Origin of the sequence: Hydrogenophaga intermedia, assembly GCF_023715105.1 — a bacterium.
Lineage (GTDB): Bacteria > Pseudomonadota > Gammaproteobacteria > Burkholderiales > Burkholderiaceae_C > Hydrogenophaga > Hydrogenophaga intermedia_A.
In genome coordinates, this window is sequence record NZ_JAMBNO010000006.1 from 109960 (window position 1) to 165580 (window position 55621).

The 55621-nt window shown below is 66.5% G+C and carries 54 protein-coding genes, 2 tRNA genes and 1 pseudogene (1 of these 57 cut by a window edge); 27 read left to right on the plus strand and 30 right to left on the minus strand.

Features of this window, described 5'->3' with window-relative positions:
* Positions 1–25 precede the first annotated feature (25 nt).
* A complete protein-coding gene (locus tag M3149_RS07260) occupies positions 26–511 on the minus strand; it encodes a DUF3489 domain-containing protein (protein ID WP_251708671.1) in 486 nt (161 codons plus the stop codon).
* An 11-nt stretch (positions 512–522) separates the two neighbouring features.
* Positions 523–726 (minus strand): hypothetical protein, encoded by a 204-nt coding sequence (locus M3149_RS07265; protein WP_251708672.1) that lies wholly within the window; start codon positions 724–726, stop codon positions 523–525.
* Positions 727–908: 182 nt separating this feature from the next.
* Here M3149_RS07265 and M3149_RS07270 point away from each other — a divergent pair, with 182 nt between their 5' ends.
* The 8 genes from M3149_RS07270 to M3149_RS07305 all read left to right on the plus strand — a co-directional run bounded on the left by M3149_RS07270 (position 909) and on the right by M3149_RS07305 (position 12499).
* Positions 909–1127, plus strand: a complete 219-nt coding sequence (locus M3149_RS07270) for a helix-turn-helix domain-containing protein (protein WP_251708673.1) — start codon at positions 909–911, stop codon at positions 1125–1127.
* Between the two features lie 14 nt (positions 1128–1141).
* Positions 1142–2773, plus strand: coding sequence for a site-specific DNA-methyltransferase (locus M3149_RS07275; protein WP_251708674.1), 1632 nt, complete (start codon positions 1142–1144; stop codon positions 2771–2773).
* A gap of 3 nt (positions 2774–2776) precedes the next feature.
* On the plus strand, positions 2777–5488 hold the full coding sequence (locus M3149_RS07280; protein ID WP_251708675.1) for a DEAD/DEAH box helicase: 2712 nt from the start codon (positions 2777–2779) through the stop codon (positions 5486–5488).
* Positions 5485–7992, plus strand: coding sequence for an McrB family protein (locus tag M3149_RS07285; protein ID WP_251708676.1), 2508 nt, complete (start codon positions 5485–5487; stop codon positions 7990–7992). The genes M3149_RS07280 and M3149_RS07285 overlap by 4 nt, the downstream gene beginning before the upstream one ends.
* A 9-nt stretch (positions 7993–8001) precedes the next feature.
* Positions 8002–9378 carry an McrC family protein gene (locus M3149_RS07290; protein WP_251708677.1) on the plus strand — a complete coding sequence of 459 codons (1377 nt, stop codon included), beginning with the start codon at positions 8002–8004 and terminating at the stop codon, positions 9376–9378.
* Complete coding sequence (locus M3149_RS07295; protein WP_251708678.1) at positions 9375–11744, plus strand: TOTE conflict system archaeo-eukaryotic primase domain-containing protein; 2370 nt, start codon at positions 9375–9377, stop codon at positions 11742–11744. Before M3149_RS07290 ends, M3149_RS07295 begins: the two co-directional genes overlap by 4 nt.
* A 69-nt stretch (positions 11745–11813) precedes the next feature.
* Complete coding sequence (locus M3149_RS07300; protein ID WP_285886656.1) at positions 11814–12185, plus strand: type II toxin-antitoxin system RelE/ParE family toxin; 372 nt, start codon at positions 11814–11816, stop codon at positions 12183–12185.
* Positions 12182–12499, plus strand: coding sequence for a helix-turn-helix domain-containing protein (locus M3149_RS07305; RefSeq protein ID WP_251708680.1), 318 nt, complete (start codon positions 12182–12184; stop codon positions 12497–12499). The genes M3149_RS07300 and M3149_RS07305 overlap by 4 nt, the downstream gene beginning before the upstream one ends.
* 32 nt (positions 12500–12531) lie before the next feature.
* On the opposite strand, the gene M3149_RS23160 is transcribed toward M3149_RS07305, so the two are convergent.
* Positions 12532–12915 (minus strand): DUF4365 domain-containing protein, encoded by a 384-nt coding sequence (locus M3149_RS23160; RefSeq protein ID WP_353056805.1) that lies wholly within the window; start codon positions 12913–12915, stop codon positions 12532–12534.
* Between the two features lie 461 nt (positions 12916–13376).
* On the opposite strand from M3149_RS23160, the gene M3149_RS07310 reads away from it, so the two are divergent.
* On the plus strand, positions 13377–13898 hold the full coding sequence (locus M3149_RS07310) for a hypothetical protein (RefSeq protein WP_251708681.1): 522 nt from the start codon (positions 13377–13379) through the stop codon (positions 13896–13898).
* A gap of 31 nt (positions 13899–13929) precedes the next feature.
* Here the strand turns inward: M3149_RS07310 and M3149_RS07315 are convergent, their stop codons facing one another.
* From M3149_RS07315 to M3149_RS07330, 4 genes are all read right to left on the minus strand, one after another.
* Positions 13930–14196, minus strand: coding sequence for a helix-turn-helix domain-containing protein (locus M3149_RS07315; RefSeq protein WP_251708682.1), 267 nt, complete (start codon positions 14194–14196; stop codon positions 13930–13932).
* A 598-nt stretch (positions 14197–14794) separates the two neighbouring features.
* A tRNA-Arg gene (locus M3149_RS07320) sits at positions 14795–14871 on the minus strand.
* Positions 14872–14932: 61 nt separating this feature from the next.
* Positions 14933–15009, minus strand: a tRNA-Pro gene (locus tag M3149_RS07325).
* A gap of 66 nt (positions 15010–15075) precedes the next feature.
* Entirely contained in the window at positions 15076–15780 is a 705-nt protein-coding gene (locus tag M3149_RS07330; protein ID WP_251708683.1) for a glutathione binding-like protein, read from the minus strand.
* Positions 15781–15855: 75 nt separating this feature from the next.
* Here M3149_RS07330 and M3149_RS07335 point away from each other — a divergent pair, with 75 nt between their 5' ends.
* A complete protein-coding gene (locus tag M3149_RS07335) occupies positions 15856–16539 on the plus strand; it encodes a hypothetical protein (protein WP_251708684.1) in 684 nt (227 codons plus the stop codon).
* On the opposite strand, the gene M3149_RS07340 is transcribed toward M3149_RS07335, so the two are convergent.
* The 5 genes from M3149_RS07340 to M3149_RS07360 all read right to left on the minus strand — a co-directional run bounded on the left by M3149_RS07340 (position 16523) and on the right by M3149_RS07360 (position 22061).
* Positions 16523–17782 carry an acyl-CoA dehydrogenase family protein gene (locus M3149_RS07340; protein WP_251708685.1) on the minus strand — a complete coding sequence of 420 codons (1260 nt, stop codon included), beginning with the start codon at positions 17780–17782 and terminating at the stop codon, positions 16523–16525. The two genes, M3149_RS07335 and M3149_RS07340, sit on opposite strands and share 17 nt — an antisense overlap.
* Before the next feature lie 59 nt (positions 17783–17841).
* Positions 17842–18927: a phosphotransferase gene (locus tag M3149_RS07345; protein ID WP_251708686.1), complete on the minus strand. Its 1086-nt coding sequence runs from the start codon at positions 18925–18927 to the stop codon at positions 17842–17844.
* Between the two features lie 31 nt (positions 18928–18958).
* Positions 18959–19678 carry a Crp/Fnr family transcriptional regulator gene (locus M3149_RS07350; RefSeq protein ID WP_251708687.1) on the minus strand — a complete coding sequence of 240 codons (720 nt, stop codon included), beginning with the start codon at positions 19676–19678 and terminating at the stop codon, positions 18959–18961.
* A 67-nt stretch (positions 19679–19745) separates the two neighbouring features.
* Positions 19746–20525 (minus strand): oxepin-CoA hydrolase, alternative type, encoded by a 780-nt coding sequence (locus M3149_RS07355; protein ID WP_251708688.1) that lies wholly within the window; start codon positions 20523–20525, stop codon positions 19746–19748.
* A gap of 15 nt (positions 20526–20540) precedes the next feature.
* Positions 20541–22061: a 3-hydroxyacyl-CoA dehydrogenase gene (locus tag M3149_RS07360; RefSeq protein WP_251708689.1), complete on the minus strand. Its 1521-nt coding sequence runs from the start codon at positions 22059–22061 to the stop codon at positions 20541–20543.
* A gap of 117 nt (positions 22062–22178) precedes the next feature.
* On the opposite strand from M3149_RS07360, the gene M3149_RS07365 reads away from it, so the two are divergent.
* Positions 22179–24254 carry a type IV pilus assembly protein FimV gene (locus tag M3149_RS07365; RefSeq protein ID WP_251708690.1) on the plus strand — a complete coding sequence of 692 codons (2076 nt, stop codon included), beginning with the start codon at positions 22179–22181 and terminating at the stop codon, positions 24252–24254.
* Between the two features lie 24 nt (positions 24255–24278).
* Here the strand turns inward: M3149_RS07365 and M3149_RS07370 are convergent, their stop codons facing one another.
* The 3 genes from M3149_RS07370 to lexA all read right to left on the minus strand — a co-directional run bounded on the left by M3149_RS07370 (position 24279) and on the right by lexA (position 26536).
* On the minus strand, positions 24279–25286 hold the full coding sequence (locus M3149_RS07370; RefSeq protein ID WP_251708691.1) for a D-2-hydroxyacid dehydrogenase family protein: 1008 nt from the start codon (positions 25284–25286) through the stop codon (positions 24279–24281).
* Positions 25287–25416: 130 nt separating this feature from the next.
* Entirely contained in the window at positions 25417–25722 is a 306-nt protein-coding gene (locus M3149_RS07375; protein ID WP_251708692.1) for a hypothetical protein, read from the minus strand.
* Between the two features lie 130 nt (positions 25723–25852).
* A complete protein-coding gene (gene lexA, locus M3149_RS07380) occupies positions 25853–26536 on the minus strand; it encodes a transcriptional repressor LexA (protein WP_251708693.1) in 684 nt (227 codons plus the stop codon).
* 66 nt (positions 26537–26602) lie between these two features.
* Here lexA and M3149_RS07385 point away from each other — a divergent pair, with 66 nt between their 5' ends.
* The 3 genes from M3149_RS07385 to M3149_RS07395 are packed head-to-tail and all read left to right on the plus strand — an operon-like array spanning position 26603 to position 28489.
* The gene (locus M3149_RS07385; RefSeq protein WP_251708694.1) at positions 26603–27574 is read left to right on the plus strand and encodes an asparaginase; all 972 of its coding nucleotides are present in this window, start codon (positions 26603–26605) and stop codon (positions 27572–27574) included.
* A 1-nt stretch (position 27575) separates the two neighbouring features.
* Complete coding sequence (locus M3149_RS07390; RefSeq protein WP_251708695.1) at positions 27576–27995, plus strand: hypothetical protein; 420 nt, start codon at positions 27576–27578, stop codon at positions 27993–27995.
* Positions 27996–28009: 14 nt separating this feature from the next.
* Positions 28010–28489 carry a DUF6152 family protein gene (locus M3149_RS07395; protein WP_251708696.1) on the plus strand — a complete coding sequence of 160 codons (480 nt, stop codon included), beginning with the start codon at positions 28010–28012 and terminating at the stop codon, positions 28487–28489.
* 81 nt (positions 28490–28570) lie between these two features.
* Here the strand turns inward: M3149_RS07395 and adk are convergent, their stop codons facing one another.
* The 6 genes from adk to M3149_RS07425 all read right to left on the minus strand — a co-directional run bounded on the left by adk (position 28571) and on the right by M3149_RS07425 (position 32480).
* Positions 28571–29227 (minus strand): adenylate kinase, encoded by a 657-nt coding sequence (adk, locus tag M3149_RS07400; RefSeq protein WP_251708697.1) that lies wholly within the window; start codon positions 29225–29227, stop codon positions 28571–28573.
* Positions 29228–29367: 140 nt separating this feature from the next.
* Positions 29368–30126 carry a 3-deoxy-manno-octulosonate cytidylyltransferase gene (gene kdsB, locus M3149_RS07405; RefSeq protein WP_251708698.1) on the minus strand — a complete coding sequence of 253 codons (759 nt, stop codon included), beginning with the start codon at positions 30124–30126 and terminating at the stop codon, positions 29368–29370.
* Positions 30126–30332, minus strand: a complete 207-nt coding sequence (locus M3149_RS07410) for a Trm112 family protein (RefSeq protein ID WP_251708699.1) — start codon at positions 30330–30332, stop codon at positions 30126–30128. Before M3149_RS07410 ends, kdsB begins: the two co-directional genes overlap by 1 nt.
* Positions 30333–30353: 21 nt before the next feature.
* Positions 30354–31394: a tetraacyldisaccharide 4'-kinase gene (gene lpxK, locus M3149_RS07415; protein ID WP_251708700.1), complete on the minus strand. Its 1041-nt coding sequence runs from the start codon at positions 31392–31394 to the stop codon at positions 30354–30356.
* A 16-nt stretch (positions 31395–31410) separates the two neighbouring features.
* The gene (locus tag M3149_RS07420; RefSeq protein ID WP_251708701.1) at positions 31411–31842 is read right to left on the minus strand and encodes an ExbD/TolR family protein; all 432 of its coding nucleotides are present in this window, start codon (positions 31840–31842) and stop codon (positions 31411–31413) included.
* The gene (locus M3149_RS07425) at positions 31839–32480 is read right to left on the minus strand and encodes a MotA/TolQ/ExbB proton channel family protein (RefSeq protein ID WP_251708702.1); all 642 of its coding nucleotides are present in this window, start codon (positions 32478–32480) and stop codon (positions 31839–31841) included. The genes M3149_RS07420 and M3149_RS07425 overlap by 4 nt, the downstream gene beginning before the upstream one ends.
* A gap of 54 nt (positions 32481–32534) precedes the next feature.
* Between M3149_RS07425 and M3149_RS07430 the strand changes: the two genes are divergently transcribed.
* The 4 genes from M3149_RS07430 to M3149_RS07445 all read left to right on the plus strand — a co-directional run bounded on the left by M3149_RS07430 (position 32535) and on the right by M3149_RS07445 (position 37260).
* On the plus strand, positions 32535–32816 hold the full coding sequence (locus tag M3149_RS07430) for a hypothetical protein (RefSeq protein ID WP_251708703.1): 282 nt from the start codon (positions 32535–32537) through the stop codon (positions 32814–32816).
* A gap of 16 nt (positions 32817–32832) precedes the next feature.
* The gene (xseA, locus tag M3149_RS07435) at positions 32833–34131 is read left to right on the plus strand and encodes an exodeoxyribonuclease VII large subunit (RefSeq protein ID WP_251708704.1); all 1299 of its coding nucleotides are present in this window, start codon (positions 32833–32835) and stop codon (positions 34129–34131) included.
* 74 nt (positions 34132–34205) lie between these two features.
* A complete protein-coding gene (locus M3149_RS07440; RefSeq protein ID WP_251708705.1) occupies positions 34206–34787 on the plus strand; it encodes a superoxide dismutase in 582 nt (193 codons plus the stop codon).
* Between the two features lie 235 nt (positions 34788–35022).
* Positions 35023–37260, plus strand: a complete 2238-nt coding sequence (locus tag M3149_RS07445) for an NADP-dependent isocitrate dehydrogenase (protein ID WP_251708706.1) — start codon at positions 35023–35025, stop codon at positions 37258–37260.
* A gap of 40 nt (positions 37261–37300) precedes the next feature.
* On the opposite strand, the gene M3149_RS07450 is transcribed toward M3149_RS07445, so the two are convergent.
* Complete coding sequence (locus tag M3149_RS07450) at positions 37301–37750, minus strand: DUF192 domain-containing protein (protein WP_251708707.1); 450 nt, start codon at positions 37748–37750, stop codon at positions 37301–37303.
* Between the two features lie 135 nt (positions 37751–37885).
* On the opposite strand from M3149_RS07450, the gene icd reads away from it, so the two are divergent.
* From icd to clpA, 3 genes are all read left to right on the plus strand, one after another.
* Positions 37886–39139, plus strand: coding sequence for an NADP-dependent isocitrate dehydrogenase (gene icd / locus M3149_RS07455; RefSeq protein ID WP_251708708.1), 1254 nt, complete (start codon positions 37886–37888; stop codon positions 39137–39139).
* Positions 39140–39380: 241 nt separating this feature from the next.
* Positions 39381–39746: an ATP-dependent Clp protease adapter ClpS gene (gene clpS, locus M3149_RS07460; RefSeq protein WP_251708709.1), complete on the plus strand. Its 366-nt coding sequence runs from the start codon at positions 39381–39383 to the stop codon at positions 39744–39746.
* 77 nt (positions 39747–39823) lie between these two features.
* Entirely contained in the window at positions 39824–42160 is a 2337-nt protein-coding gene (gene clpA / locus M3149_RS07465; RefSeq protein WP_251708710.1) for an ATP-dependent Clp protease ATP-binding subunit ClpA, read from the plus strand.
* 109 nt (positions 42161–42269) lie between these two features.
* Here the strand turns inward: clpA and M3149_RS07470 are convergent, their stop codons facing one another.
* The 6 genes and pseudogenes from M3149_RS07470 to M3149_RS23165 form a co-directional block, all read right to left on the minus strand.
* Positions 42270–42773, minus strand: a complete 504-nt coding sequence (locus tag M3149_RS07470; RefSeq protein WP_251708711.1) for a flavodoxin — start codon at positions 42771–42773, stop codon at positions 42270–42272.
* A gap of 131 nt (positions 42774–42904) precedes the next feature.
* The gene (locus M3149_RS07475) at positions 42905–43723 is read right to left on the minus strand and encodes a helix-turn-helix domain-containing protein (RefSeq protein ID WP_251708712.1); all 819 of its coding nucleotides are present in this window, start codon (positions 43721–43723) and stop codon (positions 42905–42907) included.
* A 168-nt stretch (positions 43724–43891) separates the two neighbouring features.
* Positions 43892–44533 (minus strand): LuxR C-terminal-related transcriptional regulator, encoded by a 642-nt coding sequence (locus M3149_RS07480; RefSeq protein WP_251708713.1) that lies wholly within the window; start codon positions 44531–44533, stop codon positions 43892–43894.
* Between the two features lie 70 nt (positions 44534–44603).
* Positions 44604–46670: a PAS domain S-box protein gene (locus M3149_RS07485; protein ID WP_251708714.1), complete on the minus strand. Its 2067-nt coding sequence runs from the start codon at positions 46668–46670 to the stop codon at positions 44604–44606.
* Positions 46670–47335, minus strand: coding sequence for a phosphoribosyltransferase (locus M3149_RS07490; RefSeq protein ID WP_251708715.1), 666 nt, complete (start codon positions 47333–47335; stop codon positions 46670–46672). Before M3149_RS07490 ends, M3149_RS07485 begins: the two co-directional genes overlap by 1 nt.
* A gap of 150 nt (positions 47336–47485) precedes the next feature.
* A pseudogene (locus tag M3149_RS23165) lies at positions 47486–47605 on the minus strand (AAA family ATPase); the annotation flags it as partial.
* A 123-nt stretch (positions 47606–47728) separates the two neighbouring features.
* Here M3149_RS23165 and M3149_RS07495 point away from each other — a divergent pair.
* Positions 47729–48577 (plus strand): universal stress protein, encoded by an 849-nt coding sequence (locus M3149_RS07495; RefSeq protein WP_251708716.1) that lies wholly within the window; start codon positions 47729–47731, stop codon positions 48575–48577.
* Positions 48578–48616: 39 nt separating this feature from the next.
* On the opposite strand, the gene M3149_RS07500 is transcribed toward M3149_RS07495, so the two are convergent.
* Both M3149_RS07500 and M3149_RS07505 read right to left on the minus strand, forming a co-directional pair.
* Positions 48617–51310 (minus strand): bifunctional acetate--CoA ligase family protein/GNAT family N-acetyltransferase, encoded by a 2694-nt coding sequence (locus M3149_RS07500; RefSeq protein ID WP_251708717.1) that lies wholly within the window; start codon positions 51308–51310, stop codon positions 48617–48619.
* Positions 51307–51585 (minus strand): hypothetical protein, encoded by a 279-nt coding sequence (locus M3149_RS07505; RefSeq protein ID WP_251708767.1) that lies wholly within the window; start codon positions 51583–51585, stop codon positions 51307–51309. The genes M3149_RS07500 and M3149_RS07505 overlap by 4 nt, the downstream gene beginning before the upstream one ends.
* A gap of 157 nt (positions 51586–51742) precedes the next feature.
* Between M3149_RS07505 and M3149_RS07510 the strand changes: the two genes are divergently transcribed.
* The 5 genes from M3149_RS07510 to M3149_RS07530 all read left to right on the plus strand — a co-directional run.
* Positions 51743–52174, plus strand: a complete 432-nt coding sequence (locus tag M3149_RS07510; RefSeq protein ID WP_251708718.1) for an Hsp20/alpha crystallin family protein — start codon at positions 51743–51745, stop codon at positions 52172–52174.
* A complete protein-coding gene (locus M3149_RS07515; RefSeq protein ID WP_251708719.1) occupies positions 52171–53019 on the plus strand; it encodes a bifunctional aminoglycoside phosphotransferase/ATP-binding protein in 849 nt (282 codons plus the stop codon). The genes M3149_RS07510 and M3149_RS07515 overlap by 4 nt, the downstream gene beginning before the upstream one ends.
* A 94-nt stretch (positions 53020–53113) precedes the next feature.
* Entirely contained in the window at positions 53114–53467 is a 354-nt protein-coding gene (locus M3149_RS07520) for a TraR/DksA C4-type zinc finger protein (RefSeq protein WP_251708720.1), read from the plus strand.
* A gap of 186 nt (positions 53468–53653) precedes the next feature.
* Positions 53654–54664: a thiamine pyrophosphate-dependent dehydrogenase E1 component subunit alpha gene (locus M3149_RS07525; RefSeq protein WP_251708721.1), complete on the plus strand. Its 1011-nt coding sequence runs from the start codon at positions 53654–53656 to the stop codon at positions 54662–54664.
* A gap of 22 nt (positions 54665–54686) precedes the next feature.
* Positions 54687–55621, plus strand: the 5' portion of a protein-coding gene (locus M3149_RS07530; RefSeq protein WP_251708722.1) for an alpha-ketoacid dehydrogenase subunit beta. It continues 100 nt past the right edge of the window; only the first 935 of its 1035 coding nucleotides appear in the window; the start codon lies at positions 54687–54689; its stop codon lies beyond the right edge, outside the window.

Below are 55621 nucleotides of genomic sequence, written 5' to 3' on the forward strand. Positions count from 1 at the left end.
CCAGGTACTGGACACCCCTGACCCGTCAGATCACCCGATACACCCGCTCACCGGTGTCGTTGTGCGCTAGCACCACGGTGAGGCCCAGCTTCTTGCGCAGCATCCCGGAGATGGCCCCGCGTACGGTGTGGGGCTGCCAGCCGGTGGCCAGCATCAGTTGCAGGCTGGTTGCGCCCTGCGGGCGGCGCAGCGCCAGCACCAGTGCGGCGAGCTTGGTGCCGCGGCGCACCGGGATGCCCTGCAGAAGTTGGAGATCGCCGATGGTGTCCATCGGCTGGACGTCATCCGGCGGTTCGGGGCGCTGCTGTCCGATGGCCGAGTAGCCCGCGTCAGTCAGCACGTGGCCGTCGTCGGCAGGCTCAATCCATCCTCTTTGCAGCAGTGCGGTCAGCACCTTGACCCGTGCCCCACCGTGCAGGGTACCGGGCGGGATCACGCGCCCATCGGTACGGCGGGCGGCAGTATGCAGCAACAGGCTTTGGGCCGGGGAAATTTTGGGCAGGGTTTCCATCTCGCCCTCCATCACTTGGACTGGCCGTCGAAGATCGCCAGCAGATCGTCCAGCGCCTGATTCACCCGGCCAAGGTCACCGACGTGGCCCCAGTGGATGGCCTCCGGGTCATGGCCGAAGTGGTCGTCGGCCAGTTGCTGCAGCCGGGTCAACTTGAGGTGGATGGCGGCGGCGCGGGTGATATAGGCGTCGATAGCGGTGGGCTTGGTGTTCATCGCGGGGCTCCTTGGTTGGTGGATGACGCCACCATTCACGCGCTGAACGATCAGGAAGCCAAGAAAAAGATCATGCCCACAGCATCGCTCCCTCGTCTGGAGTCCTTCAACCTGATAAATTGCAACCTTTGCGATTCAAACCGACTTTATGCCACCCGAACCCCTGTTGCCGGAGTGCTTTCATGACCGCTGAACCGTGGGTGTCCGTGGACCAGATTGCCGAGCATCTGGGCGTCACGCGTGACTCGATCTACCGCTGGATCGACCGTAAGAACCTGCCCGCGCACCGGGTTGGGCGGCTGTGGAAGTTCCAGGTGTCTGAGGTCGATGACTGGGTGCGCGCCGGGGGCGCGGATGAAGAACAACGCAGCGACGGCCAAACGCCATCGCGCAAAGCTTGAGGGGATGGGCGCCAATGCCAACATTGAACTGGATCGGCAAAGAAGCCGTCGTTAAACACCACAAGGACGTGCCGTTCCGCCTGCTGGAGCCGGTGACCGAACTTTCCTGCGGCCCGGCGCAAGGCAAAGACTCGGGCAACCTCATCGTTCAGGGCGACAACCTGCACGCACTGAAAGCCCTGCTGCCGCGCTATGCCGGTCAAGTCAAATGCATCTACATCGATCCGCCGTACAACACCGGTAACGAAGGCTGGGTTTACAACGACAACGTCAACAGCCCGGAGATTCGCCGCTGGCTGGGCGAAGTGGTCGGCAAGGAAGGCGAAACGCTGGACCGGCACGACCGCTGGCTGTCGATGATGTACCCGCGCTTGGTGCTGCTGAAGCAGTTTCTGCGCGAGGACGGCGCGATCTTCGTTTCCATCGACGATAACGAGGTCGGCAACCTTCGACCACTGATGGATGAGATCTTTGGCGCTCGCAACTTCATTACAGGTTTCATCTGGCGCAAGGTCGATAGCCCGAACGACAACAAGGTGCCGCTGACGCCAGATCACGAATACGTGCTCGCCTACGCCCGCAGCAAGGACCAACTGAAGCTCGCGCAGATGTCTGCGCCCAGCATCGTCGAGGCGTATGGGCAAGTCGATGAACAGGGGCGCCGCTACCGGGATCGCCTCCTTAAGAAAAACGGCCGGAACAGCCTGCGTCGTGATCGCCCAACGATGTACTTCCCGCTGACCGCGCCAGATGGCAGTGACGTCTACCCCATTCATGAGAATGGCGAAGAGGCGCGATGGGCTATGGGCCGAGATGGTGTAGGCCGTCACCAAGCTGCAGGAACGCTAATTTGGAAGCAGCGTCAACGCCAAGGACAGGCTGTGTGGGAGCCTTACACGCGTGAATACGCACCCGAAGATCCACGACGACCTTACCCGAGCATTTGGGCTGACTTGCCAACAATGAGGCAGGCAAAGGCGTTCCTTCGCGACGTGTTTAACACCGCAGATCTATTTGACACCCCCAAGCCTGCCGAATTGATCGAACGAATTCTTAGGATGATGAATGATCCGACGGCGTTGGTCCTGGATAGCTACGCCGGCTCTGGCACTACTGGACATGCAGTCCTGAAGCAAAACGCGGAGGATGGTGGTACTCGCCGTTTCCTGTTGGTTGAGATGGATGACGGGATCGCGGTCCGTGTGGCGGCAGAGCGTGTCAGAAAGGTAGCCAGCGGATATACGCCGGATGGCGGTGACCCGGTAGAAGGCCTCGGCGGCGGCTTCCAGTTCTGTCGCTTGTCTGCCGAACCCCTGTTCGACGCTGACGGCCAAATTCGCAGCGATGTGAAGTTCGCGCAACTCGCTGAGTTTGTCTGGTTTGCAGAAACCGGCACAGGCTTTACCGGTACCGCTGACTCACCGCTGCTGGGCGTGCACGAGGGCCGCGCCATCTACCTGCTCTACAACGGCATCCTCAAGGACAAGTCCACTGGCGGTGGCAATGTGCTCACGGGCCCAGTGTTCGAGGTACTGCCTAAATTCGCTGGCCCGAAAGTGATCTACGCCGCCGCCAACCGCATGGGTGCCCGCGCTGCACGTGAGGGCGTCACCTTCAAGCAAACCCCTTACGCGTTGGAGGTGTAAGCCATGTCCGGATTCGCACCGAAAATCTATCAGCAGCAAGTGCTCGACAGCGTGGAGGCTTATTTCAAGGCCTGCCACGAACTGCCGTCACCGTCGATTGCCTTCACCGCCACCACCGAACGCCTATGGGGGCGCGGCAACCCGTACAACCCGCTGTCGGGCTTCCCGGCTGACATGCCGTACTTCTGCCTGCGCGTACCCACTGGCGGCGGCAAGACTTGGTTGGCAGCCAAGAGCGTGGCGCGGGTCAACACCCACCTGCTGCGCTGCGAGCACAGCGTGATTCTGTGGCTGGTGCCCAGCAAGCCGATTCGTGAGCAGACCATCAAGGCGCTGAAGGATCGAAGCCACCCCTATCACGCTGCACTGCGGGAGGCGGGCCCGATCACGGTGCTGGATTTGGAAGAGGCCAAGAGCGTCACCCGCGCCACGTTGGATACCTCGACCACGATCATCGTTGCCACGCGGCAGGCGTTTCAGGTGGAAGAAGAAGAGTGCCGCAAGGTTTACCAGTCCAGCGGTGCGCTGATGCATCACTTCGACAATCTCTCCCCCAGTCAGCGTGATGAATTGCTGACCGATGGCGAGGGCAGCGAGCGGACCACCCCGTATTCACTGGCCAACGTGCTGCGCCTGCGCCGACCGTTTGTTGTGGTGGACGAGGCGCACAACAGCCGCACCGAACTGGCCTTCGACATGTTGGCGCGCTTCCGCCCCAGCGGTGTGATGGAGCTGACCGCCACGCCAGATTTGGAACGCACGCCCAGCAATGTGCTGCACAGCGTGTCCGCCGCCGAGTTGAAGGCGGAAGAAATGATCAAGTTGCCTGTGGTGCTGGAAGCCGAGCCCAACTGGCAGCAATGCCTGGCTGATGCGATTGGCCGCCGCGATGCCCTGCACAAGCTGGCCGATGAAGAACGCCGTGCCGGGGCTGCCTATTTGCGTCCGCTGGTATTGATTCAATCGGAATCGCGCCGTGCCGGAATCGAGACGCTGGATTTCGAGAGGGTGAAGAACGAGCTGATCACCAACCACGGCATCCCGGCCAGCGAGATCGTGGTGGCCACTGGCGAAGAAAAAGGGCTGGAGCAGATCGACGCCGATTACAAGCTGGGCATTGCCGACCCGGCTTGCCCGGTGAAGTTCGTCATCACCCAGAAGGCGTTGGCCGAGGGCTGGGACTGTCCGTTTGCCTACATTCTGGTGAGCATGGCCTCGCTGTCGTCGGCCACGGCGGTGGAGCAGTTGCTCGGGCGCGTGCTGCGGCAACCCGGTGCCAGCCATCGAAATACCAAGGCACTGAATCAGTCCTATGCCTTTGTGGTGTCTCGCAACTTTGCCGAAACGGCTAGCGCACTGCGTGACCGGCTGGTTGCTGGTGCGGGTTTCGAGCGGCGTGAAGTCACGGAGTTCGTCACGGCTGCCAAGGCCGAGCAGGCGAGGCTGGATCTGGACGGCCACGCCGGGCGCGTCATCGTTCGGCCCGTGGCGATTACGCTATCTGAAAAGCCAGACCTGAAGAGCGTACCGAAGCCAGTACGAGACAAGGTGAGCTGGGACGGCAAGCTCAACACGCTGACGATCAGCACACCGCTCACAGAGGATGAAGCCGAAGTCCTCAAGGCGTCGGTGACCTCCGAAACAGCGGCGGCGGCCATTGTGGAAGCGGCCGAAGTCAGCCGCACCACGGCGATTGAATTCTTTCAGACCCCGGCCGAATTGGGCGAGCGCTTCCGTGTGCCCCAACTGGCCTTGCGCGTGCAGGGCAGTCAAGGTGAATTGGCGCTGTTTGATGACCCGGAGGTGCTGGAATATCCGTGGGACCTTTCGCCCTACGATGCTGCACCGACAGCCGATGACCTGACCGCATTGGGTGCGGCGCTGAAAGTGTCGGAAGGTGGCGAGATTGATATCGATGATGGCGGTCACGTGGTGTCGCGCTTTTTGCCCGATTTGCAGCGCGATCTGGGCCTTGTCTATCAACCCGAAAACTGGGATGAAGTCCGCATTGCCACCTGGCTGTGCCGCAACCTGCCCGAGCCGTCACTGACCCACGCCAGCAAGCAGACGTTTGTTGCTGCGTGGCTCACCCATTTGCTGCGCCGGGAAGGCTTCACGCTGGCACGCGCCAACTTGCAGAAGTTCTTGATCCGCAATCTGGTCGAGGCGCGCATTCGTGAACTGCGCAAGCAGGCCGTTGGCAAGGCTTTCCAACAGGCACTATTCGGTGACGATTCGGCCACGCGCGTGGCGGTGACCGACCAATACGTCTTCGAGTTTCACGCCCAAGCCTACGCGCCCAGCCGTGACTACGACGGGCGCTTTGGGCACTTCGATTTTCGCAAGCACTTCTACGGGCGGATAGGCGACTTTGACAGCAAGGAAGAGTTCGAATGTGCCTGCCAATTGGATATGTGGGCGCAACAAGGTCGAATCCAGTTCTGGGTGCGCAACCTCGTTCGGCGCGAAGGCAGTTCCTTCTTCTTGCAGAAGGCCGATGGCCGTTTCTACCCGGATTTCCTCTGCCAGCTACCCGGTTCAGCAGACAAACCGGGATCGGTTTTGGCGGTTGAATACAAAGGGGCAGATCGCTGGAGCGGGGCTGAGGATGACCGACTGATCGGTGGCCTGTGGGCCAATCTGTCGGAAGGCCGTTGCCGGTTCGTGATGGTCAAGGACAAGCGCTGGGATTGGGTTGAGGAGGTGCTGAAGTGAGCGACTTCCAAAAGCAATACGCCCTGTGGGATGAATTCCTGAGTGTCTGGCCCGCCTCCCGTCTGGCCACGATGACCCTGGACGACTACAGCCAAGCGGGATCGAAGGACAGCTTCACCTACTGGATCGAATCGCGTCTGGACGAGTTGGGCAGCATCTGGGGCGGCTCGTCGTTCAAGTTCGGCGTGTTCTCACGCAGGGACACCGAGGACAAGAAATCCGACGCCAAGCTTTCCTACTCGGATACCCACGGCTGGTATTCATCGCTGGGCAGCACTGCTGAAGAGGCGTTCGAGAAAGTACGCGGCTTCGTGGTGCAGGTGGCCGATTGGGCAGCCAAGGGCGATCTCGATGCCATCGAGTCCTTCGAGCATCTGGGCGAGGCCTTCAAGTGGAAGATCGCCTTCCACTACCAAAATCGTCAAGCGCCGGTGATCGTGGACATCTTCAAGCGTGCGCCGTTGGCGGTGTTCACGGGCGGCACGGCCAGCCAGTCGATGGCCACTTTGCAGAAGGCCGCGCTGGCCAAGCGGCCCGAGGGGCTGGGCATTCTGGAATTCGGTCGGCAGGTGTGGGAGGCGTGGAGCCAGAAGAATCTGGCGGTCTGGAAGCTCTCGCACGGCAACCCGCCCAACTTCACCGACGCCGAGCGCCAGCAGTATCTGGATGGGCAATGGGCGGTGATGCACCGCGACACCGGCAAGGAACAAGGCAAGAAGTTTGCCGAGGCACCGCTGGGTGCCTTGTTCTTCCTGTGCCACGGCAACAGCCCGCAGCGTATTGGCCAATTCACGTCGGCGGCTATGCCTTGCGCCAAGGGCGACGGCTGGTTGCAGCGCAGCTACCGTGTGCTCAAGCCCGCGCAGCGCACCGACCGCTACACCGCCAACTCCAAGAACTGGTCGCCGCAGGGCAATTCGACCTTCTGGCAGGTGGGTGCGCACGATCTGCCGGAATTCGAATCCACCTTGCTCAAGCCATTTTTCGGCACCGATCTGGCCGAATTGGCCGCGCTGGCCGGTGAGCCGATCGAGGCGGCCAGCCTGGGCGACGGCGTGGCACCGCCGCCGGTCGCTACACCGGGCACGGGCAACAAGCGCAACGCGACCTGCTTCAACCGCATCTACTACGGCCCGCCCGGCACCGGCAAAACCTACACGCTGATGCAACTGCTCAAGCGCGATTACGAGCCGCAGGCCGCGTCCATCTCCACCGAAGAATGGCGCACGCAGGTCATTGCCGAGAAGGTGGCCGTGCTGAAGTGGTGGGAAGGGGCCGCTGCCGCGCTGTATGACCTGGGCGGCAAGGCCAAGGTGGCGGACATTGCGGAGCACCGGTTCATTCAGGCCATGACCGCCGCCAACGGCTCAAACCGCAGTGTGCGGCAAACGCTGTGGCGCACACTGCAGACCCACACCGTGGAGGAATCCTCCACGGTGAAGCTGAAAAAGCGCCTGAGCCCGGCCGTGTTCGATAAGACGGCAGACTCGGTGTGGCAGTTCGCCGGTGATTGGCAGGATGCCTGCGCTGATTTGATCAGCTTGGTCGATCAGCTCAAAGCAGGCCAACAGGACACCGCCACGGTGCAGCGCTACAGCTTCGTGACCTTCCATCAGTCCTACGGCTACGAGGAGTTCGTCGAGGGCTTGCGCCCCGTGCTGAACGGCGATGCCGAAGCGGGCGAAGTGGAGTACGAAATTCGCCCTGGCGCGTTCAAGGAGCTGTGCCGTAAGGCCCGCCAGGCGCCCGATCAACGCTTTGCGATGGTCATCGACGAAATCAACCGGGGCAACATCAGCAAGATTTTTGGTGAGCTGATCACGCTGATCGAACCGGACAAGCGCGACTCGCTCGATGGCGGCAAACCGCCCATCGAACTGACGCTGGCCTATTCGGGCGAGAAGTTCTCGGTGCCTGCCAATGTGGACATCATCGGCACGATGAACACGGCGGATCGTTCGCTGGCCTTGCTGGATACGGCGCTGCGCCGCCGCTTCGATTTCGTGCCGCTGCTGCCCGACACGCGCGCCGTGAAAGTGCCCGATGAGCCGCACAGCGCGCCGCTGGCGGGCTTGGTGGTGAGTACTGACGTAGGCGAGATCGACGTGCGCCGGATGCTGGAGCGTATCAATGAGCGCATCGAGGCGCTGTACGACCGCGATCACTGCATCGGCCACGCCTACTTCACACACCTGTGGCACAAGACGGATGGCGCGCAGCGCTTCGAGACCCTGGCCGATACCTTCCGCAATCGCGTGTTGCCCCTACTGGAGGAATACTTCTTCGAGGACTGGCGCAAGATTCGACTGGTGCTGGGCGACAACCAGAAGCCCGATGCCGCCCAGTTCATCACCGAGAGCGATGCCCACGAGCAGGCATTGAATGACCTGTTTGGCGACGACCACGGGCTCGACAGCTACACCACCCAGCGCCGCCATCAACTCCAGGCATCGGCATTCGCCAACCCAGCCAGCTACCTCGGCATCTACCAGTCCCTGGCTTGAGGGGGGCGAATGGCGCACACCCCGATCTACGAATTCGATGTACTGGTGGCTGCCGCCGCCGGTGACACCGATGGCGTGGGGCTACGCACGGTGCCGCCGCAGGTGTTTGCCTGGCTGGAAGCGCAGGCGCTGCGCTTGGCCGAGGTGGGCGAGGCGCCCTGGCTGCGCTTGACCCAGCGACGCGGGCGACGGGCCGTACAGGTGACCAATTTCGTAGGAGTGATACGGGCACCGGATGGCTATCAGATCGAGGTGTTGCCAAAAGTCGGCAAAGCGATTGGCGGTGGCGACGTTGAGGCTCGGCAGTTGCTGATCGAAATGCTGCGCTGCCTGGGCGGCTTTCGCCACATCCAGACCGACAGCGCCAAGCTGTTCGCTACCCGCATGCCTTTGCTGGAAGTGTTCATCGCTGAATTCCTTCGCGCCGTGGAGCATCTCGTCAAACGCGGCCTGCGCAGCGATTACAGGGCGCAGCAGGACAACCTGTTTGCACTGCGCGGCAAGCTGCAAATGGCAGCACACCTGCGGCACAACCTGTGTCGGCGCGACCGTTTCTTTGTCGAGTTCGACGAGTTCTCGCCCAACCGACCGGAGAACCGTTTGCTGCACGCGGCGCTCAGACGAGTGCTCGCCTGGACGGCATCGCAGGCCAACCAGCAACTGGCACGCGAGCTGTGCTTCGTGTTTGCTGACGTACCGGCATCGGAACACCCTGCCACGGACTTTCAGCGAGTGCGCCTGGATCGGGGCATGGCGCATTACGAAGGGGCGTTGGCGTGGGTACGGCTGATCCTGGAGGATGAATCGCCGCTCACCGGCGCGGGCGGTCATCATGCGCCGTCCCTGCTGTTTCCGATGGAGGCAGTGTTCGAGGCCTTCGTCGCCAAGCACCTTGCACGGCAACTTGAGCAAGGCTTCGCGCTGCGCACGCAGGCCCGCAGCCTTTCCTTGGTCAGGCACCTCGAACAGAACTGGTTCCGCCTGAAACCCGATCTGCTGGTGCAGGCGTCGAAGGTCAGTCGTGTGGTGCTGGACACCAAGTGGAAGCTGATCGATGGCCAGCAGGCCACGGGTTCAGACAAATACGGTCTGGATCAGGGCGACTTCTACCAACTCCACGCCTATGGCCAGAACTACCTGGACGGCCAAGGGGACGTGGTGTTGATCTACCCGAAGACGGATGTCTTGAACAAGGCGCTGCCCGTGTTCGATTTTCCGAAATCGTCAGGACTGCGGTTGTGGGTGCTGCCGTTCTGCCTGCGGCGGCGTGAGCTCATCCTGCCTGCTTGCGGCAGTCTCGATGGGTGCTTCTCGCGTGGGCCTTCTGCGCTTTCAGGCAGGGACGCTGCGAGCGATGCCGCTGCTCAAGAAGCGGTCTTGGCATGATCGACGCCGATGCATTGGCGTCGCTGCGCGCCGAAAACGCGCGCCTGACCGCACTGCTGGACGCGCACGGCATCGCCTGGCGCTTGCCGCCGCAGGCGCAAACGCCGACGGTTGCGGAGCTCTCTCGGCTGACCACCGACGAGAAGGTGGCGCTGTTCCGCACGTTGTTTCGCGGTCGGACGGATGTGTATCCGATCCGCTGGGACGGCAAGACCAGCGGCAAGTCTGGCTACGCCCCGGCCTGCGCCAACGAGTGGCGCGCGGGCGTCTGCGAGAAGCCGCGCATCAAGTGTGGCGACTGCGCTCACCGCGTCTTGCAGCCGCTGACCGATGCGGTGATCTACGACCATCTGGCCGGCGAACACACCGTCGGCGTCTATCCGCTGCTGGAAGGCGACACCTGTCATTTCCTGGCAGTCGATTTCGATGAGGCCGACTGGCGCGAGGATGCCCAGGCCTTCATCCAGTCTTGTACTGAACTGGGCGTGTCGGCGGCACTGGAGATATCCCGCTCTGGCCAGGGCGCGCACGCCTGGGTGTTTTTCGCCAGTGCGGTATCGGCGCGCGATGCGCGTCGTCTGGGTACGGCCATCATCAGCCACGCCTGTACGCGCACCCGCCAACTTCAACTGACGTCCTACGACCGCCTGTTCCCGAATCAGGACACGATGCCCAAGGGCGGCTTTGGCAATCTGATTGCCTTGCCTTTGCAGAAGCATCCGCGCGAGCGGGGGTTCAGCGTATTCGTGGATGCCAGTCTGCAGCCGTATCCCGACCAGTGGGCATTTCTCGCATCCGTTGCGCGGATGCCCGCGCACGACATCGAACCGACCATCTTGCGCGCCACGGGCGGCGCGCATCCGCTGGACGTGACCTTCATCGACGACGAGGATCTGGCCACGCCGTGGAAGAGGGAAAGCAAACCAGCCAAGCTGGCCGGTCTGATGCCCAAATCGCTGACCGTCATCCTGGCCAATCAGATCTATTTCGAGAAGGCGCAAATGCCGCAGGCGCTGGCCAATCGCCTGATCCGGCTGGCTGCCTTCCAGAATCCGGAGTTCTACCGGGCGCAGGCGATGCGGATGTCGGTGTGGGACAAGCCGCGCATCATCGGCTGCGCCGAAAATTTTCCGCAGCACATCGCGCTGCCGCGCGGGTGTTTCGACGCCGCGCGTGACCTGTTGGCGGACAACGGCATTCGCCTCGACCAGCGCGATGAGCGCCACGCCGGAACACCCATCGCCGTTGGCTTCAGCGGCACGCTGCGCCCAGACCAGGAAGCCGCCGTGGCGGCGATGCTGGGTCACGATGCTGGTGTGCTGTGCGCGCCAACGGCCTTCGGCAAAACGGTGACGGCCGCAGCGATCATCGCCCAGCGTGGCGTCAACACCTTGGTGCTGGTGCACCGCACGGAACTGCTCAAGCAGTGGCAGGTGCGTCTTGCCGCATTCCTGGATGCAGGCAAGGATGTGATCGGCGTCATCGGCGGCGGCAAGAACAAGCCCACCGGCAAGATCGACATCGCGGTGATGCAATCGCTTTCGCGTCAAGGTGAGGCCGATCCACTGGTGGAAAGCTACGGGCAGGTGATCGTGGACGAATGCCACCATGTTGGCGCAGCGTCCTTCGATGCCATCCTGCGGCGTGCAAAGGCGAAACACGTGGTCGGCCTGACGGCAACGCCGATTCGCCGCGATGGGCAACAGCCCATCATCTTCATGCAGTGCGGGCCAATCCGACACAAGGCGGCGCAGCCGCTTGGCGCGCCGCACGATCTGGCGGTGATGCCGCAGTTCATCGAGTCGCCGATCGCTCTGCCAGCGAAGGCGGGCATCCAGGATGTGTTCCGGCATCTGGCACAAGACGCGGCCCGCACGGCAGCCATCGCCAGTGCGATCACCGACGCCTTCCGGCAAGGCCGCAAGGTGCTGGCGCTGACTGAACGCACCGAGCACATCGACGCCATTCGCACCGCGTTGACCGATCAGGTGCCGGAACCGTTCGTGTTGCACGGCCGGATGTCAAAAAAGCAGCGCGCCGCGTTGATCGCCGCGCTCGATGCCTTGTCGCCGGACGCGCCGCGCGTGCTGCTGGCCACCGGCAAGCTGGTTGGCGAAGGCTTCGACCATCCGCCACTGGACACCTTGGTGCTGGCGATGCCCGTCTCGTGGAAAGGCACGCTGCAGCAATACGCCGGGCGCCTGCACCGGGAACACGCCAGCAAGACCGACGTGCGCATCATCGACTTCGTCGACACGGGGCATCCGGCCTTGCTGCGGATGTGGGACAAGCGCCAGCGTGGCTATCGGGCGATGGGGTATCGCGTCGGTTCGGGGGCGCCGTCCGTAGGCCGTTTCGAATGGTGATGTCGGCTGGGCAGGGTGCCAGAACAGCCGGGTAGACAATCTATGCCACTCGGTGGCACAATATTCCCAATGACGCGAGTATTCAAAACTCGCCACTTCCAGCGATGGATGCGCAAGACGGAGCTCACCGATGCCGTCCTGTGCAGGGCCGTTCAGGAGATGGCGGCCGGCCTGATCGACGCTGACCTCGGCGGCAGCGTGGTGAAGAAACGCGTCGGGTTGGCGGGGCGTGGCAAGCGTGGTGGCGTGCGCACGCTGGTCGCCACCAACAAGGGCAACCGCTGGTTTTTCGTGTTCGGCTTCGAGAAGAACGAACGGGCGAACGTCAGCGACGAGGAGCTCGAAGGCTTGCAGACCATCGCCGCCGACCTGCTGGCTCGAACAGGCCCGCAACTGGATGAAGCCGTTGCCGACGGCGCTTTGCAGGAGATTTGCCAATGACCACCAAGACCAAGAGTCGCATCCTCGAGGCCGTTCACGAATCGGCCAGCGATCTGCATCGCCTGGGATTCATCGACAAGCGCAAGATGCAGAAATACGACGCGCTGTGCCTGGAACCGGTGCGGGACTACGACGCCGAAAAGGTCAAGGCGCTGCGCGAGCGATTGCACCTGAGTCAGGCCGTGCTGGCCAGCGTGCTGAACACCAGCACGTCCACTGTCCGCAAGTGGGAGGTGGGCGACAAGCGCCCCAGCGGGCCGTCGCAAAAGCTGCTGGACATCCTTGAGCGCAAGGGGCTGGAAGCGGTTCTTTGATCCGCCTATTGCCGCTCACGCCCGCTGCATTGCTATTCAAGCGACGGAGACGGAATTGAACCGGCGTCCGTCCGCCAGCAAATGTTAGTGACCGGATCGCATAGGGCGACGATTACTGGGACCGAGTAGTCCGCCCAGTACCGCAGGTGTTTGTAGTCGCCTCGGTAGGTGATAGACGTCTCGTCCTGCTCTTTCAGGTAGGAGGGGCCGCACTTGATCTGGACGGCAAGTAGACGACCATGGCTCTCGCCTTGCTCAGATCTGAGTTCGACTTCACCGTCAATTCCAATATCGCTTGTTGCCCTTTCTCGAAAAATCCACCCAAGTCCCTGATGAACCTTCAAGCCGACAAGATGAACACCGGTCCGTCCCTGCTGATCGACGTCGGATGCTACGGGAAACTTGCTTTCGCTCACTGCTACTCCTAGTACGTCGAAGCGTATAGCACCTTGGTAGGGTTTCAGATGCTCGTCGTCAGAGGCCGCCAGCGGCTGCGCTGTCTACACATCGAACGTGATGAGGAAATGGGGCTTACCCTAGTCGTCGCTGCCGAGCATGCGGGTTTTGTCTGATTGGCGTCCCGCGGCCCGCTCACAGTTATCGCAACGCCTGCACATTGAAAGGGGCTTCGCGGCGTGACAGGTCACTGCCAACTGGATGACCGCTATGAGCCGGGAAGCGTGAGTTCGCGGTGCGGCCGTGACAGACAGCAACCGATGCAGTGCAACTCATGGCAAGCACCCCTTGCCTCCACCTGCTGACTCATCGCGCGATCTATCGAGACCGCCAAGTCAGCTCGTTGCTGCCCTAAACCGGCTCACTTGACAGTAGCCCGAAGTGTGCGAGTTTGTAGCAACTCCTCCACTTCGGCACCTACATGAACACGCGAACCACCTGGTCGAGCGACTCCGTCATCGCTCGCAGCGCCCCCAATGGCATCCACATCGAGATCTGCGATCGACTGTCCCTGTCGCTGCGCACCGAACGCCCACAACTGCTGAAGCGCTTGCTGGCCCACGTTGACAAACCCGTTCTCGCCAAGGACGTTCGCCAGTTCGTTTTCGATCCGCGCATCCTGGATTGGCACTGCGTGCATCGGTCGTTTCCGGTTTACGGCGAAATGTTTTGCTGGCATCGACATTTCTTTCTGCATGCCTACTCGCTCAGAGATCCGTCGAGCGGTGCGCACGGTGAAGGTGGCGCCGCGCGCGCATGGTGGCATGAACTGAACCGATACCGCGTGGCCAGTTCGCGGAACGAGGCTGCTTCTCTGGCGGCATTGGCCGCAGTCGGATGCGTCGGCCCAGCAGGAGAAGCGCACAGGGCAGTCCTGGGGCGCTTCTCGCGGTGGCTGATAGGCGAAGAAATGGACACGTGGAGTCGTGGCCTCAAATTTTGACGTCAGTGCGACCTGTCCTCATGCCGTTGGCTCAAGCCAAAACCTGCTTGGCGGGCCGTCCCCTTGGGCGCTTGGCGGGCAATGGCGGTGCTTCAACCGCTGCAGGCGGCCGCGCATGGTCGGCTTCATTGATTTCTCCGCGCAGCCACCTCAAGAGTTCTGTGCGTCGGAAGTAGCGCGCGCGGCCCACGCGTATGAGGGCAGGCATGCCAATGGCGACTTCACGACGAATCCATTTGTCGAGGCAGGCGGCGGTGACGCCAATGATTTGAGCGGCCGTGGGTACGTCCACGAGCATGGGCTGAATTGTGTCGCCCTGAGGCAACGAAAGAACAGAGTGAGTCACAGGCTCTCCTGGGGAACCTGGCAGCAGATCGGGTGCCTGTGAGTGGCCACAGACAAGCCTCATCCTCAACCCTGTTTCTATAAGCGGGGTGGAGATGTACCAATCCTTGCGATGTGGTGTGCGCCAGAGAGGCACCAGACGTGGATCGGAGGTGGGCCGATGGATCGGCAATCGATGGGGTGTCCAGGCACCTTCGGCGATATGGTGATGACCGACAGCTGTCGGCGGGAGACACAACTTTCGATCGGTCTCACGCATGCAAGGATGGCCGACGAGCCTGACTCAGGCAAGCGACCTGGCCCAGCACATGCTGTGGGGCATGGATCGCCACCGCAAACTGTTTTGCAGGTTCAGGGGCGAGGAGGGCGCGCGAGATTTGACTGCACGGGGACACTGCGGGGACGGCGCCCCTGTCCATCGCTGTCCACTGGCGTCCGACGCCGTCTGCGCGGGGACAATTCGGGGACACTCAGCGTCGAAAATCGGCTATTTTCAGCGTCTGCCGATTTTTCCGGCTTTCGCGTAAGCTGTTGAATTTAAAGGGGATTTATGGCCTGCCCGGAGGGACTCGAACCCCCGACCTGCTGCTTAGAAGGCAGCTGCTCTATCCAGTTGAGCTACGGGCAGTGCGCAAGGCGGCTCGGATGGAAAAAAGGCCCACGGGGTGGGCCTTTGTTCTTCGAAGAAATGGTCGGAGCGGCGGGATTCGAACTCGCGACCCTCTGCTCCCAAAGCAGATGCGCTACCAGGCTGCGCTACGCTCCGACACGAGTCGCGGATTCTACCCTGAGGCGTTGACCCACCCGCTCGTTCGAATGGCCTCGGTCACGCTCAGCGTTTCTGGTACTGCGTGTTGCCGAACAGCACATCGCGCGCCTTGTCGTCGGTGAGCGGCTTGCGCGCATCGGCCAGCACCGCCACGCCGCGCTGCACCGCCGGGCGCGCAGCGATGCGGTCGAACCAGTCTTTCAGGCGTGGGTAGTCGGCCCAGTCGATGCCCTGGTTCTGCCAACTGCGCAGCCAGGGGAAGATGGCGATGTCGGCGATGGAGTAGTCCTCGCCCGCGATGTGGGCGTGGTGAGCGAGCTGCTTGTCCATCACGCCATAGAGGCGCTTTGCTTCGTTGGTGTAGCGATTGATCGCGTAGTCGATCTTCTCGGGTGCGTAGATGCGGAAATGGTGTGCCTGGCCAAGCATCGGCCCCACGCCCCCCATCTGGAACATCAGCCACTCCAGCACCTTGAACTTCTCACGATCAGTGCGCGGCAAGAAGCGGCCGAACTTGCTGGCGAGGTACACCAGGATGGCGCCGGACTCGAACAGCGTGATCGGCTTGCCGTCGGGGCCGTGCGGGTCGACGATCGCGGGAATCTTGTTGTTCGGGCTGATGGCGAGGAAGCCGGGCTTGAACTGGTCGCCCGCGCCGATGTTGACCGCGTGCACCCGCCAGTCGTGCCCGAGGCGCTGACCGCATTCCTCCAGCATGATGTGGACCTTGTGGCCGTTGGGCGTGGGCCAGGAGTGGACGTCGATCATCGAACGGGCCTTTCTCGCGCTTTCCGTGCGGTGTTGAACAGTGAAAGCGGGCAGCTTACGGGACAATCCCGACCCATGTTCGATTCGATGTGGAATGCCCTCAGCCCGGCCCGCCGCCTGCGTGCCCGGCATGCGCCGCTGGTGCAGTGGGCCGAAGCGCGAGGGCTGGAATTCCTGGCCCGGCGCGACGATGCCTGCGCCTTCGTGGGGGAATGGTCTGGTCAGCCGGTGCGTATCGACCTGCAGCCCGCCGGGCGGCCGTATCTGGAGGGCTGGGAGATCAACGCGCGCACCGAGGTCGGGTTGTCCCAGCCATCGGGTGTGGTGCTCATGAACCGGCCGCTCAAGCTGTCGATGGAGCGCTGGGCCGACTACCTGTACTCGCAGCTCACGAATTCGGTGCAGACCATGGCCGACACGCTGCCCGAAGAATTGCGCTGGCTGGCCACCTATCGGGACGCTGGCTGGCCGGGCCCCGAGCCGGCGTTCTTCGAGCGCTATGCGGTGCTCACCGATTCGCCGGACGAGGCGCGCGTCCTGATCGACGAGGCAGCCGTGCAGGCGCTCATGCACTGGCCTGACAACGCCCGTTCGGCGGGCACGCCGTTGCTGCTCATGCGGCTGCGCGGCAAGCTGCAGATGCGCCTGCAGCTCGAGCCCTCGAGGCACGCCGGCTGCGAGTGCCACGCGCACGATCTGTTCGAGCGCCTGAGCCAGCGTCTGCTGGCACAGGCGCGCGAGCTCAACTCCCGCGGGTGACCGGCATCTCCACCTCGCCCGGCACGGCCATGTGCTTGGCGAGTTCGAGTTTGGCGATGGACTGGCGGTGCACCTCGTCCGGGCCGTCGGCCAGGCGCAGCGTGCGCTGGTGGGCGTAGCTGTAGGCGAGCGGGAAATCACCGCTCACGCCGCCGCCGCCGTGGGCCTGGATGGCCATGTCGATGATCTCGCAGGCGATGTTGGGCGCCACCACCTTGATCATCGCGATCTCGGCCTTGGCCACCTTGTTGCCCACCGTGTCCATCATGTACGCAGCCTTGAGCGTGAGCAGGCGCGCCATCTCGATCTTGCAGCGCGCATCGGCGATGCGCTCGTGCCAGACCGACTGCGCCGACACCGGCTTGCCGAAGGCCACGCGGCTGTTGAGGCGCTTGCACATGAGTTCGAGCGCGCGCTCGGCCGCGCCGATGGAGCGCATGCAGTGGTGGATGCGGCCCGGGCCGAGGCGGCCTTGCGCGATCTCGAAGCCGCGGCCTTCGCCGAGCAGGATGTTGCCCACCGGCACGCGCACGTTCTTGAGCACCACTTCCATGTGACCGTGCGGCGCGTCGTCGTAGCCGAACACCGAGAGCGGGCGCACCACGGTGATGCCCGGCGAGTTGGCAGGCACGACGATCATGCTTTGCTGCGAGTGACGCGGTGCATCCGGGTTGGTCTTGCCCATCACGATGTAGACCGCGCAGCGCGGATCGCCCGCACCGGAGGACCACCACTTGCGGCCGTTGATCACATAGTGATCGCCGTCGCGCTCGATGCGACACTGGATGTTGGTGGCGTCGCTGGAGGCCACCTCGGGCTCGGTCATCAGGAAGGCCGAGCGGATCTCGCCACGCAGCAGCGGCTCGAGCCATTGGTCCTTCAGGGACTCGGAGGCGTAGCGTTCCAGCGTCTCCATGTTGCCGGTGTCGGGCGCCGAGCAGTTGAACACCTCGGGCGCCCAGGGCACGCGGCCCATGATCTCGCACATCGGCGCGTATTCCAGGTTGGACAGGCCCTCGGGCGCGCGGTGGCTGCGCGGCAGGAACAGGTTCCACAGGCCGGCAGCGCGCGCCTTGGGTTTGAGCTCCTCGATGATCTTCGTCGGCACCCAGGCATTGCCCTTGGCGCGGTTGGCCTCGATCTCCTCGAAGAAGCGGTTCTCGTTCGGGTAGATGTGCTCGTCCATGAAGGCGAGCAGCCGCTCGCGCATGGCCTTGACCTTGTCGGTGTAGTCGAATTGCATGGGGTCTCCTGGTGGGTCGCGGGCCGAGGGGAATGCCTGGCGCTGGTGCTGGTGAAGGGTCAACCGCCGTTGGCGAAGCGCCAGGCCATCTCGGCCATGGGGCGCGCGCCGGCCGCCGAGCGCACCGCCTGCTCGCTGGAGGCCGTGCCGGCCTCCACGCGCTTGGCGATGCCCTGCAGGATGGCCGCAAGGCGGAACATGTTGTAGGCAAGGTAGAAGGCCCAGTCGGCCTTGAGCTGCGCCGGTGTCGCGAAACCGGTGCGCTCGCAGTAGCGAGCGATGTACTCGTCTTCCGTGGGAATGCCGAGCGCCTTCACGTCGAGCCCGCCGATGCCGCGGAACATGCCGGGCGGGATGTGCCAGGACATGCAGTGGTAGCTGAAGTCGGCCAGCGGATGGCCCAGCGTGGAGAGCTCCCAGTCGAGCACGGCGAGCACGCGCGGCTCGCTGGCATGGAACATCAGGTTGTCGAGCCGGTAGTCCCCATGCACAACGGACGTCATCGATTCGTCGCGCGCCATCGCGGGGATGTTCTTCGGCAGCCAGTCGATCAGCTTGTCCATCTCGGGGATGGGCTGCGTGATGGAGGCCTGGTACTGTTTGCTCCAGCGGCCGATCTGGCGCTCGAAATAGTTGCCCGGCTTGCCGTAGTCCGCGAGGCCCACCGCATCCGGCCGCACGCGGTGCAGGGCGGCCATGACGCGGTTCATCTCGTCGTAGATGTCACCGCGCTCGGCATTGCTCATGCCGGGCAGTGACTGCTCCCACAGCACGCGGCCCTCCACGCACTGCATCACATAGAACGCACGGCCGATCACCGACTCGTCCTCGCACAGCAGGTGCATCTGTGCCACCGGTACGTCGGTGCCTGCCAGCGCGCTCATCACGCGGAACTCGCGTTCGATGGCGTGTGCCGAGGGCAGCAGTTTGGCCACCGGCCCGGGTTTGGCGCGCATCACATAGGCGCGCTGCGGCGTGATGAGCTTGTAGGTCGGGTTCGACTGCCCGCCCTTGAACATCTCCACCGTGAGCGGGCCTGCAAAACCGGGAAGGCGTTCGCCCAGCCAGCGCTCCAGCGCCGCGGTATCGAATGCGTGTCGGTCGGTCACCGGCCGCGTGCCGGTGAAGTTCTGTGCTTCGGTCATTCGGCAGCGGTCGGTTGTGAAGGCCGGACCTTCAGGTCTCGGCTTCGGCGATGCGCATGAGCGCCGCGCGGTTGCGGATCACGAGTCCACCCTGCTCGATGCGGATGGTGTCCTCGCGCTCCATGGACTTGAGTTCCTGGTTGACGCGCTGGCGCGAGGCGCCCAGCAGTTGCGCCAATTCCTCCTGCGCCAGTTGCAGGCCGATGCGTGTCTCGTTGCCGTCGTTCAGGCAGGGCACGCCGTAGCTGCGCACCAGGTGCAGCAGCTGCTTGGCCAGGCGTGCGCGCAAGGGCAGGGTGTTGAGGTCTTCCACCAGACCGAAGAGCGTGCGGATGCGCCGTGCCTGCAGGCGCATCAGCGCCTCGTACAGCTCCACGTGTGTGGACAGGATCTTCTGGAAATCGTTGCGCGCCACGCAGAGCAGGGTGGTGGGCCCGTGCGCGTAGGCATCGTGCGTGCGCTGATCGCCGTCGAACATCGCCACATCGCCGAACCACACACCCGGCTCCACATACGTCAGTGTGATCTGCTTGCCCGAGAGCGACGTCGAGCTCACGCGCACCGCACCCTTGGCCACCGCCGTCCACTCCGATGGTGGATCGCCGCGCGCGACGATCAGGTCGCCGTCCTTGAATCGCTTGACGTAGGCGCATCGAAGAATGTCGTGCCGCAGGGAGGGGGAGAGGCTGTTGAACCAGCGACCAGCATTGATCGCCTCGCGTTCTTCCATTGTCAGAATCGGCTCGTCCATGGTCTGTCTTTTGAGTGACTGATGTGCCTGCGGATGTCGCGGGGGGGACCTTGTCCAGCGCGGCTGGTCAGCGGTAGCTGGCGCTGCGCTTGTCCATGAAGGCAGCGATGCCCTCGCCGGCGTTGGGGTGGTGCAGGTTGCGCACGAAGTGATCGCGCTCGGCCTTCAGGTGCGTGTGCAGTGCAGCATCCGTCGCCTCGTTGACCAGTTCCTTGATGCTGGCCAGCGCATTCGGCGCACGTGCGTTGAGCCGCTCGGCCAGTGCCAGCGCCTGGGCTGGCGCCTCGCCAGCATCCACCACCGCGTTGACCACGCCGAACTGGAGCAAGCGATCGGGGCTGGCGCGCTCGCCCAGCATGAGCAGTTGCATGACGGTGGCACGCGGCAGCGCACGAGCCAGGCTCCAGCTGCCACCGCCATCGGGCGAGAGCCCCACGCCGCTGTAGGCCATCACGAAGACGGCGTTGTTGGCCGCGACGATGAAGTCGCAGGCGAGTGCAAGGGAGAAACCGGCCCCGGCGCAGGAACCTTCGACGGCTGCGATCACCGGCTTCGGAAAGGCACGGATGGTCTCGATCCAGTTGTGCAGGCCCTCGATGCTCTGCGCCTGCACCTCGGGGGGCTTCTGCCGGTTGCCCAGCAGGCGCTGCAGGTTGCCGCCGGCGCAGAAGTGGCTTCCCTCGCCCGTGATGACGACGCTGCGCACTTCCGGGTTGCTCTCGGCCACGTTCAGCGCCTCCACACCCGCGGCGTAGATGTCGGGGCCAAGCGCGTTGCGGTGCTCGGGGTTGCTGATCGTGAGCACCAGCGTGGCACCCTGGCTGTGGCTCTTGAGGCTGGCAGTCATGTTCGGGTGTTCCGGTCAGATTTCTTCGTGCTTGAGGCTCAGGCCCAGTGCACCTCGGCGGCGCAGCCAGGGCGAGGGGCGGTAGCGCGGGTCGCCGTAGACCGTCTGCAGGTTGAACAGGATCTCGAGCACGTTCGTGGGGCCGATGCGGTCGCCGAGCGCCAGTGGCCCCAGCGGGTAGCCCAGACCCAGGGTGACGGCCACGTCGAGGTCGCCCGGGCTGCAGATGCCTTGCTGGCACATGTCGGCGGCGATGTTCACGATGGTGGCCACCACGCGCTGCGTGACGAAGCCACCACTGTCGCGCACCACGCTGACCGCCTTGCCATCGCGCGCGAAGAGTGCGTGCGCGGCGTCGCGCATGTCGGGCCGCGTGGCCGGGTTGGTGGCAAGCACGCGGCGTTTGGTGGCGCTGTCCTCCAGCATCATGTCGATGCCCAAGGTGCGCGTGGCGTCGAGCCGTTCGACCGCGGCCAGCGTGGTCACGTCCATGCCCAGCGGCGCCACCAGGATCAGCGCCTGCTCGCTGGGCGCTGCGCCGGTCTCGATGCGCGCGTCCAGGTTCTTGAGCAGTTGGTACAGCTCCTGGCGCCGCGCCGCCTTGGGCGACACCCACACCGGCGGCAGCTCGGCCACCGCGGGCGCCGGCTGTTCGGCGGGCACTTGCGCGGCGCCGTCCGCATAGCGGTAGAAGCCTTCGCCCACCTTCTTGCCCACCACGCCGCCGGCCAGCCGCTGGGCGGTGATCACGCTCGGGCGGTAGCGCGGCTCCTCGTAGTACTGGTGATAGATGGACTCCATCACCGGGTGCGATACGTCCAGCGCGGTGAGGTCCATCAGTTCGAAGGGGCCAAGGCGAAAGCCCACCTGATCGCGCAGGATGCGGTCGATGGTCGCGAAATCGGCCACGCGCTCGCCCGCCACGCGCAGCGCTTCCGTCCCGTAGCCGCGGCCCGCGTGGTTGACGATGAAGCCCGGGGTGTCCTGAGCGGCCACCGGCGTGTGGCCGTAGGCGCGCGTGAAGCCCATGAGCCGATCGCACACCGCAGGGTCGGTCTTGAGCCCGGCGATCACCTCGACCACCTTCATCAGCGGCACCGGGTTGAAGAAGTGGTAGCCCGCAAAGCGCTGGGGATGGCGCAGGGCCGAGGCGATGGCCGTGATCGACAACGACGAGGTGTTGCTCACGAGCACCGCATCGGGTGCCACGATTTCTTCCAGTTGCTTGAACAGCGCTTGCTTGACGTCAAGTCGCTCCACAATGGCTTCGATGACGATGTCGCATGCCTTGAGGTCCTGCGCAGACTCGGCCACCTGCAGCCGACCCATGAAGGCCGCGCGGTCATCGGCCGTGAGTTTGCCCTTGGCCACCAGGTTGTCCCAGGTCTTGCCCAGGGCCTCGCGGGCGTTGGTGGCGGCACCGGGTTGCGCATCGAGCAGCAGGACGCGGGCGCCGGCCTGGGCCGCCATCTGGGCGATGCCGCGGCCCATGGCGCCGGTGCCGACGATGCCGGCACAGTCGAAGAACGATTGCATATCCGTGTGTTTTTTGGGTTGAACGCCACTTTGACTATGACAAAATGTTTCAACCTGTTGCGAAGGAAATCCGACGTGCGCCAGATCTGGACAGCCTGCATTTTGCTATCAACCGCCATGGGCTCCTCGGCAGTCACGCTGGGGCGCCACAGCGGGGTGGCATTGATCGGCCAACCGCTGGACGTGCGTTTGCAGGTCATGCTCGCGCCGGGCGAGGACATCGGCACCCAATGCATCATGGCCGACGTCATCTACGGCGACATACCGGTCACGCCCAACCTCATCACGGTCACCACCAGCGCGCAGCCCGGCGACAACACCGGCACGGCCCGCATTCTGGTGAGCTTGCCGGTCAATGAACCCATCGTCACGCTGTCGGTGCGTGCGGGCTGCGGCCTGCCGTTCACCCGGCGCTACGTGCTGCTGGCCGATCTGGTGAGTGAGCCTGCCGTCGCGGCTGCACCACCACCCGCGGCTGCGCCCGTGCCACTGCCTGTGCCAGCCGCTGCCGCTTCCCCGGCGCCGGCGCCCGCGCCCGTGCAGGCTTCGCCAACGCCTGCTCCTGCGCCGGCCCCGGTGGTGCGCGCCCGCCCGCCCGCACCACCCAAGCCCCCGAAGGTGGCTGTGGCCCCGCGCACCAAGCCCGTGGCTGCGCCCCAGGTGGCTTCAGCACCCACGCCCGCACCCACAACCGCACCCGCACCTTCGTCGTCGGCCGCCGCCGGCACCGCGGCGGGCGCCGCGGGCGCACCGCGCCTGCGCCTGGACCCGCCCGAGCTGCCGGGCGGTACATCGCCCAATGCCATCGGCCAGGCTGCACCGGCAGAGCCCGCCGCACCGAGTCCGCTGGAGACCGCCCTGGCCAGCGCCAACGCCGAGGTTCAGCGAAACGCCGAGCGTCTGGCCGCCATCGAAGCCGAGATGGCGCGCTTTCGCGAAGCCCAGCAACGCGACCAGGCGCGCATCGCCGAGCTCACGGCCCAACTCGCGCGCGCCGAGGAACAGCGATACAGCAACTGGCTGATCTATGTGCTCGCGGGCTTGCTGCTCTTGTCGCTGGCCGCGATGGCCTTGCTGGTGCGCCGTCAGCGTCGCGAGTCGGCGATCGAATCGGACGCATCGCGTGCCTGGTGGGCCGGCCCGCGGGACGACGACGAGGTCGAGGAAATGCCGCGCATGTCGCGCCGCGCACCGCTGGAGCCCAGCGCGCCGGTGCCGCTGGAGTCCGTCGACGTCGACCTTGACGTGGACTCCTCGCCCGCGCCGCTGCGGGCGACGCCCGCTGCCCGCAAGGCCCCGGCTGCCATGCCCGCGAGCGAACGTCGCGAGTTCATGCCCAGCGCCATGGGCGTATCGCGCTCGGTTGCCACCGAGGAACTGTTCGACGTGCAGCAGCAGGCCGACTTCTTCGTCTCCCTCGGCGAGGACGATCAAGCCATTGCGGTGTTGCGCAACCACCTGGCCGAGAGCCACGAGCCGAGCCCGCTGGCTTACCTCGACCTGTTCCGCCTGTACCACCGCCTGGGTCGCCGCGCCGACTACGACGCCCTGCGTGAGGAGTTCAACCGCGTCTTCAACGCCGGTGCCCCGGTGTTCGACCGCTACTCCGACAAGGGCCGCGGGCTGGAAGCCTACGAGACCGCATTCGAGCGCATCCAGGCGCTGTGGCCGCAGCCGCGCGTGCTCGACCTGATCGAGCGCAGCATCTTCCGCGACAGCGAGGAGGGTGAGAACGAGGTGTTCGATCTGGAGGCATACCGGGAATTGCTCCTGCTGCACGCGATCGCCAAGGATTTGGTGGAGCGCGAGTCCGCCACGCAGCCGCCGGTGGATTTCCAGAACACCAACATGCAGCCGCTCAAGGCCGCGGGCAAACCGGCAGCGGCTGCCACAGCGGGCGCTGCTGCCGCCACCGGCACAGAGGACTCGATGCGGCGCACGGTGCCGATGGACCTGCACGTGATTCCGCCCGCATCCTCGCGCGTCGCGCTCGACGTGAACATCGAGGACCTCGAGGCCGAATCCCAGTTCGAAGCGTCATTGCCCGACGTGGACATGCCGGTCGAACCCACCGCCGGGCGCAACCATGGCGCGCGCGACGGCGAAAGCATGATCGACTTCGAGATCATCGATAACGAGCCGCCCGCGCAGCGCCGCGACAGCGACCGCACGGACGACGGCTCGCCACGCTGAGGCCTGCGGGCCCCGGCGCCTGCCTCAGCGCCGGACCTGCAGTGCGCCCGGGTTGACGATGTTCGTGGGTGTGCCTTTGATGAAGTTCACCACGTTGTCAAAGGCCGAACTGAAGAAGTTCTCGTAGTTGTCGAGTTCGACGTAGCCGATGTGCGGCGTGCAGATGCAGTTCTCCAGCCGCAACAGCGCATGGCCCTGCAGGATGGGCTCCGACTCGAACACGTCGACCGCGGCCATGCCCGGGCGGCCACGGTTGAGCGCCGTCAACAACGCCTCGGGTTCGAGGATCTCCGCCCGCGAGGTGTTCACGAGCAGCGCCGTGGGTTTCATGCGCAGCAGGTCGTCGATCGTGACGCAGCCTGCGCTGCGCTCGCTCAACCTCAGGTGCAGGCTGAGCACGTCGCAGCACTCGAAGAAGCCCTCCTTGGACGTTGCAACGTCGTACCCGTCGGCGGCGGCTCGGGCGCGGGCTTCGTCGGAGCCCCACACCACCACACGCATACCGAAGGCGCGCCCATAACCGGCGACCAGCGACCCGATGCGGCCGTAGCTCCAGACGCCCAGCGTCTTGCCGTGCAGCACCATGCCCAGGCCGAAGTTGGGCGGCATGGCCGAGGACTTGAGGCCCGACTGCTGCCAGGCACCGTGCTTGAGGTTGGACACGTACTGCGGAATGCGACGCATGGCCGCCATGACCAATGCCCAGGTGAGCTCCGCGGTGGCCACGGGCGAACTCGCGCCTTCGGCAACCGCCACGCCGCGTTCGGTACAGGCCGCCACGTCGATGTGGCCCCCGACGCGACCGGTCTGTGCGATGAGCTTGAGGCGCGGCAGCTTTTCGATGAGCTGTCGCGTGACGTGGGTGCGCTCACGGATCAGCACCACGATGTCGGCATCGCGCAGCCGGATCGACAACTGGCCCACGCCTTTGACGGTGTTGGTGAAGACCTTGGCAGGGAAGGGTTCAAGCTTCTCGGCGCAATGCAGTTTGCGCACGGCATCCTGATAGTCGTCAAGGATCACGATGTTCATGGGCGCTTATTGTGCCCGCGAGCCCCGAACTCGCCCCGCAATCAACGATCACCCGACGCTGCAGCCGCGCAAGCCCGCGCCGGCGCTTGCCCTGGCCTTCACACGCCACGCCGCATGGCGCGCGATGCGCTCAGCACATCGGCCGCTGGCGTGCGCGAGCCTCGTGAGCGGCGAGGCGGTCGAGCTCGCGGCAGACCTCGTCGATACGCCCCGCCAGGGCCACGCGACCGTCGCGGCAACGCGGCGCCGTGACCTGGTTGGCGGCGGGGCGGCCGAGCCAGCCCGCACGGGTGAAGCGGCGCACCGCGGGCGTGGCTGTTGCCGCAGGCCGCGCAGCCGGCGCCATGCGCCCGCCCGCCATGGCGGGTTCAGGCAGCCAGCATTCGATGAGTTGCAGGGGTTTGCGCCAGCTGCTGGATTGGAAGAACAGTCCCATGTGAAACACCTCGACGGGGTTGAACACAGGCAGGATTGACCGGGGAAGCCACCGTTGCGGGGTCGCCATGCAGGCCCTGGGCCGACTGGCAACGCCCGCCACCCGCAACGGTGGCGCAGACCCGCGCGGGTCAGTTCTGGAAGCTGTTGCGGATCAGGCCGACGGCCAGACCCTCGATCTCGAAGGGTTCGCCAGGCTCTACCACGATGGTGGGGTAGTCGGGGTTTTCGGCGCGCAGCTCGATGTGGTCGCGCAGGCGCATGTAGCGCTTGACCGTGACGTCCTCACCCAGGCGGGCCACCACGATCTGGCCGTTGCGCGCTTCCCGGGTGGCCGCAACGGCGAGCAGGTCGCCGTCGAGGATGCCGACGTCGCGCATCGACATGCCGCGCACGCGCAGCAGATAGTCGGGGGTGCGCTGGAACAGGCTGGGCTCGACGGCGTAGGTCTGATCGATGTGTTCCTGCGCCAGGATGGGCGAGCCGGCGGCGACGCGGCCGATCAGGGGCAGCACCAGTTGCGCCAGGCCCGGCAGGGGCAGGGCGAGTTGGCGCTCCCGGGCGTCATTGATACTCTGCAGGTCGGCCCGGCGCAGGCGGATGCCGCGCGAGGTGCCGCTCACCAGCTCGATGACGCCCTTGCGCGCCAGGGCCTGCAGGTGCTCCTCGGCCGCGTTGGCGGACTTGAAACCCAGTTCGGCCGCGATCTCGGCGCGGGTGGGCGGCGCCCCGGTTCGCGCGATGGTGCTCTGGATCAGCGACAGGATCTGCTGCTGGCGGGCGGTGAGCTTGGGGCTGGCGGCGGTGTCGTGCATGGGGCCTCGCGGATCGGTGGTGAATACACTGTTCGGGTATCCAGTGGCTGTATTTTTAACCAGTTGATGGAGAAAGCGCAAGTGGCGGGTGAACTCTCAGGCGGGCGTTTCGCGGTGCTGGGCATGGGAGGCACCATTGCCGGCCGTGCTGAACGGGCCGGCGACAACGTGGGTTACACGGCCGGGCAGGTGCGGGTGGAGGACCTGGCCGCCGGCCTGCCGGCCTTGGCCGGGCTGGCGCTGGATTTCGAGCAGGTGGCGCAGATCAACAGCAAGGACATGCGCCTGCCCGAGCTGCAGTGCCTCGTGGCGCGCGTGCAGGCCCATCTGGCGGACGACGCGGTGAGCGCGGTCATCGTCACGCACGGCACCGACACCATCGAAGAGACGGCGTGGTTGTTGCAGACCCTGCTGGCGCCGGCCAAGCCGGTGGTGCTGACCTGCGCCATGCGCCCGGCCACGGCTGTATCGCCCGATGGGCCGCAGAACCTCAGCGACGCGATCGCGGTGGCCGCCCACCCGGGGGCGCGCGGTGTGGTGGTGGTCTGTGCCGGGCGCGTGCATGGCGCGGTCGAAGTGGCCAAGGTCCACCCTTACCGGACCGATCCGTTCGATTCGGGCGACGCCGGTGTCATCGCGCTGGTGGAAGAGGGGCGGGTGCGGGATTTGCGGCCCTGGCCCACGCAGGCGCGCCACACCGACCGGGTGTCCGCCTTTCTGGCCGCCAGCGCCATGCCCCGGGTGGCCTGGCTGTCGAGCCACGCCGACGCCGGCGCGTGGGAGGTCGAGTCCTTGCTGGGCGCACCTGCGGCTCGGCGCGTGCAGGGCATTCTGGTGGCCGCCACCGGCAACGCCTCGTTGCACGCCGACCTCGAGGCCGCCCTGCACAAGGCCGAGGCCGCGGGGGTGCGCGTGGTGCTGGCCAACCGCAATGGTGCGCCGCCGGTGCCGTATCCCGCCCAGCCCTTTGCCGACATCGATGGTCTGGCGCCGGCGAAGGCGCGCTGGGCGCTGGCGCTCGATCTGCTGGGGGCCTGAGGTGTTTGCCGCGCTGGGCGCCCACCCCTGGGCCTATCCGATGCTGGAGGTGGTGCACATCGTGGGCATCGCCTTGCTGCTGGGCAATCTCGTGCTCATCGAAGCGCGCGTTTTCGGCTTCGGCGCGGCCCTGCCGGCGCAGCCGCTGGCTCGGCTGGGCCTCGCGCTGGTGGCGATCGGTTTCGGGTTGTGTGCGATCACCGGGCTGCTGATGTTCGCCACCATGCCCGAGGAACTGTTGGCCAACCGCGTGTTCACAGCGAAGATGGCGCTGATCATGGTGGCTGGCTGCAATGCCGGCTTGTTCCATGCCCGGCATTCGCTGCAGCGCCTGGACGGCACGGCACGCATGCTCATGCTCGTGTCCACAGCCCTGTGGCTGCTGGTGATCACCTGCGGCCGCTGGATCGGTTACGTCTGACGAAGGAGACCTTGATGGATCGCAGAACCCTGTTGCAGGCCGGTGGTGTGCTGGCCCTTGGCGCCACGGCGGGCCTGGCCCGTGCACACCACGGCTGGAGCAGCTTCGACCAGGGCCGCCCGATCTACCTCGCCGGCCGCGCCGTCGAGGTGGCGTGGCGCAACCCGCACGCCGAGATGGTGCTGGAGGTGCCCGACGGCCTGGCGGTGCCCGCCACGTTGGCGCAGCGCCCGGTGCCGCCCCAGACGGCGTCGGTGGATGGTGCGGCCTTGTTCGCGCGCGCGGTGGTCCCCACGCGCAAGGACAAGCGCTGGCAGATCGAGCTCGCGCCGATCTTCCGCATGAACCAGTGGCAGGTTCCCGAGGTGAAGGTGGGCGACCAGATCGCGATGGTGGGCTTCACCTTCCAGGGCGAGCGTGGCGAGCCGATCCTGCGCGTGGAGTACCTGCTGATGGGTGACAAGACCTACGCCTTGCGCTCCAGCCCGGCCTGAGCCCACGCCGTGCGCCAACAACAAAGCCCCGCATCGGCGGGGCTTTGTCATGGGGCCGCGATCGGCGCGTGCCGGGACGCCTCAGCTGGTGAGTGCCTGCAGCGCGCGGGCGGTGATGTCCTCCACGCTGCCCACGCCGCTGATGGCACGGTATTTCGGTGCTGCCGCTGGTGCGCTCTGCGCCCATTGACGGTAGTAGTCCACCAGCGGGCGGGTCTGCGCGCTGTAGACCTCCAGCCGCTTCTTCACGGTCTCTTCCTTGTCATCATCGCGCTGGATCAGCGGCTCGCCGGTGAGGTCGTCCTTGCCTTCGACCTTGGGCGGGTTGAACTTGACGTGGTAGGTGCGGCCCGAGGCCGGGTGCGAGCGTCGACCGCTCATGCGCTCGATGATGGCGTCGAAGGGCACGTCGATTTCCAGCACGTAGTCGAGCTTGACGCCCGCGGCCTTCATCGCGTCGGCCTGGGGAATGGTGCGCGGGAAGCCGTCGAACAGGAAGCCATTGGCGCAATCGGGTTGGGCAATGCGTTCCTTCACCAGGTTGATGATCAGGTCATCGCTCACCAGGGCGCCGGCGTCCATGACGGCCTTGGCCTGCAGGCCCAGCGGCGTGCCCGCCTTGACGGCGGCGCGCAGCATGTCACCGGTGGAAATCTGGGGAATGCCGAACTTCTGGCAGATGAACGCGGCCTGCGTCCCCTTGCCAGCCCCCGGTGGGCCCAACAGAATCAGTCTCATTGCTTTCCTTTTCAGAGTTTCGATGGCGTCGCCGCGTGTCTCGCGCAGCGGCCCCTGGGCATGCCCGCCGGGGTAACGCGGTGAGGATAGCATGTGCCCCCCTACAGGGCCTTACGGTGCACCACACGGGTGCGCGCCTGTCAACCCGCGGCGAGCAGGGCGCGCACGCGCGCCAGATCCTGCGGCGTATCGACTCCCGGGCCCGGTGCGTGCGACGTCACGTACACCGCGATGCGCTCGCCGTGCCACAGCGCGCGCAACTGCTCGAGTGACTCGAGTCGCTCGGTGGGCGCCGGTTCCAGCGAGGGAAAACGGCGCAGAAATGCCGCCCGATAGGCGTAGATGCCGACATGCCGCAGCGGCGCCGGGTCGGGCAGGGTGTCGCTGCGCTCCATGCCGTCGCGCCACCACGGAATCGGTGCGCGGCTGAAGTAGTGCGCGATGCCCGCGCGGTCGAGCACCACCTTCACCACATTGGGGTTGAGCCAGTCCTCGCGCTGCGCGATGGCGTGTGCTGCCGTGCTCATGGCGCAGCCCGGGTGCTGGCGCAGGGTGTCGGCCACCGCGTCGATCAGCGCGGGCTCGATCAGCGGTTCGTCGCCCTGCACGTTGACGACCAGGTCGTCACCGTCAAGCCCGAGCTGCGCGCAGGCCTCGGCCAGGCGGTCGCTGCCGCTCGGGTGGTCGGCCCGCGTGGGGATGGCGGCCACGCCGTGGCGCTCGCAGGCGCGCAGGATGCGCTCGTCATCGGCGGCCACCACGCAGCGCGTGGCGCTGCTCAATGCCGCACGTTGCGCCACGCGCACCACCATCGGCAGGCCGGCGATGTCGGCCAGGGGTTTGTCGGGCAGCCGGCTTGAAGCCATGCGCGCCGGGATCAGGACGGTGAAGCCGCCCATCAGTCTTGCGGCGCGGGCGTGGGAGGGCGGGCGGCTTCCTCTTCGGTGAGGGGTCGTGCCTCGTGTTCCAGCAGGATGGGAATGCCGTCGCGGATGGGGTAGGCGAGCCGCGCACTGCGCGAGTGCAGCTCCTGCAGGTCGCGGCGCATGATCAGCGGGCCCTTGGTGACGGGGCACACCAGCAATTCGAGCAGTTTGGTGTCCATGGCGTGAATGATAGGCGTGGCTCAGGCCCGCAGCGTGGCCAGTCGGGCGTCGACGGCTGCAAAAAAGCCGGGCTCGATCTGCAGCTCCAGCGGCACGGCCCAGGCACGTATCCCGTCGGGCAGCTTGTCAAGCTTGACCAGATCCTTCTCGGTGCACAGCACGTCGCCACGCCAGCCGGCCACCGCATCGCGCAGCACGGTGGCATCGGCATGGTCGGGCAGCGGCAGGCAGCGCTGCGGCGCCACACCGGCGTCGGCGAGCATGGCGAAGAAGACCTCGGGTCGTGCGATCGCGGCCAGCGCCATCGTCGGCGCCCCCGCGAAATCGGCCAGCGCGCGTTGGCTGCCCTGCGCATCCACGGCGAAACGGCTCAGCTGGCGCCGCACCTTGAAGGGGGTGACGCCGGGCGGCACCGGCACCTCGCGTGCGGCGTCGCCGCGCGTGTGGCAGAGCATGAACTGGGGCGCATGGGCTGCGGTGCGCACCGGCCAGGGTTCGCGCAGCAAGCCTGCGGGCAGCAACCAGCCGTTGCCCAGGCCGCGATCATCGAACACCGCGATGCGCACATCGCTGCGCAGCGCCCAGTGCTGCAGGCCGTCGTCGCACACGATCAGGTTGACCTCCGGATGGGCAGCCAGCAGCGCGCGGCCCGCCTGCCCACGCTGGCGACCCACCCACACCGGCACACCCGTGCGCTGGCGGATCAGCCGTGGCTCGTCGCCACAGAGTGCGGGGTCGGTGTCTGACAGCACTTGCGTGATCCCCGCTGAACGCCGGCCGTGGCCGCGCGAGACCACGCCCACGCGCCAACCCTGGCGGGTGAGGTGTTCCACCAGGGCGATGGTGGTGGGCGTCTTGCCGGCACCGCCCACGACCACGTTGCCCACCACCATCACCGGAACCGGCAGGTGGGTGACTTCACGGGAGCCGCTGGTGTGCGCCAGGCGGTGGCACGCCAGCAATACCCGGTAGACCCACGACAGCGGCAAAAGCAGGGCGCCAAGGGCGCCGCGCCGCTGGGCCATGCCTTGCCAGCCCGACTCGCGCACGGCCTGCGCCATGTCGGTTGCTCCGCCCTCAGGGGCGCTGGCGCGCGCTGCCCTGCTGGGTGGCAAAGGTGATCTGCACCAGGCCCGCACGCCGGGCGGCGTCCATCACGTTGATGACGGATTGGTGTGCGGCGGCCGCGTCGGCGCTGATCACGACCACGGTGTCCCGCCCGGCCTCGGCACTCTCCTGCAGGGCCGCGGTGATCAACTCGACGCTGCCGCCATCGAGCACACGGCGGTTGACGGCGTAGCGGCCATCGGCCCCCACCGCCACCACGATCTCGCGCGGGTTCTGTTTCGGCGCCTCGGCATCGGCCGAGGGCAGGTTGACCTGCAGCTCGGTGTACTTGCTGTAGGTGGTGGTGAGGACCAGGAAGATCACCACCACCAGCAGGATATCGATGAACGCGATCAGGTTGATCTCGGGCTCATCGCGATGCGCGCCGCCGCGGAAGTTCATGGTTTGCGCACGTTCAAGAGGTGCCGCGCAAAGCGCTCGGCAGCCACTTCCATGGTCAGCACGTATTCGTCCACCCGGGCACGGAAGTAGCGCCAGAAGATGAGTGCCGGAATGGCCACGATCAGGCCAAAGGCCGTGTTGTAGAGCGCGATCGAGATGCCGTGCGCCAGCTGGCCCGGGTTGCCGCCGCCGGGCACCACGCCCAGGCCGTCACCGGCCTGCGAATCGAAGATCTCGATCATGCCGATCACGGTGCCCAGCAGACCCAGCAGCGGTGCGGCCGACGCGATGGTGGCCAGTGCCCCGAGGTACTTCTGCATCTGCGCCGCGGCCTGTCGACCCGCGGCCTCGAGGTTGGCCCGCAGGTCATCGCCGGTGGCCTTGGGGTTGTTGTTGAAGGTGCGAAAGCCGGTGGCCAGCACCGTACCGAGCAGGGAGTTCTGCTCGAGCTGGGTCACCACGTCGGGGCCCGGGATGCCGTTGCGCGACACCATGATGGCTTCGTCGAGCAGCTTGGGCGGTGCGACCTTGCTGGTCTTGAGGCTGATGAAGCGTTCGATGACGAGGGCCAGACCGACCACGGAACAGATGATCAGGGGCCAGATCGGCCAGCCGGCGGCTTGTATGATGGAAAGCAACTCTGGGCTCCGGACAGGGGTGCCAACGGCACTGGGCAACAGCAGCGGCGGATTATGACCCAGGCCCCCGGCCTTGCCGCCCGCCGACGGCAGATCGCGGCGCCCTCGATACATCGGCGGCAATGCCCGGCACCATTCACATCTTCTGTGGATAACTTTGTGAAGAACCCCGCGAACAAGATCGCCAGCGACGCATTCCGCGCGGGATTCGCTGGTTTGCCTGTTTTTTCAGCAGTGCAATCCGCTTTGAAATCAAGGCACTCTGCGGAAAACCCTGGCTTGTCGGGCATTGGCGACAGCAACTCCAGCAACGGCGCGGCCTGTGGACACGTTTGACCCCGAAAGGCCCGGGATGACGGGCCTTGGCGATGCACAACCGCTTGCCACCGAGCGTGTGTGGGCGGTTGGCCCGCTGGTGCGAGCGGTGGCGGACACCCTGGCCGCGCGCTTCAATCCCGTGGCCGTGCAGGGCGAGATTTCGGGCTTCTCGCGGGCGGCCAGCGGGCATTGCTACTTCGCCCTCAAGGACGACGCGGGCCAGTTGCGCTGCGCCATGTTCCGTCGCTCGGCCGACGCGTTGGACTTCGCACCGCGCGACGGCCTGCGGGTGCAGGTGCGCGGGCGCCTCGACGTCTACGGCCCGCGTGGTGACCTGCAGCTGATCGTGGAAGGCATGAAGCCTGCCGGGCAGGGCTCGCTGTACGAGCAGTTCCTGCGCCTGAAGGCCGCGTTGCAGGCCGAGGGCCTTTTCGAGCCGGAGCGCAAGCGCGCGTTGCCGGTGCACCCGCGGCACGTGGGGGTGGTCACCTCGCTGGGCGCCGCGGCGCTGCGCGACGTGGCCACCGCGCTGCGCAGGCGCGTGCCGCACGTGGCCGTGACGGTGTTCCCCGCCTCGGTGCAGGGCGCGCAGGCGCCGGCCGAGATCGTGGCAGCGCTGGATGCGGCCAGCACACACCGCGGACCACGCGGTGCGTGTGACCTGCTGCTGCTGGTGCGCGGCGGCGGCTCGCTGGAAGACCTGTGGGCCTTCAACGACGAGCGCGTGGTGCGCGCCGTGGCCGCGTCGGCCCTGCCGGTGGTGGTGGGTGTCGGTCACGAGACCGACTTCACCCTGGCCGACTTCGCTGCCGATCTTCGTGCGCCCACCCCGACGGCCGCGGCCGAGCTGTGCGCGGCCCCGCGAGAGCAGCGCCTGAACGAACTGGCCTACCTGCAGGAGCGCTTGCAAGGTGGCGCGCGCAACGCGCTCGATGCGCAGGGCCAGCACCTGGACCGCCTGGCCCAGGGCCTTGGTCGGCCCAGCGCGAGGCTGGCGCAGGCGCAGCAGCGTTTGCAGGGGTTGCAGGCGGGTCTGCAAGGCAGCACGCGGCTGTGGATGCAGCGCCAGTCGCTGCACCAGCGGCAGTTGGCCGAGCGTCTGCCCCTGGCGCTGGTGCGCGGCCTGGAGCGCCGCCGCGAACGCCTGGCGCGCAGCGAAGCGGCGCTGGCGCTGCTCGATCCCCGCCTGGTGCTGCAACGCGGCTATGCCTACCTCACCAATGCGTCGGGCCAGGCCATCACCCGCACCGCCCAGGCGACACCCGGTGAGGCCTTGCAGGCCACGCTGTCCGACGGTGTGTTGCCCTTGCGGGTGCGCGAGCCTGGGGCATAACCCCGTTGACGAGGCCGTCACACCCGCTGCCTACAATCGACGATCCACCCACAACCAATCAAAAGAGGAACCGCATGGAACACACCCTGCCGGCACTGCCCTACGGTCTGGACGACCTTGCCCCCCACTACAGCCGCGAGACGCTGGAGTACCACCACGGCAAGCACCACAACGCCTATGTGGTGAACCTCAACAACCTCCAGAAGGGCACCGAGTTCGAGTCGATGTCCCTCGAAGAGATCATCAAGAAGTCCAGCGGTGGCGTCTACAACAACGCCGCGCAGATCTGGAACCACACCTTCTTCTGGAACTGCATGAAGCCCAACGGCGGCGGCGAACCCACCGGCGCGCTGGCCGCAGCCATCAACGCCAAGTGGGGCAGCTACGCCGCCTTCAAGGAAGCCTTCGTCAAGAGCGCCGTGGGCAACTTCGGCTCGGGCTGGACCTGGCTCGTCAAGAAGGCCGACGGCTCGGTGGACATCGTCAACACAGGCGCTGCCGGCACGCCGCTCACCACCGCCGACAAGGCCTTGCTGACGGTCGACGTGTGGGAGCACGCTTACTACATCGACTACCGCAACGCCCGCCCCAAGTTCGTCGAGACCTTCCTCGACAAGCTGGTCAACTGGTCGTTCGCCGAAAAGAACTTCGCCTGATCGCTCCGGCGCACAAGGCCAGGGCCCGAAGGGAAACCTTCGGGCCCTTTTTCGTGGGCGGGTACCGCTCGGGTCGCAAATTTCTTCGCTCGCGTTTTGTATTGTGGGAGTTTGATCCCGAAAACGGGTAACCGGCGCTGGCGCTGAAAGCACAATGTCGGGGTTCCCACGCGCTCGCGCGCAAGCCGCGCGAACGCCGTGCGGCAGTGAACCCAACAACTTATGGAGATAAGCCGTGAGCAGCCAGCAACCCACCATCATCTACACCCTGACAGACGAGGCGCCTTTGCTGGCCACCAGCGCGTTTCTCCCGATCATCCGCACCTTCGCCGCGCCGGCGGGCATCAACATCGAGACCAGTGACATCTCGGTGGCCGGTCGCATCCTGGGCCAGTTTCCCGAGTTGCTCACCGACGAACAGCGCGTGCCCGACAACCTCGCCGCGCTGGGCAAGCTCACGCTCAAGCCCGAAGCCAACATCATCAAGCTGCCCAACATCAGCGCCTCGGTGGCCCAGCTCAAGGCGGCCATCAAGGAACTGCAGGACAAGGGCTACAAGATTCCCGATTTCCCCGAGAACCCCAAGACGGATGAGGAAAAGGACATCCGCGCGCGCTACAACAAGTGCATCGGCAGTGCGGTGAACCCGGTGCTGCGCGAAGGCAACTCCGACCGACGCGCGCCCAAGGCGGTGAAGGAATACGCGCGCAAGAACCCGCACAGCATGGCCGAGTGGAGCCAGGCCTCGCGCACGCACGTCTCGCACATGCACCACGGCGACTTCTATCACGGCGAGAAGTCCATGACGCTGGACAAGGCGCGCAACGTCAAGATGGAGCTCATCACCAGGAGCGGCAAGACCATCGTGCTCAAACCCAAGGTGGCCTTGCTCGATCGCGAAGTCATCGACTCGATGTTCATGAGCAAGAAGGCCTTGCTGGACTTCTACGAGCAGCAGATCGAGGACGCGCACAAGACCGGCGTGATGTTCTCGCTGCACGTCAAGGCCACCATGATGAAGGTGTCGCACCCCATCGTGTTCGGCCACTGCGTGAAGATCTTCTACAAGGAAGCCTTCGAGAAGCACGGCAAGCTGTTCGACGAACTCGGCGTGAACGTCAACAACGGCATGGTCGATCTGTACAACAAGATCGCCACGCTGCCGCAAAGCAAGCAGGACGAGATCAAGCGCGACCTGCACGCCTGCCAGGAGCACCGTCCCGAGCTGGCCATGGTCGACTCCGCCAAGGGCATCACCAACTTCCATTCGCCCAACGACGTGATCGTGGACGCTTCCATGCCCGCCATGATTCGCTCCGGCGGCAAGATGTACGGTGCCGATGGCCGCCTGAAAGAAGTCAAGGCCGTCATGCCGGAGAGCACCTTCGCCCGCATCTACCAGGAGATGATCAACTTCTGCAAGTGGCACGGCGCGTTCGACCCGCGCACCATGGGCACCGTGCCCAACGTGGGCCTGATGGCGCAGCAGGCCGAGGAATACGGCTCGCACGACAAGACCTTCGAGATCCCCGAGGACGGCGTCGCCAACATCACCGATCTCGACACGGGCGAGGTCCTGATGAGCCAGGACGTGGAGCAGGGCGATATCTGGCGCATGTGCCAGGTCAAGGACGCGGCGATCCGCGACTGGGTGAAGCTGGCCGTGAACCGCGCGCGCAACTCCGGCATGCCGGTGGTGTTCTGGCTCGACCAGTACCGCCCGCATGAGGCGCAGCTGATCACCAAGGTGAAGATGTACCTGCACGAGCACAACACCGCAGGGCTGGACATCCAGATCATGAGCCAGGTTCGCGCCATGCGTTACACGCTGGAGCGCGTCATCCGCGGCCTGGACACCATCAGCGCCACCGGCAACATCCTGCGCGACTACCTGACCGATCTGTTTCCGATCATGGAGCTGGGCACCAGCGCCAAGATGCTGTCCATCGTGCCGCTGATGGCTGGCGGCGGCATGTACGAAACCGGCGCCGGCGGTTCGGCCCCCAAGCACGTGCAGCAGCTGGTGGAGGAGAACCACCTGCGCTGGGATTCGCTGGGCGAGTTCCTGGCACTGGCTGTGAGCTTCGAGGACCTGGGGTTGAAGAACAACAACCCGCGCGCCAAGCTGCTGGCCAAAACGCTGGACGCCGCCACCGGGCAGCTGCTGGACAACAACAAGAACCCCAGCCCCAAGACCGGGCAGCTCGACAACCGCGGCAGCCAGTACTACCTGGCGCTCTACTGGGCCCGCGAACTGGCCGCGCAGACCGAGGACAAGGAGCTGGCCGACAAGTTCGCCCCGCTGGCCAAGGCACTCGCCGACAACGAGGCTGCGATCATCAAGGAACTGGCCGAGGTTCAGGGCAAGCCGGTGGACATCGGCGGCTACTACAAGCCCGACCTGAAGAAGCTGGAGGCCATCATGCGGCCCAGCAAGACCTTCAACGAGGCACTGGCCATGGTGAAGGCCTGACCCGCTGATGGATGAGAAAGGCCGCCCCAGGGCGGCCTTTTCATTTGGTGAACGGCGGCCCGCTCAGCCGCGCCCCGGCCTTGAGGCCGCGTTTGGCGAACCAGCCCTGGTGCATTTCCAGCACGTAGCGCACCGGTTTTGCCGAGCAGTGCGAGTCCAGGCTCTGCGGCTGCATGTCGGCCAGGTTGACGATGGTGCCGTCGTCGGCCACGAAGGCGGCGGTCAGCGGCAGCAGGGTGTTCTTCATCCAGAAACACTGGGTGGCCGGCTGCTCGAACACGAACAGCATGCCCTCGTTGGCTGCCATGTCACGGCGGAACATCAGCCCGATGGTGCGCGAGGATGGGGTGGCGGCCACCTGGGCGTTGATGCGGTGCATGCCGGCTGCGAGGTCCACGCGCGGCAGGTTCAGTTGCGGCCCTTCCTGCGACCATGCCGGGCCCGCAGCCATCAGACCGAGGCAGAGCAAACGGGTGAACAAAGCTTTCATGTGTCGTGGGTATCGGTTCGGCAGGGACGCCGATTTTGATTCATGGCGGGCGCCCTGCCTTGGGGCGAGCCCTTCAGGCCCGGGGTCTAGAATTTCGAGGTCCGACCCCACCCGTCAACTGGAGTTCTCCCCGACATGTATCAGCACATCAAGGTGCCCTCGCAAGGCCAGAAGATCACCGTCAACGCCGACATGTCGCTCAACGTGCCCGATGAGCCGATCATCCCGTACATCGAAGGGGACGGCACCGGGATCGACATCACGCCGGTGATGCTCAAGGTGGTCGACGCGGCGGTGGAGAAGGCCTATGGCGGACGTCGAAAGATCCGCTGGATGGAGGTCTACGCGGGCGAGAAATCGACCCGCGTCTATGGCCCCGACGTGTGGCTGCCCGAGGAGACGCTGGCCGCTCTCAGGGAGTACGTGGTGTCCATCAAGGGCCCCCTGACCACCCCCGTGGGTGGCGGCATCCGCTCGCTCAACGTGGCACTGCGCCAGGAACTCGACCTGTACGTCTGCCTGCGCCCGGTACAGTATTTCAAGGGTGTTCCCTCGCCACTGAAGGAGCCCGAGAAGACCAACATGGTCATCTTCCGGGAGAACTCGGAGGACATCTACGCCGGCATTGAATACGAGGCGAAGTCGCCCAAGGCGATGAAGCTGATCAAGTTCCTGCGCGAGGAGATGGGCGTCACCAAGATCCGCTTCCCCGAGACCTCGGGCATCGGGGTCAAGCCGGTCTCGATCGAGGGCACCGAGCGCCTGGTGCGCAAGGCCATCCAGTACGCGATCGACAACGACAAGCCCAGCGTCACCCTGGTGCACAAGGGCAACATCATGAAGTTCACCGAAGGGGGCTTTCGCGACTGGGGCTACGCTCTGGCCCAGCGCGAGTTCGGCGCCCAGCCGATCGACGGTGGTCCGTGGTGCAAGTTCCGCAACCCCAGGTCCGGCAAGGACATCGTCATCAAGGACGCGATTGCCGACGCCTTCCTGCAGCAGATCCTGCTGCGCCCGGCGGAGTATTCGGTCGTCGCCACCCTCAACCTCAACGGCGATTACATTTCCGACGCCCTGGCCGCCCAGGTGGGGGGTATCGGCATCGCCCCCGGCGCCAACCTCAGCGACTCGGTGGCCTGTTTCGAGGCCACCCACGGCACGGCGCCCAAGTACGCCGGCAAGGATTATGTGAACCCGGGCTCCGAGATCCTGTCGGCCGAGATGATGCTGCGCCACATGGGCTGGAAAGAGGCCGCTGATCTGGTGATCAGTGCGCTGGAAAAGGCCATCCTGTCCAAGAAGGTCACCTACGATTTCGCCCGTCTGATGGACGGCGCCACCCAGGTCAGCTGCTCGGGTTTCGGCGAGGTGATGATCGAGCAGATGTGACCGCGCCCGGGAAGCTTTTGCGGGCCCCGCCGGCCAGGCCGGCGGGGCCTTTTTCGTGCCGCTTTCGCCCGCTGGGCGGCGATCGGCGGCCTCGGGCGGAAAAAGCGCGGATTTCCGGACCCTGCTCGCAGCCTCGGTCGTGGGCCGCAACCGTCACAATGGCGCCACAGCAATGTCGCGCACCCATCGCCGCACGTCCCAGAACCCTGGATGTCATCGTGGATGCGGGGCCATCGCTAGAATGAAATTCATGGCTTCTCAGACACCGAAGAAACCTGACATGCCCGCGGCACCGCCCGCGACGGGCAGCGACGACGCCGTCGTGCTCGAACGGCGTACCCAGCGTGTGCAGCCGCCCCAGATGTACCAGGTGGTGCTGCTCAACGACGATTTCACCCCCATGGAGTTCGTGGTCCAGGTGATCCAGGAGTACTTCAGCAAGGACCGCGAGACCGCGACCCAGATCATGTTGAAGATCCACCTGGAGGGCAAAGGCGTGTGCGGCGTGTACTCGCGCGACGTCGCCAGCACCAAGGTGGACCAGGTCCTGCAGGCCGCCCGCTCGGCGGGACACCCCTTGCAATGTCTGAGCGAACCTGTTGAATAAGCGTTCAAGCCCCATATCTAGCCCCTACATTCGTCTCAGGACGCGAATTCAGACCCCCAGCACAAAGGACGTGCCCCATGATTGCCCAGGAACTTGAAGTCAGCTTGCACATGGCCTTCGTTGAGGCCAGGCAGCAGCGGCACGAATTCATCACCGTTGAACACCTGCTGCTGGCCCTGCTGGACAACCCCAGCGCTGCCGAGGTGCTTCGCGCCTGCTCGGCCAACATCGACGACCTTCGCAAGTCGCTGACGAATTTCATCAAGGACAACACCCCGCAGGTGGCCGGCACCGACGAGGTTGACACCCAGCCCACGCTGGGTTTCCAGCGCGTCATCCAGCGCGCCATCATGCACGTGCAGTCCACCGGCAACGGAAAGAAGGAAGTCACGGGTGCCAACGTGCTGGTGGCGATCTTCGGCGAGAAGGACTCGCACGCCGTCTACTACCTGCACCAGCAGGGCGTCACGCGCCTGGACGTGGTCAATTTCATCGCCCACGGCATCCGCAAGAGCGATCCGCCCGAGCCGACCAAGTCCAACGAGAGCGCGGCCGAGAACGAGGAAGCCGCCGAAGCCAAGGGCAACGAGAAGGCCTCGCCGCTGGAGCAGTTCACCCAGAACCTGAACCAGATGGCCAAGGACGGCAAGATCGACCCGCTGATCGGCCGCGAGTACGAGGTCGAGCGCGTGATCCAGATCCTGTGCCGCCGGCGCAAGAACAACCCGCTGCTGGTGGGCGAGGCTGGCGTGGGCAAGACGGCCATTGCCGAGGGCCTGGCCTGGCGCATCACCCAGGGCGAGGTGCCCGAGATCCTGGCCGATTCGAATGTGTATTCGCTCGACATGGGTGCGCTGCTGGCCGGCACCAAGTACCGCGGTGATTTCGAGCAGCGCCTCAAAGGCGTGCTCAAGTCGCTCAAGGACAAGCCCAACGCCATCCTGTTCATCGACGAGATCCACACCCTGATCGGGGCCGGCGCGGCCTCGGGCGGCACGCTGGACGCGTCCAACCTGCTCAAGCCGGCGCTCTCCAGCGGCCAGCTCAAGTGCATCGGCGCCACCACCTTCACCGAATACCGAGGCATCTTCGAGAAGGACGCGGCCCTGTCGCGGCGCTTCCAGAAGGTCGACGTGGTCGAGCCCACCGTCGAGCAGACGGTGGACATCCTCAAGGGCCTGAAGTCGCGCTTCGAGGAGCACCACAACGTCAAGTACGCCGTGGCAGCGCTGCAGGCCGCGGCCGAGCTCTCGGCCAAGTACATCAACGACCGCCACCTGCCCGACAAGGCGATCGACGTGATCGACGAGGCCGGTGCGGCGCAGCGCATCCTGCCGGCGTCCAAGCGCAAGAAGACCATCTCCAAGACCGAGGTCGAGGAAATCGTCGCCAAGATCGCGCGCATTCCGCCCGCCAACGTGTCCAACGACGACCGCGGCAAGCTCGCCACCCTGGAGCGCGACTTGAAGAGCGTCGTGTTCGGCCAGGACAAGGCACTGGAGGTGCTCTCTGCCAGCGTGAAGATGGCGCGCTCCGGCCTGGGCCGGGCCGACAAACCCATCGGCGCCTTCCTGTTCAGCGGCCCCACCGGCGTCGGCAAGACCGAAGCGGCCAAGCAGCTGGCCTACATCATGGGCATCGAGCTGATCCGCTTCGACATGTCCGAGTACATGGAGCGCCATGCCGTCAGCCGCCTGATCGGCGCGCCTCCGGGCTATGTGGGCTTCGACCAGGGTGGCCTGCTCACCGAAGCCATCACCAAGAAGCCGCACTGCGTGCTGCTGCTCGACGAGATCGAGAAAGCGCACCCGGACATCTTCAACGTGCTGCTGCAGGTGATGGACCACGGGACGCTGACCGACAACAACGGGCGCAAGGCCGACTTCCGCAACGTGATCATCATCATGACCACGAACGCGGGTGCCGAGACCATGAACAAGGCCAGCATCGGCTTCACCAACGCCCGCGAGTCGGGCGACGAGATGGCCGACATCAAGCGCCTGTTCACGCCCGAGTTCCGCAACCGCCTCGACGCGATCGTGAGCTTCAAGGCGCTGGACGAGCAGATCATCCTGCGTGTGGTCGACAAGTTCCTGCTGCAACTGGAAACGCAACTGGCCGAGAAGAAGGTCGAGGTCACCTTCACCGACACGCTGCGCAAGCATCTGGCCAAGAAGGGCTTCGATCCGCTGATGGGCGCGCGCCCGATGCAGCGCCTGATCCAGGACACGATCCGCCGCGCGCTGGCCGATGAACTGCTGTTCGGTCGCCTCACCGAAGGCGGTCGCCTGACGGTGGATCTGGCCACCAAGACCGGTGAGGATGGCAAGGAGACCTACGACGTCGAACTCGACATCCAGCCGTTGCCCAAGAAAGAGGGCAAGGCCAAGCCCGAGGAAGCCACCGAGGTCTGAGGCCGCCGCGGGGCCGCGTGTCCCGGGCACTGCAAGGAAAGCCCCGCCATGGCGGGGCTTTTTTTGCGCTGACGGTTCTTGTCGCCGATCGTTGTCGGCGACAGGTCGTTCAGGCCGTCACCGCGCTCATGCCCGTGGGTGCGCGGCGCGATCGAAGCTGGTCACCGAATGCCAGCAGCCTGGCGGTGCCACTGCCGGTCTGTATCTCACGCGCGGTCAGGGCGAGCGTGGCCAAGGGCGCCTTGCCGATGATGTGCTGCACCTCGGCAAAGGCATTGCTGGCACCGGCCGAACCCATGGTCACGATCACGGCCACGCGACGCAGGCGGTGTGCGTGCAGGAAGCTTCGCATCGGCCCGGCCAGGCGGTACATCCAGATCGGTGCGATCAACACCACGGTGCGAAAGTCCTCGGGGCGAGGCCCCGAGTAGTGCACGCGCGGTCGACGCCCGAGCAAGGAGTCCAGCATGCAGCGCAGGTAGCCGCGGGTGCCGGCGCGCGGGTGGATGTCTTCAACGATACCCAGAGGCCAACCCTGGTGCGAGGCCAGCAACTGGGCAGCACGGCGCGACACGCCGGTGTAGGAATAGTTGACGACGAGGATGCTGTCCATGATCGTTCGGTCCCATGCAAGATCGCTGCGATGCAGCGCTCCAGGGGATGTTGCAGGCCCGTTGTCGTTGCCAGGCTGATGCGCGTCAAATCACGCGCGCGGGACGATGCCGTCGGTCGCGCGCCATAAGCTCAATTCAGCGCTGCGTAGTGGGCGCGCAGGCCGTCCGGGTCGACGATCTCGATCTGCCGGCGGTGCACGCTGACGAAACCCCGGCGCGCCAGTGACGACAGGCAGCGGCTCACCGTCTCCAGCGTGGCGCCAAGGTAGCTGCCGATCTCCTCACGCGTCATGCGCAACTGGAAAGCCCGCGACGAGTAGCCGCGTTCGTGCAGGCGCTGCGACAGGTTCAGCAGGAAGGCGGCCACGCGCTCCTCGGAGCGCGTGTTGGCAATCAGTGCCGCCACGCGGCGCTCGTTCACCAGCTCGGCGCAAAGCGTGCTGGTGAGGTGGTGCAGCACGGAACGGCTCGTGCCGGCGGCCTCACTCAACTGCGCATAGGGCAGCACACAGACCTCGGCGTCTTCCAACGCGCTCACGGTAGTGGGTTGTTTGCCGGTGGCAAGGCCATCGAAGCCGAACATCTCGCCCGGCAGGTGGAAAGCCATGACCTGTTCACGGCCGTCGCTCAGGCTGGCCACCGACTTGAACGATCCGAAGCGTGCTGCGTAGATGTATTCGCAGCGTTCACCCTCGCGGAACACGGCCTGCCCCTTGCGCAGGCGGCGGCGCGCGATCGGTGTGCGCTCCAGCGGTGCTTGCGCGCCGGGCTCGGCCCAGGACGGCAGGCAGGCATGGCGCACCATGCAGGTGGCACAGGCCGAATGCGTGGACGTGGCGGCATTGACCAGCGGGATGGTGGGCAGGCGCAAGGCCGGGCGTGCCATGAAGTCGGGCAGAACCACCGTGGCGGTGGCGTCGGCGCCGTGAATCGAACTTCCCCATTCCATGAAAACCTCCATCTGGCGCCACACGGTTGGGTCCGCGAGGGGTGCGCAAGCGGCGAGCTCGCCGCCGGGCACTGGCGCCTGAAGGCATCTTGGTGTGGGCGCCGGGCGTCTCGATAGGTACCTGAACCTAGCCGCCAACAGCGGTGTCACGCCCGCATCGGGCCACGCTCAGTCGCGCCGCGCACCGGAGGCGATCACCGCGGCACCCGTGCGCAGGCCCAGCTTGCGCTTGATGTTGGCCCGGTGGATGTCTACCGTGCGCGTGCTCAGGCCCAGTGCGGTGGCGATCTCCTTGGTGCTTCGGCCCTGGTGCACCAGGTCGAGCACTTCGCGCTCGCGCAGCGACAGGGCGGACTCGCCGCGCTCCTCGGGTGCGCCCGAACGCGGACGCTTGAGCGCGCGGCTCATCACGCGCGCGCTCAGGCGCGGGCTCATCCACAACTCGCCCTTGAGGGCGGCCAGCGCAGCCGGCACGATCTCGGCGGAGGCGCGCTCCTTCATCAGGTAGCCATTGGCGCCCAGCGCCATCACCTGTTCGCCGTAAAGCATCTCGTCCTGCATGCTGAGCACCAGGGTCGCCCGCGGACCCTGGGCCGCGAGCACGGCGCGCACCGTGGCCAGTCCGCTGGAGTCGCCCGTGCCCATGTCGGTGATCACCAGCGCCGGCTGATGGCGTTCGATCAACGCCAGGCCCTCGCGCAGGCTGGCCGCGCTGCCCAGCAGCCGCAGCTGCGGGCTGTCGGCGAGCAGCGTCTCCAGACCGAAGCGCACGATGTCGTGGTCGTCGATCACGATGACGGAGTTGTCCATGGCTCAGCTCGTCTGACGGACGTTTGCATTTCCACGATAGACCTTGCACCGCATCGAAACCTGCGAAAGATCAATCCCGGGCCACGGGTTCCGACCAGCGGAGCAACACTTCGCAGCCGCCGCTGCGGCGGTTGTGGAGCGAAAACTGTCCGCGCAGCGCCCGCGCGCGCGCCTGCATCGATTTGAGGCCCATGCCCGGGTGCGTAGGGTGCACAAGGCTGAGGTCGCAGCCTTTGCCGTCGTCGCGCACCGACAGGCTGCAGCGTTCGCCGGCGCGCGCCAGGCGTACCGACACGCTGCGCGCCTGGCCGTGGCGCACCGCATTGATGATGGCCTCCTGCACGATGCGATAGACGTGGCCGGCGCTTTCGGCGCCGACGTCGCTGAAGTCGCCGCGGGCGCGCAGCGTGCATTCGATCCCCATGATCGACCCGGCATCGAGCACGTATTGCTCCAGGGCCTGGCGTAATGCGCCGGCCTCGTTGCCGGCGGGCACGATGCCGCGCGAGAGCTGGCGCAGCCGTTCGGACACCAGGTTCACCTGTTCGTGCGCCTTCTCCAGCAATGGGCCCACCAGTTCAGGCTCGCGCCGGCGCGCGGCCGCCGCCTCCAGCAGCAACGAAATACCGGCCATCGCCGACCCCACCGCGTCGTGAAGCTCGCGTCCGATCTGCGCCTGCCGGTTGTCCATCTCGCGCAGCAGCATGCGCTCGAATCGCAGCGCCGTCTGCTCCAGCTCCTCGTGCGCGGCCAGGGTCGCGGCCTGCAGCGCCTCGCGCTCGCTGATGTCGTGCACGGTCACCGCGATCAGGCGCTCCGAGTCGTCCCCCGGAATGGCACTGACCGAGAACTCGGCAGGAAAGACGTCACCGCCCAGGCGCACGCAATGACCACGGATGTGCCCGTCCGGCCCGCGCAGCTGCCCGCGCAGGGCCTCGGCGATCGCCTCCTGGCAGTCGCGCCAGCTCAGGGGGGTGAACAGCGGCTCCAGGCTGCGGCCCACCAGTTGCTGGGGCGCATGACCGAACAGGGTGCGTGCGGCCGGGTTCATGGTGCGCACGCGGTGGTTGGTGTCGATCAGCACGGTGGCCGACGGTGCCGCCTGCAGCATGCCATCCAGCCGCTGTTCGCCATGGCGCCGGCTGTCGTCGGCGGCCCGTGCCGCGGCATGCAGCTCACCCACGGCGGTCGAGAGCCGTTGGTACATCAGACGCGCGCCCAGCAGGCCCAGCGCGATCACCAGCGCCAGCGGTATGCCCAGCGTCAGCACCGCGCGCCAGGCGGTCTGGTTGAAGACGGCCAGCGGTACCTGCACCACGCCTGTCCAGTGCGTGGCCGGCGAGGTCCAGTAGGACACCATCACGGGCGCTGCGTCGGGCTCGGCCAGCTGGATGGTGGCGAAGCCGCCATGGTCGACGTGCTCGCGCAAGCGCGGGCCGACGCGCGTGCCCGCGAGGGCAGCGCCGTTGCCGGCGTGTGCGATGTAGCGACCGGCATCGTCCACCACAGCGGCCTGCCAGGGTTCGAGCAGTTGCTCGTCTTCCAGCAGATCCTGCAGATGCACCAGATCGATCACGGCGTGCAGCGCCAGGGTTTCGCCGCCGGCGCGCGTGAGCGGCACGCCAATGCCCACCACCGGCTTGTTGCGCGCGGGCCAGGTGGTCACGTCCACCACGTCGGAGCGCGCCGTGCGCGCGACATCGGCAAACGCCGCGGGCACCGTGCGCGGCAACGCCGCGCCGGCCGCGTGCAGTGTGTCGATCAGGGGTTCGCCGTTCGCACGCACCAGCAACACCGAATCCACCTCGAGATCGCGTGCCAGCGCAGTAGCGGCGCGGTGAAAGTCCTGCAGCGATTCGCCCTCGGGCGGCAACTGCCGCGCCAGCTCCTGCAGCGCGCGCTGCACGCTCACCACGCGCGCGTTCACGCGGTGGGACAAGGCCACCGTGGCGCGCATGAGTTGTTGCGACATTGCGACCTGCTCGCGGTCGAACACCAGCCATGACGCGGCGGCAAACAGCAGCAGGGCCGGCAGCTGCGTGGCCAGCACGAGCCACAGCAGCAGCCAGCGCAGGCGAGGGCGGCCTCTGGCCTGCTCGAGGGCACCGGTGGCGGTATCGGTGCCCAGGGTATGCATCACGGCACGCTGCGGGGCACGTCGCCGCCGCTCTGTTGCGCCGCGTCGCGCAAGGCGCGCACAACGGCTTCGTCGTCCACCTGCGGGAAGTGCCGGTAGAACTGGCCCACGGCCTGAAAACCCGCCGGCGTTTGCAGGCAAACCAACTCGTCAACCACCGGGCGCACCAGCGCCAGGCTCTCTGCCGAGGCGACGGGCGCTGCACACACCAGGTGTGCGGGGGCGCCCTGGCGCACCGCGTGCAGCGCGGCCAGCATGGTCGAGCCGGTCGCCAGCCCGTCGTCGACCACGATCACGGTGCGATCGCGCACCGCGGGCGCCTGCCGCCCGGGCGTGTAGGCCGTGCGGCGGCGCGCAATCTCGGCCATTTGCTCGCGCCGCGTGCGCGCAAGGTGCTCGGCATCCGCACCGGCCGCTGCGGCGTGCGGTGTCACGTAGACCCAGCCGGTTTCGTCCACCGCGCCCACCGCGTACTCGTCGGAGAACGGCGCACCCAGCTTGCGCACCAGAACGATGTCGAGATCGCCATCGAGCGCGCGCGCCACCAGCGCGGCCATGGGCACCGCGCCGCGGGGAATGGCCAGCACGAGCGGCCGACTGCCGCGCAGGTGAGCCAGCGCGGCGGCCAGCTGGCGGGCGGCGTCGAGTCGGTCGTGAAACAGCATGGGGCGATGCGCGGGCACCGCAGGCAAATCCCGCAGTACTGCGCCGGCTTCAATGTAGACCTTTGCCGGCCTGGCGCCTTGCGCCAGATCAAGGCCGTCGTTTGCGGCGGACCGGCCTGTCTGTCTTGCCCACGGCCAGGCGCATGCGCGTCAGCTGCGCCAAGCGGGCGGCCCCGTGTTGGTCAGGCTCTTCCAGGCATTGGGCTGCGCCAGCTCCTTCACGGCATCGAGCATCGGATAGCCGCCGTTGGCGCGGTGCAGCGCGCCCGCCGCGGCTGGCGTTGCATCAAGCGGCGTTTTGGCGAGCGGGGCCGAGGGAGTTGATGTGCATCAGCAACGGCCGGCGGCAGCGGCCTAGAGTGAGCGATGGCGCCGCAACGCCCAGGAGCCACCATGAAGACCAACTACCGACAAATCCTCGTGCACATCGACAACACGCGTCGCAGCGACGCGCGCCTGGCCCTGGCGCGGCACATCGCGCACGTGCAGGACGCCAGCGTGGCTGCGGTGCATGCCGCGCAACCGGGCTACTACCACGCAGCCCGCACGCTGGAGGCGGGCGAGAGGCTTGCCACGGTGCTCAACCAGCAGCACGCCGAGCGGCGCGCCGAGGCCCGGGAACGCTTCGACGAAGCGCTGGCCGAGGGCAGCCCGCGCGCCACCTGGGCCGAATGTCTGGAGGCCGACGTGATCAGGGCCTTCTCGCAGCAAGCCCTGTACGCCGACCTGCTCGTGCTGGGCCAGCACGACCCGGCCGATCCGTCCAGCGGCGAGGTGCCGGCCGATTTCGCGCCGTCGGTGATGGCGCAGAGCGGCCGCCCTGCGCTCATGGTGCCGTACGTGGGCGCGGTGCCGGCGTCGTTCGACACCGTGGCCGTGGCGTGGAAGGCCTCTCGCGAAGCGGCTGCGGCGCTCACGGCGGCGCTGCCGCTGTTGCAGCGAGCGCGCCACGTGGTGGTGATGCGCTGGAACGAGACGCCCGAGGCGCCGCGCGCCAGCGGCAGCATCCTGGGTCTGGAGCGCTTTCTCAAGCTGCACGGCGTGGCTGCGCGCTTCGACGACGAGGCGCCGGCCAGCCCCGACCTGGTGGGCGAGTTGATGCTCTCCCGTTGCACCGACCACGGCGCCGATCTGCTGGTGATGGGCTGCTACGGCCACGCTCGCCTTCGCGAGTGGTTGCTGGGCGGCGCATCGCGCACGGTGATGCGTTCGATGACCCTGCCCGTGCTGATGTCGCACTGATCGCTCGCCGATCACGCGCGGCACTCGTCACGGCTACGGCTACGGCGTCGGCGCTGGCGTGCGCGATGGCGCGAGCGATGGCGTGAGCGGCAGGCGAAGCGCCAGCGTGCGATCGGGCCCGCCGTGCATGCCGAAGCCCGCCGCACGCGCCAGATTCACCATGCCGTGGTTGTTCTCCAGGCACCAGCCCACGAGTTCGCGCGTGCCGCGCTCGCGCAGGTAGGCGCTCAGCGTGTCGAGCAACGCCCGCCCGAGCCCGCGGCGTTGCCAGGGCTGCGCCACCTGCACCGCGAACTCGGCTGTCTCGTTGTCCGGGTCGCAGACGGCGCGTGCTTCGCCGCACAGTACATCGCCGTCCAGCGCCACGAAGGTCATCTCGCGTTCGTAGTCGATCTGGCAGTAGCGCGCGAGCTCGCTGTGGGGCACCTCGCGGCGCGTGAAGAAGAAACGCAGCCGCATTTCCTCGGGCGAGCAGGCCTCGTAGAAGCGCGCCAGCCGCTCGCCATCCTCGGGTCGGATCGGCCGCATCTGCAACGTCTGGCCGTCGATGGTCAGGGTGCGCTCCAGTTCCGATGGGTAGGGCCGCAGCGCCAGGTGCGAGCCTTCGCGCGCGGGCGGTATCGGGCGCACGCGCACGCGCGCATCCAGTGCCATCGCGCCGGCCGCGTCCACCAGCAGCGGGTTGATGTCGAGTTCGGCCACCGGGGCGAGGTCACTCGCGAGCTGGCTCAGGCGCAGCAGCACGTCGACGATGGCGTTCTGGTTGGCGGCCGGGCGCGCGCGATAGCCGCGCAGCAGAGCGGCCACCCGCGTGCGCCCGATCAGCTCGCGCGCCAGCACGGCGTTGAGTGGCGGCAGCGCGATCGCGCGGTCGGCGCGCACCTCCACCGCGGTGCCGCCTTCGCCAAACAGGAGCACCGGGCCGAACACCGGGTCGCTGGCGATGCCAACGATGGTCTCCACCGCCTGCGGGCGCACGGCCATGGCCTGCACGGTGAAGCCGATGAGCTGCGCGTTCGGCACGGCCTTGAGCACGCGTTCATGCATGCGTTGCGCGGCGGCGCGCAGCGCGCTCGCGTCGCCCACGTCGAGCGCCACGCCACCGACGTCGGACTTGTGCAGCACCTCGGGCGAGACGATCTTGAGCGCGACCGGGTAGCCGATGCGGTGGGCCGCAGCCAGCGCTGCCGTCACGTCCGACACACGCTCGGTGGCCACGCAGGGAATGCCGTAGGCATGCAGCAGTTGTTTGGCGTCGAGCTCGTCGAGCCATTCGCGGCCCTCGGCCAGGGCAGCCTGCACGAGAGCGCGCGCACCGTCGCGGTCGGGAAACTGCAGTTCCGGGCGTGATTCGGGCAACTGCAGCAACGCGGTCTGTGCCGCGTGAAAGTCGCGCAGCTGCAGCCAGGCAGCGGTGGCGCGCTCGGGGGTGGTGTAGCCGGCCATGCCGTGGGTGTCGAACAGTTTTCGCGCGGCGGCCACCCGCTCACCGCCCAGCCAGCAGGCCAGTACCGGCTTGCCGGCGTCGCGCAGCAGCGGCAGGCAGGCCTGTGCGATGTCGCTGGGCGCGGCGATCGCGGTGGGCGCGTGCATGAGGAGCACGCCGTCCACCTCGCTGGCGGCCAGCAGCACGCGCAGTGCATCGGTGTAGCGCTGGGGCGGAGCGTCGCCGATGATGTCCACCGGGTTGCCGCGCGACCAGGTGGCGGGCAGGCAGGTGTCGAGTTGCGCAAGCGTGGCAGGGGAGAGGGTGGCCAGCTCGCCACCGCCCAGGGTGTCAGCCGCCAGCACGCCGGCACCGCCCCCGTTGGTGAGCACGGCCAGCCGGGGGCCACGCCAGCCGGGCACGCGCGCCAGCGTCTGCGCGGCATCGAACAGGTCTTCCAGGGTATCCACGCGCAGCATGCCGGCGCGCCGCACGGCGGCGTCGAACACCGGGTCGGAGCCCGCGAGCGCACCGGTGTGTGAGGCCGCGGCACGTGCGCCGTCGGGGCGCCTGCCCGACTTGACCAGCACCACCGGCTTGTTGCGCGCCGCGGCGCGTGCGGCCGACATGAACTTGCGCGCGTGCTTCACCGACTCGATGTAGAGCAGGATGGCGCGGGTGTGCGGGTCGCTGGCCAGGTAGTCGAGCAGGTCGCCGAAATCCACATCGGCACTGTCGCCCAGCGAAATGAAGTGCGAGAAGCCGATGCCGCGCGGGTGTGCCCAGTCGAGCATGGCTGTGGCCAGCGCGCCCGATTGCGTGACGAAGGCCAGCTCGCCGGGGAGCGCCTGGCCCGGGGCGAAGCTGGCATTGAGCGCACACCCCGGCACCAGCGCGCCGATGCAGTTGGGCCCGAGGATGCGCAGCAGGTGCGGGCGTGCGGCGTCGAGCATGGCCTGCTCCAGGCTGCGACCGTCGTCCAGCCGGCCCTCGCGCAGGCCGGCGGTGAGCGCGATGGCGGCGCGCGTTCCCTTGCGTCCGAGCTGAGCCACCAGTTCGGGCACGCTGGCCGCGGGTGTGCAGATGACGGCCAGGTCGGGCGCGGCGGGCAGCGCGTCCACGCTGGCGTACACGGTGTCGGCGTCGAGGGCGAACGGCCGGTGGTTGACGGCCCACATCGGCCCCGCGAAGCCCGCCTCGCGCAGGTTGCGCCACACCAGCGTGCCCACCCCGTCAGCGCGGCGCGAGACGCCGATCACCGCCACCGATCGCGGCTGGAACAGGTGGTCGAGGTGGCGAATGCTCATGGGGTGTTCTCCGCGGGTGTCGGGTGCACATGGGTGCCGGGCGCTGGCACCGGGCGGCCGTGAACGCGCAGACTGGCCATGGCCCGGCTGTCCCGCCGGCCCACCGCCTTGTCGTCAACGCAGTAGCGCCCTTCGGCCAGATCGTTGTGCAGGCGAAGGCGGCGCAGCCATTTGCCATGCATGCGCATGGGCATGGGCAGGCGGGAGGCCTCTCCACACCATTGCTGCTGGAGCAGCAAGCCGTGCGGCGCATCGCTCGCATGACGGGTTCGCATGGCCCGATCATCGGCGAGCGCGCGCGAACGCGCTTGCGCTACATCAAGGGGATCTCTGTCCGGCTTGCGCCACATCAAGAAATGCCCGCCGCCGGCTCCTACAGTGAAGCGGCGCGCCGAGCGCGCAGCCAACTCAACTTCAGACGAGGAAACCACCATGAGCAATCTGCGTCTGTTGGACCCGGTGTTCAGCGATTCTTTCGACAACGTCATGCGCCGCTTCCTGGCGTCGATGGCGTTCGACATGGAGCCCGCGCCGTTGCTGAAGATGCGCGTGGACGTGACGGAGAACGACCAGGCCTACGAGGTCAAGGCCGACATCCCGGGCGTCAAGAAGGACGACATCAACGTTCGCATCGACGGCAACGTGGTGCAGATCGACGCCGAAGCGCGCAGCGAGAAGGAAACCAAGGGCAATGGCGACAAGGTGATCCGCAGCGAGCGCTACCAGGGCACCGTTTCGCGCACGTTCAGCCTGGCCTGTGACATCGACGAAGGCAAGGTGGATGCGCGCTACGCCAACGGCGTGCTCACGCTCAAGCTGCCCAAGAAGGCCGCCACGAGCGCGCGCAAGATCGCCATCCAGTGAGCGCACCGGGCGTCGGTGCAAACGAGGCGCTGGCACAGGCCGGCGCGCTGGTGCGCTCGCTCGCCGCCCGGCTGAGCGCCACATTGATCGAGACCCACATCTCCTGGGTGTTGCTGGCTGGCGAGCCCGAGATCGACGCCCGCGCCGAGCGCCTGGCGCGCTTGCAACGCGAAGCGCCGGTGGCGCCTGCGGACAGTGGCTTTGCCAGCCCGGTGCAGCGCGCGGCGGTGGCGATGGCCGCGCTGCAAGGAGCGGCACCGCTGTGCTCGGTCGACGAGACGGTCATGCTCTCGCGCTGGCTGGGCGCGCAATCGCTGCGGCTGGCCGCGCATTGGGCCGCGCGCTTGCGCGGCGGCCATGTTCGCGAGTGCCATGGCGATCTGCACCTGGACAACCTGATCGCCATCGAGGGCGGGGTCGAGGCCTTCGATGGCATCGAGTTCGATCCGGCGTTGCGCTGGATCGACGTCATCGGCGACATCGCCTTTGTCGTGATGGACCTGCACGCGCAAGGCCGCGCTGACCTGGCGTTTCGCCTGCTCAACGCCTGGTTGGACGCAACGGGAGAGCACCCGGGCTTGCCAGGCTTGCGCCAAGCGATGGTGTACCGGGCACTGGCGCGCCGCGCCCGTGTGCCCTGGCGCATCGTGCACTGCGAAGCGCCCGCCGACGTGCTGCGCACGCGCCTGCGCAAGCGCCGCGGGGATGCGTCGGAGGCCGATGAGGGCACGCTGGAGATGCTGCAGGGCGCGCAGGATCCCTTGACCGACGAGGAAGGCCTTCGGGTGGAGGACGCGAGCCTCTTGGCGGGCGACGCCCTGGCGGTGGCCGACGGACAGCCTTGACCCGGCGCTTGACGCGCGTCAAGGTAAGGGCCTTCGCGCGTACCGACACTCCCTGGCAACTGCGGGTCGTCATCGATCAACATGAGGAGACGCCATGTCCGGCCGCGAACGCCTTGAACCGGATGCGCACGCGCACCTGCGTGCCGCGCTGCACCAGCGCCGTGAGCATTTGCTCAATCGCTTGTGCCGCGAGAACCTGCCCACCGAACAGGCCGACGACATGGTCGAGGAGGTGGATCGGCTCGACAGCGCGCTGGCGCGCCTTGAAGCCCGTGGCGCAGCCAACTGCCTGCGCTGCGGCGAGCCCATCTCGTTCACACGCCACACGCTGCAGCCCGACAGCACGCTGTGCACCGGCTGCGCCCTCGTGTCCGAGGACGTGCAGCGTGGGGGCCACGAAGGCCCCACCTCGACCTGGGACGCCGAGTTCCTGCCCGAACTCGGCTAGTCGGCGCGGCCTCACATCGCCGCTCGCGTGCGCGTCGCACCCCGGCGCGTGCGGGCCTTTGCACCAGCGCTGCAATGGCACGGTGGTGGGCCGCATGCGCAGCGCGGCAGCAAGTTGCGCCACATCAAGTTTCCTTCCGTCGCCGGTCCTAGATTGCCTGCATCGAACGACGACGCGGAGACCGATGTGACCAAACTTCCCCCCGACAAGCTGCTCTGGATGTACGAGACCATGCTCGTGATCCGGCGTTACGAGGAAACACTGGCTCAGGTGTATCTGGAGGCCAAGCTGCCGCCTCACATCCAGCCCGGCCTGGCGTTCGACATCGCCTCGGGCCCGGTGCCCGGCGAGATGCACCTGGCGGCGGGGCAGGAGCCGGTGGCCGTGGGCGTGTGCGCGCACCTGCGAGACACCGACACCGTCGTCGGCACGCACCGCCCGCACCACTTCGCCATCGCCAAGGGCGTGCCGATGGACCGCATGACGGCCGAGATCTTCGGCAAGGTCACCGGGCTGGGGCGCGGCAAGGGCGGGCACATGCACCTGTTCGACCCGGCGCACCGCTTCAGTTGCAGCGGCATCGTGGGCGCCAGCCTGCCGCCCGCCTGCGGTGCTGCTCTGGCCGCCAAGCTGGGTGGCACCGATGCCGTGGCCGTGGCCTTCTTCGGTGAGGGCGCGGCCAATCAGGGCACGTTCCACGAATCGCTCAACCTGGCTGGCCTGTGGCAATTGCCAGTGATCTTCGTGTGCGAGGACAACGCCTGGGCCATTTCGGTGCCCAAGGCCAGGGCCACGGCCGTCGCCTCCAACGCCGGGCGCGCGGCGGCCTATGGAATCCCGGGCATCGCGGTCGAACACAACGACGCCATCGCGGTGTACGAAGCGGCGGCCACGGCCGTGGAGCGCGCGCGCAGCGGTGGCGGCGCCACGCTGATCGAGGTGAAGACCGACCGCTACTTCGGCCATTTCCAGGGCGATGCCGAGGTGTACCGGCCCAAGACCGAGGTGAGTGCATTGCGCCAGCACGACCCGATCCCCGCACTCGCGGCGTCGCTGCACCGACGCAAGCTGATGGACGACGCGCTCGATCACAGCATCCGCCAGCGCGCCGAGGCGCGCGTGGCAGCGGCCTTCGAATTCGCGCGCGGCAGCCTCTACCCGGCGGCCGCAGAGGCCACCGAACACGTGTTTGCCTGAACCCCCCGCCAGGAGACCCCCCATGAGCACTTCACGCACGCTGACCATGGCCCAGGCCATTGCGGAGGCGATCGGCCAGGAAATGGAGCGCGATCCGCGCGTCTTCGCGATGGGCGAGGACATCGGCCGCTACGGTGGCATCTTCAGCGCCACCAGCGGCCTGCTGGACCGTTTCGGACCCGAGCGCATCCGCGACACGCCGATTTCGGAGAGCGCTTTCATCGGCGCGGCCACGGGTGCAGGGGCCGAGGGCCTGCGACCGATTGCCGAGTTGATGTTTGTGGACTTCTTCGGCGTCTGCATGGACCAGATCTACAACCACCTGGCGAAGAACCCCTACATGTCGGGCGGCAACGTCAAGCTGCCAGTGGTGCTGATGACGGCCATCGGTGGCGGCTACGGCGATGCAGCCCAGCACTCGCAATGTCTGTATTCGACCTTTGCGCACATGCCGGGCCTCAAGGTGGTGGTGCCCTCCAACGCGCACGACGCCAAGGGCCTGATGATCCAGGCCATCCGTGACGACAACCCGGTCATGTACTTCTTCCACAAGGGCATCATGGGCCTGCCGTGGATGCAATACCACGAGGGCGCGAGCACGGTGGTGCCCGAGGAGCCCTACACCGTGCCCTTCGGCCAGGCCGCCGTGGTGCGCGAAGGTCGGCACGTGACCATCGTGACGCTGAGCCAGATGGTGCACAAGGCCCTGCTGGCCGCGCGCACCCTGCACACGCAGGGCATTGAAGCCGAAGTGATCGACCTGCGCACCCTTGTGCCGCTGGACACGCCGGCCGTGCTGCGCTCGGTCGGCAAGACCGGCCGGTTGTTGATCGTGGACGAGGACTACCTCGGCTTCGGCTTGTCGGGCGAGATTGCCGCCGTGGTGGCCGAACACATGGACGAGATCGCGCTGGCCGCGCCGATCCGCCGTCTGGGCGTGCCCAACGTGCCCATTCC

Coding starts and splice junctions, on each gene's coding strand:
- M3149_RS07260 (WP_251708671.1), bottom strand. CDS start 511: ATGGAAACCCTGCCCAAAATTTCCCCGGCCCAAAGCCTGTTGCTGCAT.
- M3149_RS07265 (WP_251708672.1), bottom strand. CDS start 726: ATGAACACCAAGCCCACCGCTATCGACGCCTATATCACCCGCGCCGCC.
- M3149_RS07270 (WP_251708673.1), top strand. CDS start 909: ATGACCGCTGAACCGTGGGTGTCCGTGGACCAGATTGCCGAGCATCTG.
- M3149_RS07275 (WP_251708674.1), top strand. CDS start 1,142: ATGCCAACATTGAACTGGATCGGCAAAGAAGCCGTCGTTAAACACCAC.
- M3149_RS07280 (WP_251708675.1), top strand. CDS start 2,777: ATGTCCGGATTCGCACCGAAAATCTATCAGCAGCAAGTGCTCGACAGC.
- M3149_RS07290 (WP_251708677.1), top strand. CDS start 8,002: ATGGCGCACACCCCGATCTACGAATTCGATGTACTGGTGGCTGCCGCC.
- M3149_RS07295 (WP_251708678.1), top strand. CDS start 9,375: ATGATCGACGCCGATGCATTGGCGTCGCTGCGCGCCGAAAACGCGCGC.
- M3149_RS07300 (WP_285886656.1), top strand. CDS start 11,814: ATGACGCGAGTATTCAAAACTCGCCACTTCCAGCGATGGATGCGCAAG.
- M3149_RS07305 (WP_251708680.1), top strand. CDS start 12,182: ATGACCACCAAGACCAAGAGTCGCATCCTCGAGGCCGTTCACGAATCG.
- M3149_RS07310 (WP_251708681.1), top strand. CDS start 13,377: ATGAACACGCGAACCACCTGGTCGAGCGACTCCGTCATCGCTCGCAGC.
- M3149_RS07315 (WP_251708682.1), bottom strand. CDS start 14,196: ATGCTCGTGGACGTACCCACGGCCGCTCAAATCATTGGCGTCACCGCC.
- M3149_RS07330 (WP_251708683.1), bottom strand. CDS start 15,780: ATGATCGACGTCCACTCCTGGCCCACGCCCAACGGCCACAAGGTCCAC.
- M3149_RS07335 (WP_251708684.1), top strand. CDS start 15,856: ATGTTCGATTCGATGTGGAATGCCCTCAGCCCGGCCCGCCGCCTGCGT.
- M3149_RS07340 (WP_251708685.1), bottom strand. CDS start 17,782: ATGCAATTCGACTACACCGACAAGGTCAAGGCCATGCGCGAGCGGCTG.
- M3149_RS07345 (WP_251708686.1), bottom strand. CDS start 18,927: ATGACCGAAGCACAGAACTTCACCGGCACGCGGCCGGTGACCGACCGA.
- M3149_RS07350 (WP_251708687.1), bottom strand. CDS start 19,678: ATGGACGAGCCGATTCTGACAATGGAAGAACGCGAGGCGATCAATGCT.
- M3149_RS07355 (WP_251708688.1), bottom strand. CDS start 20,525: ATGACTGCCAGCCTCAAGAGCCACAGCCAGGGTGCCACGCTGGTGCTC.
- M3149_RS07360 (WP_251708689.1), bottom strand. CDS start 22,061: ATGCAATCGTTCTTCGACTGTGCCGGCATCGTCGGCACCGGCGCCATG.
- M3149_RS07365 (WP_251708690.1), top strand. CDS start 22,179: ATGGGCTCCTCGGCAGTCACGCTGGGGCGCCACAGCGGGGTGGCATTG.
- M3149_RS07370 (WP_251708691.1), bottom strand. CDS start 25,286: ATGAACATCGTGATCCTTGACGACTATCAGGATGCCGTGCGCAAACTG.
- M3149_RS07375 (WP_251708692.1), bottom strand. CDS start 25,722: ATGGGACTGTTCTTCCAATCCAGCAGCTGGCGCAAACCCCTGCAACTC.
- lexA (WP_251708693.1), bottom strand. CDS start 26,536: ATGCACGACACCGCCGCCAGCCCCAAGCTCACCGCCCGCCAGCAGCAG.
- M3149_RS07385 (WP_251708694.1), top strand. CDS start 26,603: ATGGAGAAAGCGCAAGTGGCGGGTGAACTCTCAGGCGGGCGTTTCGCG.
- M3149_RS07395 (WP_251708696.1), top strand. CDS start 28,010: ATGGATCGCAGAACCCTGTTGCAGGCCGGTGGTGTGCTGGCCCTTGGC.
- adk (WP_251708697.1), bottom strand. CDS start 29,227: ATGAGACTGATTCTGTTGGGCCCACCGGGGGCTGGCAAGGGGACGCAG.
- kdsB (WP_251708698.1), bottom strand. CDS start 30,126: ATGGGCGGCTTCACCGTCCTGATCCCGGCGCGCATGGCTTCAAGCCGG.
- M3149_RS07410 (WP_251708699.1), bottom strand. CDS start 30,332: ATGGACACCAAACTGCTCGAATTGCTGGTGTGCCCCGTCACCAAGGGC.
- lpxK (WP_251708700.1), bottom strand. CDS start 31,394: ATGGCGCAGGCCGTGCGCGAGTCGGGCTGGCAAGGCATGGCCCAGCGG.
- M3149_RS07420 (WP_251708701.1), bottom strand. CDS start 31,842: ATGAACTTCCGCGGCGGCGCGCATCGCGATGAGCCCGAGATCAACCTG.
- M3149_RS07430 (WP_251708703.1), top strand. CDS start 32,535: ATGACCCAGGCCCCCGGCCTTGCCGCCCGCCGACGGCAGATCGCGGCG.
- xseA (WP_251708704.1), top strand. CDS start 32,833: ATGACGGGCCTTGGCGATGCACAACCGCTTGCCACCGAGCGTGTGTGG.
- M3149_RS07440 (WP_251708705.1), top strand. CDS start 34,206: ATGGAACACACCCTGCCGGCACTGCCCTACGGTCTGGACGACCTTGCC.
- M3149_RS07450 (WP_251708707.1), bottom strand. CDS start 37,750: ATGAAAGCTTTGTTCACCCGTTTGCTCTGCCTCGGTCTGATGGCTGCG.
- icd (WP_251708708.1), top strand. CDS start 37,886: ATGTATCAGCACATCAAGGTGCCCTCGCAAGGCCAGAAGATCACCGTC.
- clpS (WP_251708709.1), top strand. CDS start 39,381: ATGAAATTCATGGCTTCTCAGACACCGAAGAAACCTGACATGCCCGCG.
- clpA (WP_251708710.1), top strand. CDS start 39,824: ATGATTGCCCAGGAACTTGAAGTCAGCTTGCACATGGCCTTCGTTGAG.
- M3149_RS07470 (WP_251708711.1), bottom strand. CDS start 42,773: ATGGACAGCATCCTCGTCGTCAACTATTCCTACACCGGCGTGTCGCGC.
- M3149_RS07475 (WP_251708712.1), bottom strand. CDS start 43,723: ATGGAATGGGGAAGTTCGATTCACGGCGCCGACGCCACCGCCACGGTG.
- M3149_RS07480 (WP_251708713.1), bottom strand. CDS start 44,533: ATGGACAACTCCGTCATCGTGATCGACGACCACGACATCGTGCGCTTC.
- M3149_RS07485 (WP_251708714.1), bottom strand. CDS start 46,670: ATGCATACCCTGGGCACCGATACCGCCACCGGTGCCCTCGAGCAGGCC.
- M3149_RS07490 (WP_251708715.1), bottom strand. CDS start 47,335: ATGCTGTTTCACGACCGACTCGACGCCGCCCGCCAGCTGGCCGCCGCG.
- M3149_RS07495 (WP_251708716.1), top strand. CDS start 47,729: ATGAAGACCAACTACCGACAAATCCTCGTGCACATCGACAACACGCGT.
- M3149_RS07500 (WP_251708717.1), bottom strand. CDS start 51,310: ATGAGCATTCGCCACCTCGACCACCTGTTCCAGCCGCGATCGGTGGCG.
- M3149_RS07505 (WP_251708767.1), bottom strand. CDS start 51,585: ATGCGAACCCGTCATGCGAGCGATGCGCCGCACGGCTTGCTGCTCCAG.
- M3149_RS07510 (WP_251708718.1), top strand. CDS start 51,743: ATGAGCAATCTGCGTCTGTTGGACCCGGTGTTCAGCGATTCTTTCGAC.
- M3149_RS07520 (WP_251708720.1), top strand. CDS start 53,114: ATGTCCGGCCGCGAACGCCTTGAACCGGATGCGCACGCGCACCTGCGT.